Annotated in this window: 52 protein-coding genes, 1 tRNA gene and 2 riboswitches (2 of these 55 only partly in view); of the genes, 31 read left to right on the plus strand and 22 right to left on the minus strand. The window is 62.0% G+C overall.

All coding sequences use genetic code 11. The features are described from left to right. Window positions 1-1,689: the 5' portion of a tRNA uridine-5-carboxymethylaminomethyl(34) synthesis enzyme MnmG gene (gene mnmG / locus NWI_RS00520; RefSeq protein WP_011313434.1), read on the minus strand. 183 nt of this gene lie to the left of the window's left edge; only the first 1,689 of its 1,872 coding nucleotides appear in the window; it begins with the start codon at window positions 1,687-1,689; its stop codon lies beyond the left edge, outside the window. A gap of 160 nt (window positions 1,690-1,849) precedes the next feature. Beyond that, complete coding sequence (mnmE, locus tag NWI_RS00525; RefSeq protein ID WP_011313435.1) at window positions 1,850-3,220, minus strand: tRNA uridine-5-carboxymethylaminomethyl(34) synthesis GTPase MnmE; 1,371 nt, start codon at window positions 3,218-3,220, stop codon at window positions 1,850-1,852. Window positions 3,221-3,462: 242 nt separating this feature from the next. On the opposite strand from mnmE, the gene NWI_RS00530 reads away from it, so the two are divergent. Continuing rightward, window positions 3,463-5,493, plus strand: a complete 2,031-nt coding sequence (locus NWI_RS00530; RefSeq protein ID WP_011313436.1) for a thioredoxin domain-containing protein — start codon at window positions 3,463-3,465, stop codon at window positions 5,491-5,493. Between the two features lie 68 nt (window positions 5,494-5,561). Here NWI_RS00530 and rho read toward each other — a convergent pair whose 3' ends face one another. Both rho and hemJ read right to left on the minus strand, forming a co-directional pair. After that, a complete protein-coding gene (rho, locus tag NWI_RS00535; RefSeq protein ID WP_011313437.1) occupies window positions 5,562-6,827 on the minus strand; it encodes a transcription termination factor Rho in 1,266 nt (421 codons plus the stop codon). 395 nt (window positions 6,828-7,222) lie between these two features. Next, window positions 7,223-7,645, minus strand: a complete 423-nt coding sequence (gene hemJ, locus NWI_RS00540; RefSeq protein WP_011313438.1) for a protoporphyrinogen oxidase HemJ — start codon at window positions 7,643-7,645, stop codon at window positions 7,223-7,225. Between the two features lie 429 nt (window positions 7,646-8,074). Here hemJ and NWI_RS00545 point away from each other — a divergent pair, with 429 nt between their 5' ends. The 4 genes from NWI_RS00545 to dnaQ all read left to right on the plus strand — a co-directional run bounded on the left by NWI_RS00545 (window position 8,075) and on the right by dnaQ (window position 10,989). After that, window positions 8,075-8,917: a pyruvate, water dikinase regulatory protein gene (locus NWI_RS00545; RefSeq protein WP_011313439.1), complete on the plus strand. Its 843-nt coding sequence runs from the start codon at window positions 8,075-8,077 to the stop codon at window positions 8,915-8,917. Window positions 8,918-8,923: 6 nt separating this feature from the next. Further along, window positions 8,924-9,532, plus strand: a complete 609-nt coding sequence (locus NWI_RS00550) for a Maf family protein (protein WP_011313440.1) — start codon at window positions 8,924-8,926, stop codon at window positions 9,530-9,532. A 16-nt stretch (window positions 9,533-9,548) separates the two neighbouring features. Next, on the plus strand, window positions 9,549-10,148 hold the full coding sequence (coaE, locus tag NWI_RS00555) for a dephospho-CoA kinase (RefSeq protein WP_011313441.1): 600 nt from the start codon (window positions 9,549-9,551) through the stop codon (window positions 10,146-10,148). A gap of 121 nt (window positions 10,149-10,269) precedes the next feature. Then, window positions 10,270-10,989 carry a DNA polymerase III subunit epsilon gene (gene dnaQ, locus NWI_RS00560; protein ID WP_011313442.1) on the plus strand — a complete coding sequence of 240 codons (720 nt, stop codon included), beginning with the start codon at window positions 10,270-10,272 and terminating at the stop codon, window positions 10,987-10,989. A 12-nt stretch (window positions 10,990-11,001) separates the two neighbouring features. Here the strand turns inward: dnaQ and secB are convergent, their stop codons facing one another. Next, window positions 11,002-11,481, minus strand: coding sequence for a protein-export chaperone SecB (secB, locus tag NWI_RS00565; protein WP_011313443.1), 480 nt, complete (start codon window positions 11,479-11,481; stop codon window positions 11,002-11,004). A 451-nt stretch (window positions 11,482-11,932) separates the two neighbouring features. Here secB and NWI_RS00570 point away from each other — a divergent pair, with 451 nt between their 5' ends. The 5 genes from NWI_RS00570 to NWI_RS00590 all read left to right on the plus strand — a co-directional run bounded on the left by NWI_RS00570 (window position 11,933) and on the right by NWI_RS00590 (window position 16,854). Beyond that, a complete protein-coding gene (locus NWI_RS00570) occupies window positions 11,933-12,637 on the plus strand; it encodes a Tim44/TimA family putative adaptor protein (RefSeq protein WP_011313444.1) in 705 nt (234 codons plus the stop codon). Continuing rightward, a complete protein-coding gene (gene mltA / locus NWI_RS00575) occupies window positions 12,615-14,123 on the plus strand; it encodes a murein transglycosylase A (RefSeq protein WP_011313445.1) in 1,509 nt (502 codons plus the stop codon). The genes NWI_RS00570 and mltA overlap by 23 nt, the downstream gene beginning before the upstream one ends. Continuing rightward, window positions 14,120-14,698, plus strand: coding sequence for a Smr/MutS family protein (locus tag NWI_RS00580; protein ID WP_011313446.1), 579 nt, complete (start codon window positions 14,120-14,122; stop codon window positions 14,696-14,698). Before mltA ends, NWI_RS00580 begins: the two co-directional genes overlap by 4 nt. Before the next feature lie 168 nt (window positions 14,699-14,866). Then, window positions 14,867-16,207: an ActS/PrrB/RegB family redox-sensitive histidine kinase gene (locus tag NWI_RS00585; RefSeq protein ID WP_011313447.1), complete on the plus strand. Its 1,341-nt coding sequence runs from the start codon at window positions 14,867-14,869 to the stop codon at window positions 16,205-16,207. A 92-nt stretch (window positions 16,208-16,299) separates the two neighbouring features. Next, entirely contained in the window at window positions 16,300-16,854 is a 555-nt protein-coding gene (locus NWI_RS00590) for an ActR/PrrA/RegA family redox response regulator transcription factor (protein WP_011313448.1), read from the plus strand. A gap of 129 nt (window positions 16,855-16,983) precedes the next feature. On the opposite strand, the gene NWI_RS00595 is transcribed toward NWI_RS00590, so the two are convergent. Then, window positions 16,984-17,475: an MmcB family DNA repair protein gene (locus tag NWI_RS00595; protein WP_011313449.1), complete on the minus strand. Its 492-nt coding sequence runs from the start codon at window positions 17,473-17,475 to the stop codon at window positions 16,984-16,986. 195 nt (window positions 17,476-17,670) lie between these two features. On the opposite strand from NWI_RS00595, the gene NWI_RS00600 reads away from it, so the two are divergent. Then, on the plus strand, window positions 17,671-18,345 hold the full coding sequence (locus NWI_RS00600) for an MBL fold metallo-hydrolase (protein WP_011313450.1): 675 nt from the start codon (window positions 17,671-17,673) through the stop codon (window positions 18,343-18,345). Between the two features lie 111 nt (window positions 18,346-18,456). On the opposite strand, the gene NWI_RS00605 is transcribed toward NWI_RS00600, so the two are convergent. Further along, window positions 18,457-21,276 carry a hybrid sensor histidine kinase/response regulator gene (locus NWI_RS00605; RefSeq protein ID WP_011313451.1) on the minus strand — a complete coding sequence of 940 codons (2,820 nt, stop codon included), beginning with the start codon at window positions 21,274-21,276 and terminating at the stop codon, window positions 18,457-18,459. Between the two features lie 159 nt (window positions 21,277-21,435). On the opposite strand from NWI_RS00605, the gene rsmI reads away from it, so the two are divergent. The 5 genes from rsmI to NWI_RS00630 all read left to right on the plus strand — a co-directional run bounded on the left by rsmI (window position 21,436) and on the right by NWI_RS00630 (window position 27,851). Next, the gene (rsmI, locus tag NWI_RS00610; protein WP_011313452.1) at window positions 21,436-22,389 is read left to right on the plus strand and encodes a 16S rRNA (cytidine(1402)-2'-O)-methyltransferase; all 954 of its coding nucleotides are present in this window, start codon (window positions 21,436-21,438) and stop codon (window positions 22,387-22,389) included. Beyond that, window positions 22,376-22,783, plus strand: a complete 408-nt coding sequence (locus NWI_RS00615; protein ID WP_041344627.1) for a YraN family protein — start codon at window positions 22,376-22,378, stop codon at window positions 22,781-22,783. The genes rsmI and NWI_RS00615 overlap by 14 nt, the downstream gene beginning before the upstream one ends. A gap of 42 nt (window positions 22,784-22,825) precedes the next feature. Beyond that, window positions 22,826-23,779, plus strand: a complete 954-nt coding sequence (gene gshB, locus NWI_RS00620) for a glutathione synthase (protein WP_011313454.1) — start codon at window positions 22,826-22,828, stop codon at window positions 23,777-23,779. A gap of 82 nt (window positions 23,780-23,861) precedes the next feature. Further along, entirely contained in the window at window positions 23,862-25,400 is a 1,539-nt protein-coding gene (locus NWI_RS00625; protein ID WP_011313455.1) for a YifB family Mg chelatase-like AAA ATPase, read from the plus strand. Between the two features lie 186 nt (window positions 25,401-25,586). Further along, the gene (locus tag NWI_RS00630; protein WP_011313456.1) at window positions 25,587-27,851 is read left to right on the plus strand and encodes a PAS domain-containing hybrid sensor histidine kinase/response regulator; all 2,265 of its coding nucleotides are present in this window, start codon (window positions 25,587-25,589) and stop codon (window positions 27,849-27,851) included. A gap of 86 nt (window positions 27,852-27,937) precedes the next feature. On the opposite strand, the gene coaA is transcribed toward NWI_RS00630, so the two are convergent. From coaA to hisB, 7 genes are all read right to left on the minus strand, one after another. Then, window positions 27,938-28,894, minus strand: a complete 957-nt coding sequence (coaA, locus tag NWI_RS00635) for a type I pantothenate kinase (protein WP_011313457.1) — start codon at window positions 28,892-28,894, stop codon at window positions 27,938-27,940. A gap of 218 nt (window positions 28,895-29,112) precedes the next feature. Next, window positions 29,113-29,436, minus strand: coding sequence for a phosphoribosyl-ATP diphosphatase (locus NWI_RS00640; RefSeq protein WP_011313458.1), 324 nt, complete (start codon window positions 29,434-29,436; stop codon window positions 29,113-29,115). A gap of 78 nt (window positions 29,437-29,514) precedes the next feature. Continuing rightward, a complete protein-coding gene (hisF, locus tag NWI_RS00645; protein WP_011313459.1) occupies window positions 29,515-30,291 on the minus strand; it encodes an imidazole glycerol phosphate synthase subunit HisF in 777 nt (258 codons plus the stop codon). Window positions 30,292-30,306: 15 nt separating this feature from the next. Then, a complete protein-coding gene (gene hisA / locus NWI_RS00650) occupies window positions 30,307-31,056 on the minus strand; it encodes a 1-(5-phosphoribosyl)-5-[(5-phosphoribosylamino)methylideneamino]imidazole-4-carboxamide isomerase (RefSeq protein WP_187148000.1) in 750 nt (249 codons plus the stop codon). Further along, window positions 31,044-31,694 (minus strand): imidazole glycerol phosphate synthase subunit HisH, encoded by a 651-nt coding sequence (gene hisH / locus NWI_RS00655; protein ID WP_011313461.1) that lies wholly within the window; start codon window positions 31,692-31,694, stop codon window positions 31,044-31,046. Before hisH ends, hisA begins: the two co-directional genes overlap by 13 nt. Then, complete coding sequence (locus tag NWI_RS00660) at window positions 31,691-32,215, minus strand: DUF2628 domain-containing protein (RefSeq protein WP_041344628.1); 525 nt, start codon at window positions 32,213-32,215, stop codon at window positions 31,691-31,693. The genes hisH and NWI_RS00660 overlap by 4 nt, the downstream gene beginning before the upstream one ends. Before the next feature lie 26 nt (window positions 32,216-32,241). Further along, window positions 32,242-32,835 carry an imidazoleglycerol-phosphate dehydratase HisB gene (gene hisB, locus NWI_RS00665; protein WP_011313463.1) on the minus strand — a complete coding sequence of 198 codons (594 nt, stop codon included), beginning with the start codon at window positions 32,833-32,835 and terminating at the stop codon, window positions 32,242-32,244. Window positions 32,836-33,132: 297 nt separating this feature from the next. Between hisB and hslV the strand changes: the two genes are divergently transcribed. The 5 genes from hslV to NWI_RS00690 all read left to right on the plus strand — a co-directional run bounded on the left by hslV (window position 33,133) and on the right by NWI_RS00690 (window position 38,236). After that, the gene (hslV, locus tag NWI_RS00670; protein WP_011313464.1) at window positions 33,133-33,687 is read left to right on the plus strand and encodes an ATP-dependent protease subunit HslV; all 555 of its coding nucleotides are present in this window, start codon (window positions 33,133-33,135) and stop codon (window positions 33,685-33,687) included. Between the two features lie 3 nt (window positions 33,688-33,690). Beyond that, complete coding sequence (locus tag NWI_RS00675) at window positions 33,691-34,170, plus strand: GNAT family N-acetyltransferase (RefSeq protein WP_011313465.1); 480 nt, start codon at window positions 33,691-33,693, stop codon at window positions 34,168-34,170. A 72-nt stretch (window positions 34,171-34,242) separates the two neighbouring features. Further along, window positions 34,243-35,544 carry an ATP-dependent protease ATPase subunit HslU gene (gene hslU / locus NWI_RS00680; protein ID WP_011313466.1) on the plus strand — a complete coding sequence of 434 codons (1,302 nt, stop codon included), beginning with the start codon at window positions 34,243-34,245 and terminating at the stop codon, window positions 35,542-35,544. Window positions 35,545-35,855: 311 nt separating this feature from the next. Beyond that, a complete protein-coding gene (locus tag NWI_RS00685; protein ID WP_011313467.1) occupies window positions 35,856-37,190 on the plus strand; it encodes a polyhydroxyalkanoate depolymerase in 1,335 nt (444 codons plus the stop codon). Between the two features lie 209 nt (window positions 37,191-37,399). Continuing rightward, window positions 37,400-38,236 (plus strand): M48 family metallopeptidase, encoded by an 837-nt coding sequence (locus NWI_RS00690; RefSeq protein ID WP_011313468.1) that lies wholly within the window; start codon window positions 37,400-37,402, stop codon window positions 38,234-38,236. 207 nt (window positions 38,237-38,443) lie between these two features. On the opposite strand, the gene NWI_RS00695 is transcribed toward NWI_RS00690, so the two are convergent. Both NWI_RS00695 and NWI_RS00700 read right to left on the minus strand, forming a co-directional pair. Further along, on the minus strand, window positions 38,444-40,648 hold the full coding sequence (locus NWI_RS00695) for a transglycosylase domain-containing protein (protein WP_011313469.1): 2,205 nt from the start codon (window positions 40,646-40,648) through the stop codon (window positions 38,444-38,446). A 225-nt stretch (window positions 40,649-40,873) separates the two neighbouring features. Beyond that, window positions 40,874-43,651, minus strand: a complete 2,778-nt coding sequence (locus tag NWI_RS00700) for a [protein-PII] uridylyltransferase (protein ID WP_011313470.1) — start codon at window positions 43,649-43,651, stop codon at window positions 40,874-40,876. Between the two features lie 315 nt (window positions 43,652-43,966). Between NWI_RS00700 and NWI_RS00705 the strand changes: the two genes are divergently transcribed. Then, a complete protein-coding gene (locus NWI_RS00705) occupies window positions 43,967-44,971 on the plus strand; it encodes an Hsp33 family molecular chaperone (protein WP_011313471.1) in 1,005 nt (334 codons plus the stop codon). A gap of 124 nt (window positions 44,972-45,095) precedes the next feature. Here NWI_RS00705 and apaG read toward each other — a convergent pair whose 3' ends face one another. Next, a complete protein-coding gene (gene apaG / locus NWI_RS00710) occupies window positions 45,096-45,491 on the minus strand; it encodes a Co2+/Mg2+ efflux protein ApaG (RefSeq protein ID WP_041344629.1) in 396 nt (131 codons plus the stop codon). Between the two features lie 409 nt (window positions 45,492-45,900). Here apaG and NWI_RS00715 point away from each other — a divergent pair, with 409 nt between their 5' ends. From NWI_RS00715 to NWI_RS00725, 3 genes are read left to right on the plus strand one after another with little or no spacing between them, the layout of a single operon-like run. After that, on the plus strand, window positions 45,901-47,148 hold the full coding sequence (locus NWI_RS00715; RefSeq protein WP_011313473.1) for an OpgC family protein: 1,248 nt from the start codon (window positions 45,901-45,903) through the stop codon (window positions 47,146-47,148). Then, window positions 47,145-47,906 carry an SGNH/GDSL hydrolase family protein gene (locus NWI_RS00720; RefSeq protein ID WP_011313474.1) on the plus strand — a complete coding sequence of 254 codons (762 nt, stop codon included), beginning with the start codon at window positions 47,145-47,147 and terminating at the stop codon, window positions 47,904-47,906. The genes NWI_RS00715 and NWI_RS00720 overlap by 4 nt, the downstream gene beginning before the upstream one ends. Next, a complete protein-coding gene (locus tag NWI_RS00725) occupies window positions 47,903-48,886 on the plus strand; it encodes an SGNH/GDSL hydrolase family protein (RefSeq protein WP_011313475.1) in 984 nt (327 codons plus the stop codon). Before NWI_RS00720 ends, NWI_RS00725 begins: the two co-directional genes overlap by 4 nt. A gap of 35 nt (window positions 48,887-48,921) precedes the next feature. Here the strand turns inward: NWI_RS00725 and NWI_RS00730 are convergent, their stop codons facing one another. Next, window positions 48,922-50,115, minus strand: a complete 1,194-nt coding sequence (locus tag NWI_RS00730; RefSeq protein WP_011313476.1) for an O-succinylhomoserine sulfhydrylase — start codon at window positions 50,113-50,115, stop codon at window positions 48,922-48,924. Window positions 50,116-50,186: 71 nt separating this feature from the next. Further along, window positions 50,187-50,266: riboswitch (SAM riboswitch) on the minus strand. Between the two features lie 123 nt (window positions 50,267-50,389). On the opposite strand from NWI_RS00730, the gene NWI_RS00735 reads away from it, so the two are divergent. The 5 genes from NWI_RS00735 (at window position 50,390) to NWI_RS00755 (ending at window position 54,519) form a co-directional block, all read left to right on the plus strand. Continuing rightward, window positions 50,390-51,496 carry a 2'-deoxycytidine 5'-triphosphate deaminase gene (locus tag NWI_RS00735; RefSeq protein ID WP_011313477.1) on the plus strand — a complete coding sequence of 369 codons (1,107 nt, stop codon included), beginning with the start codon at window positions 50,390-50,392 and terminating at the stop codon, window positions 51,494-51,496. 204 nt (window positions 51,497-51,700) lie between these two features. Further along, window positions 51,701-51,761, plus strand: a riboswitch (Fluoride riboswitch). Window positions 51,762-51,907: 146 nt separating this feature from the next. Beyond that, a complete protein-coding gene (gene crcB, locus NWI_RS00740; RefSeq protein ID WP_011313478.1) occupies window positions 51,908-52,288 on the plus strand; it encodes a fluoride efflux transporter CrcB in 381 nt (126 codons plus the stop codon). A gap of 279 nt (window positions 52,289-52,567) precedes the next feature. Continuing rightward, window positions 52,568-52,641 (plus strand) — tRNA-Gly (locus tag NWI_RS00745). Between the two features lie 469 nt (window positions 52,642-53,110). Continuing rightward, window positions 53,111-53,572 (plus strand): hypothetical protein, encoded by a 462-nt coding sequence (locus tag NWI_RS00750; protein ID WP_041344631.1) that lies wholly within the window; start codon window positions 53,111-53,113, stop codon window positions 53,570-53,572. A 353-nt stretch (window positions 53,573-53,925) separates the two neighbouring features. Continuing rightward, window positions 53,926-54,519 (plus strand): SCO family protein, encoded by a 594-nt coding sequence (locus NWI_RS00755; RefSeq protein WP_011313481.1) that lies wholly within the window; start codon window positions 53,926-53,928, stop codon window positions 54,517-54,519. Here the strand turns inward: NWI_RS00755 and NWI_RS00760 are convergent. Further along, window positions 54,510-55,160 (minus strand): glycosyltransferase family 2 protein, encoded by a 651-nt coding sequence (locus NWI_RS00760; protein ID WP_011313482.1) that lies wholly within the window; start codon window positions 55,158-55,160, stop codon window positions 54,510-54,512. The two genes, NWI_RS00755 and NWI_RS00760, sit on opposite strands and share 10 nt — an antisense overlap. A 94-nt stretch (window positions 55,161-55,254) precedes the next feature. Here NWI_RS00760 and NWI_RS00765 point away from each other — a divergent pair, with 94 nt between their 5' ends. Further along, complete coding sequence (locus NWI_RS00765; RefSeq protein WP_011313483.1) at window positions 55,255-55,716, plus strand: hypothetical protein; 462 nt, start codon at window positions 55,255-55,257, stop codon at window positions 55,714-55,716. Between the two features lies 1 nt (window position 55,717). Here NWI_RS00765 and NWI_RS00770 read toward each other — a convergent pair whose 3' ends face one another. From NWI_RS00770 to NWI_RS00780, 3 genes are all read right to left on the minus strand, one after another. Next, entirely contained in the window at window positions 55,718-56,302 is a 585-nt protein-coding gene (locus NWI_RS00770) for a hypothetical protein (protein WP_041344632.1), read from the minus strand. A gap of 42 nt (window positions 56,303-56,344) precedes the next feature. Then, window positions 56,345-56,539 (minus strand): hypothetical protein, encoded by a 195-nt coding sequence (locus tag NWI_RS00775; RefSeq protein ID WP_041344633.1) that lies wholly within the window; start codon window positions 56,537-56,539, stop codon window positions 56,345-56,347. A 188-nt stretch (window positions 56,540-56,727) separates the two neighbouring features. Further along, a protein-coding gene (locus NWI_RS00780; protein WP_011313484.1) for an IS1595-like element ISNwi4 family transposase crosses the window boundary here: on the minus strand, window positions 56,728-57,059 show its end. Its footprint extends 655 nt past the window's final position; the window shows 332 of its 987 coding nt (coding positions 656-987); its start codon lies off the right edge, out of view; its stop codon occupies window positions 56,728-56,730.

A 57,059-nucleotide genomic window follows, 5' to 3' on the forward strand; every position in this document is an offset into this window, starting at 1 on the left:
GAGAACCAACCCCTCGTCACGGCGGAATGCTTCGACATCGGCGGCCTGTCGCTTCAGATAGACATCATACTTGGCGTCGATCTCCAGATGCTCGGCAATCGCGGGATCAATGGCCGAGAGTTCGGGCCAGATCGCGGCCACCTCGCGCCAGCCGATCTCCGGATAGGACAACAGTTCGAACGCGGACCGGCGATGGCCGTCGCGATTGAGCGAGAGTCCGTGTCGGGCGGCCTCGTTCGGCGTCACCGACAGCGACATCGCCCCTTGCTTTGCCGCCTGCAAGGCCGCCATCTTGGCCCGATGATACGCCGCGCGTCCCGCCCCGACGCATCCGAGGGCAATTCCCCTGTCCGTCAGCCGCTGGTCGGCGTTGTCGGCCCGGAGCGTCAGACGATATTCGGCGCGAGAGGTGAACATCCGATAGGGCTCGGTGATCCCTCGGGTCACGAGATCATCGATCATCACCCCGAGATAACCGTCGGCGCGATCGAACACCACCGGATCGCCGCCGCCCGCTGCCAACGCCGCGTTCAGACCCGCGACAAGGCCCTGCGCCGCCGCTTCCTCATAACCGGTGGTGCCGTTGATCTGGCCGGCCAGGAACAGCCCTCGCATTCGCCGGGTCTGCAAAGTCGGCTCAAGTTCGCGAGGATCGACATGGTCGTATTCGATGGCATAACCCGGCCGGGTCATTTTCACGTTCTCAAGGCCGGGGATCGTCGCAAGAATGGCGAGCTGGACCTCCTCCGGCAGCGAGGTGGAAATCCCGTTGGGATAAACCGTCGCATCGTCGAGACCTTCCGGCTCCAGAAAGACCTGGTGCCCGTCGCGATCACCGAAGCGGACCACCTTATCCTCGATCGACGGGCAATAGCGCGGACCTGAACTGGTGATCTGGCCGGAATAGATCGGCGAACGATGCACATTGGTCCGGATCAGATCATGCGTCGCCGGTGTGGTGCGGGTGATGCCGCATTGAATCTGAGGCGTGGTGATCCGCGCGGTCAGCACCGAAAACGGCTCCGGCGGGTCGTCTCCGGGTTGCATCTCCACCGCGGCCCAGTCGATCGTCGTGCCGTCAAGCCGCGGCGGGGTTCCGGTCTTCAGCCGGCCAAGCGCGAAACCGATCCGCTCGAACGAGGCGGAAAGGCCGAGCGCCGGCGCCTCGTCGACTCGTCCCGCCGGCCAGCTTTTCTCGCCGAGATGGATCAGACCGCGCAGAAAGGTTCCGGTGGTGACGACCACCGCCGCGGACTTGATCCGCCGGCCGTCGGTCAGGCGAACGCCGGCGATCCTCCCGCCGGAGACAATCAAGTCGTCCGCCTCGCCGTCGATCACTTCGAGGTTCGCGGTTTCACGAATCGCAGCCTGCATCGCGGCGGCATAGAGCTTGCGATCCTCCTGGGCGCGCGGACCCCGCACCGCCGGTCCCTTGCGACGATTGAGCATCCGGAACTGGATGCCGCCGGCATCGGCGATGCGCGCCATCAAACCGTCGAGGGCATCGACCTCCCGCACCAGATGGCCCTTTCCGAGACCGCCGATCGCGGGGTTGCACGACATCGCGCCGATGGTGGCAAAGCGATGGGTGACCAGCGCGGTTCGCGCGCCGGTTCGCGCGGAAGCGGCCGCGGCCTCGCAGCCGGCGTGACCACCCCCGATAACGATGACGTCAAATGATGCTGTCATCAGCCTCTCGCACGTTTTCCCGAGCGACTTTTATCGCACGCGCGAAAGATGCGAAAGTTTGGATTTGAGGGAGACCGAGTCAGTGTTTCACGTGAACATCGCGTCACCGCTCTTTGAGCAAACGCGATGGTTAATGCATCATTAAAATGAACTGAATTCATTATTTACCGATGCAGAACTCCTTAAAAAGTGAATCGAGAATATCATCTATATCGACACGGCCGAGCAGCCGTCCCATGAGATGAATCGCTATTCGTAATTCCTCGGCCACAAGCTCGTCGCCCCGGCCCGCCAGCGTTTCCGCCTTTGCCAGCGATGCGACGGCATCCCGCAATATGTTGCGGTGCCGCAAGCGCGTGATCACACCCGCCTCGCTCGATCCAAGCAGCTTTTCCGCGAAGGCCGTCAGCGCCGACACCAGATCATCAACGCCGTCGCCCCGCGACGCCGAAATACGGAACCGCCACGGCGGCGCGCTCTGTCCGGCTTTCGTCTCGAACCGCCCCGGCTTCGCCCCATCATTCTCCGGGCCCGCAAGATCGATCTTGTTGCGTATCAGCCAGAGCGACGTCTCCCCAGAACGAATCGTTTGGTCCGGCTCACCGCCATGATCATCCGAAAGCCACAACACCAGATCCGCCTTCGCGACGCGATCGCGGGCCCGCCGCACGCCCTCCTGCTCAACGGGATCGTCAGTCTCGCGAATGCCCGCCGTATCGATGAGCGTCACCGGATAACCGTCGAGATCGAGATACACCTCTATGATGTCACGCGTCGTTCCCGCGTGCGGCGAAACGATTGCCGCTTCGCGACGGGCCAGACGATTGAGCAGCGTCGACTTGCCCGCGTTCGGCGGGCCGGCGATCGCGACCGTCAGGCCGTCGCGCAGGCGCTCGCCCCGCGCTGAAGCCGCAAGGGTTTGCTCGATCTCGCGACGAAGCTGCGCGATCTTTTCCAGCGCCGGTCTCGCGAGATCCTCCGGCACATCCTCTTCATCGGCGAAATCGATTCCGGCTTCGATCAAAGCCGAGGCATCGATCAGCTCCTTGCGCCAACCGCGCGCGCGATCGCCGAGCAGACCCTGCAACTGGCGCAAGGCCTGACGGCGCTGGCGGTCGGTGTCCGCATGAATCAGGTCATCGAGGCCCTCGGCTTCGGTGAGATCGATCTTGCCGTTCTCGAAAGCGCGCCGTGTAAACTCTCCCGGCTCCGCCGCGCGCGCATCGTCGATCGACGACAGCGCCGCGATCAAGGCATTCACCACCGCGCGGCTACCGTGAACGTGAAACTCCGCGATATCCTCGCCGGTTGCGCTCGCAGGCGCGGGAAACCACAGGATGACAGCGTCATCGATCGCTTCACCAACGCTGTCGCGCAGCAAGACACGCTTCGCCGTGCGCGCAGCCGGAATGGCGCCTGCGAGTTTACGAAGCGCGGTCCCGGCCTGCGAACCCGACGCGCGCACGACAGCAATCGCCGACGGCGGCCGGCCCGATGACAGCGCGAAGATGGTTTGCTCTCGTGGATGCATGACTTATGTCTTTAAACCTGGAGCGTTTTCAAGCGAAGCATGTCCTCGGGCTTGACCCGAGGATGGACACCGCTTCGCGTGAGGAAAACGCGTCAAATCAAAATCATGGAGCCCACTTCTGATTCTATCAGAAGCGGAAAGGCTCTATGGCTTGAATTGCATCGATGGCCGGACTTCAAAGTTATCGCGACATACACGCCGTGCCCTTCCTGTTTCGTGGATTATCCGAAGGACCTCCCGACATGAACCAAGCCGCTGGAAGCTCAGGCCGTCTTGCTAACCGTCTGTCCGCGGAAACCAGTCCCTATCTGCTGCAACACCAGCACAATCCCGTCGACTGGTGGCCGTGGGGACCGGAAGCGCTCGCCGAAGCGCAGCGCAGCAACCGTCCGATCCTGCTGTCGATCGGTTACGCCGCCTGTCACTGGTGCCATGTCATGGCGCACGAAAGCTTCGAGGACGACGACGTCGCCGCGGTGATGAACGAACTGTTCGTCTGCATCAAGGTCGATCGCGAGGAGCGGCCGGATATCGATCAGATCTATATGAGCGCGCTGCATCATCTCGGCGAACAGGGCGGCTGGCCGCTGACGATGTTTCTGTCGCCCGACGGATCGCCGTTCTGGGGCGGCACGTACTTTCCAAAGCTGCCGGACTTCGGCCGTCCGGCCTTCACCGATGTTCTGCAATCGGTGGCGCGGGTTTTTCGCGATCAGCCCGACCAAATCGCACGCCATCGCGACACGTTGATCGCTCGGCTCTCCGAGCGTGCGACGACCAAAAGCCCGGCTAACCTCGGCGTCGCCGAACTCAATAACGCGGCCGTCGCCATCATGCGTTCAACCGATCCGGTGAACGGCGGCCTCCGTGGCGCACCGAAGTTTCCCCAATGCTCCGTGCTGGAACTTCTCTGGCGCGCCGGCGCTCGCACCCGTGACGACCGCTTCTTTGCGGCTACCACGCTGACCCTGACACGGATGAGTCAGGGCGGCATCTACGACCACATTGGCGGTGGCTATGCGCGCTATTCGGTCGATGACAGGTGGCTGGTGCCGCACTTCGAAAAGATGCTTTACGACAATGCGCAGATCCTTGATCTGCTCGCGCTCGATTATGCGCGCAGCAAGAATCCGCTTTACCGTGAGCGGGCGATCGAAACGGTCGATTGGCTGCGCCGGGAAATGCTGACAGCGGAAGGTGGCTTTGCTTCGTCGCTCGACGCGGACTCCGAAGGCGAGGAGGGCAGGTTCTATGTCTGGTCGCTGAGCGAGATCGACGATGTGTTGGGCGCCGCCGACGCCGCTGATTTCGCCGCGCGATACGACATCACGGCAAACGGCAACTTCGAGCGACGCAACATTCCCAATCGCCTCAAGAGCATCGACGTCGCCAACGACGATAGCGCTCACATGCGCGCGCTGCGCAAGAAGCTGCTGGTGCGTCGTGAAAGCCGGGTTCGTCCCGGACTCGATGACAAGATACTCGCCGACTGGAATGGTTTGATGATCGCCGCTCTCGTTCACGGGGCCTGCGTCTTCGACAAGCCGGACTGGTTGCGGATCGCCCGCGCCGCCTACGACTTCATTCGGACCATGATGACCCGTGACGGGCGGCTGGGGCATTCCTGGCGCGAGGGCAGGCTTTTGATTCCGGCGCTCGCTTCCGACTACGCCACGATGGCGCGCGCCGCGCTTGCATTGTTCGAGGCCACAGGCGACGGCACATTCCTCGAGCAGGCGCTACGCTGGCAATCCACGCTGGACACTCACTACGCCGACGCCGCGCATGGCGGCTATTATCTGACGGCCGACGACGCCGAGGGGTTGATCGTGCGGCCGCATTCGAGCGAAGACGACGCCATCCCCAACCACGACGGAGTGATTGCACAAAACCTGGTGCGTCTCGCCGCGCTGACCGGTGATGCGAAATGGCGCGACCGGATCGACAGCCACTTCGCCGCCTTGCTGCCGCGCGCGACCGAGAAGGGCTTTGGTCAGCTCTCGCTGATGAATGCGCTCGATCTCCGTCTCACTGGCGCGGAGATCGTCGTGGCCGGCGAGGATGCACAAGCCGCCGCGCTGCTCGGCGCCGCGCGAAAACTGCCGTACGCGACAAGCATCGTGCTTCATGCTCCACATGCCGATGCGCTACCGGCCGATCATCCGGCGCGCGCAAAGCTTTCGGCCGTGGCGCAGAGCGCCGCCTTCATCTGCCGCGGTCAGTCCTGCTCGCTGCCGGTCACGCAACCCGATGCGCTCAACGAGCTCATGTAAGGATCGAAACGGCTGGAAATCTGAACACTGTCGCTCGCGCGAGCGCTGCTCGCCCCGATCGATGGCGATCAGGTATTCATCGACTCGAAGAACTCGGAATTGTTCTTGGTGTTGCGCAGCTTGTCCAGCAGGAACTCGATCGCATCCATGGTGCCCATGGGATTGAGGATGCGCCGCAGCACATACATCTTCTTGAGCAGTTGCGGATCGGTGATGAGTTCTTCCTTGCGCGTTCCGGAGCGGGCGATGTCGATCGCCGGGAAGGTGCGCTTGTCGGCGACCTTGCGGTCGAGGATCAACTCAGAATTGCCGGTGCCCTTGAACTCTTCGAAGATCACCTCGTCCATCCGGCTTCCGGTATCGACCAGCGCGGTGGCGATGATGGTCAGTGACCCGCCTTCCTCGATATTACGGGCGGCGCCGAAGAATCGCTTCGGCCGCTGCAGGGCGTTGGCGTCGACGCCGCCGGTCAGCACCTTGCCGGAGGAGGGCACCACGGTGTTGTAGGCGCGGCCAAGGCGCGTGATCGAATCAAGCAGGATGACAACATCGCGTCCGTGTTCGACCAGGCGTTTGGCTTTCTCGATCACCATCTCGGCGACCTGAACGTGACGCACCGCGGGCTCGTCGAAAGTCGAGGATACGACTTCACCCTTCACCGAGCGCTGCATGTCGGTGACTTCCTCCGGGCGCTCGTCGATCAGAAGAACGATCAGATAGCACTCCGGATGATTAGCGGTGATGGAGTGCGCGATGTTCTGCATCAGCACGGTCTTGCCGGTGCGCGGCGGCGCCACGATCAAGGCGCGCTGGCCCTTGCCGATCGGAGCGACGATATCGATGACCCGCGCCGACAAATCCTTGCGGGTAGGATCTTCAAGTTCGAGGCGAAACCGCTGATCGGGAAACAGGGGCGTCAGGTTGTCGAAGTTGACCTTGTGCTTCGACTTCTCGGGGTCTTCGAAATTGAGCGTATTGACTTTCAGCAGTGCAAAATAGCGCTCGCCTTCCTTGGGGCTGCGGATGTGCCCCTCAATGGTGTCGCCGGTTCTCAGGCCGAAGCGGCGAATCTGCGAAGGTGAAACGTAAATATCGTCCGGACCCGGCAGATAGTTGGCATCGGGCGAGCGCAGAAAGCCGAAGCCATCCGAGAGGACCTCGACGACACCCTCGCCGATGATGTCGGTTTCCTGAATGGCAAGCTGCTTCAGAATGGCGAACATCAGCTCCTGCTTGCGCATGGTGCTGGCGTTCTCGACCCCAAGCTCCTCCGCAAACGAGACGAGTTCGGCTGGAGTCTTGGCCTTGAGGTCTTGAAGTTTCATTTCCCGCATTGGGAGAGTCCTGTGGAATGCTAGAGAAGAATGGCCAGGTGGGTTCGGGAAGATGCGGACGACGACCGAAAGGAAAGACCGCGGTCCTGCCCGTACCGGAAAAAACATCAAGCGAGGAAGATCACCGAAAGGCTTCAAACCTGACGTGGCGGCCGGCTCGATTCAGAAACCGGAACGCGGCCACATCCGCCTGCATAGGGTGGGAATACGTGCAATATAGAAAATCGAACGCCTCCGCGCAAGGAGGTGCTGGCAGACCGTTTTGATGAAGTTTTCCGGCCCTAGACCAGGATGAGGAGAAGTGTGGTGCGGTTTTCCGCCTACATCCCGCGTCTCAAAATACTGGAATTGATCACGTTCATGGTTGGATCGATTCGATCCAAAGCCATCGCTATCTAGGATGGCTTGACGATCACGAGAATGACGATGCCTACCATGAGGGCCGTCACGACCTCATTGATAATACGATAGAATTTCTGACTCATCACGTTGCGGTCGGCAGCGAAATCGCGGACGCGGCGTGCGAAATAGCCGTGAACGGCGGACATCAGAATGACGAGCCCCAGCTTGCCCTGGAACCAGCCGACCGCATACCACTGCCGCTCCCACATCATGTAAAGGCCGAGTCCCCAGGCTATCATCATCGCGGGATTGATGATTGCCTTGAACAGCCTCCGCTCCATCACCTTGAAGGTCTCGGACTGTTTCGAGCCGATCTCCGCATCGCAGTGATAGACAAACAGCCGCGGCAGATAGAGCATTCCCGCCATCCAGGAAATGATCGCAATCACATGAAAGGCTTTGATCCACTCGTACATCGATCGTCTCGTTCAGGGGAATTCGGCCTTGCGACCTGCTGGAGCGCCCGATACCTGCCAGAAACGGAACGATATCCGCAAGCGACTCTTTCTAAAGAAACTCTTAAAATTCTTCAGTTTGAGTCTATGTGACGGTGAATTGAGGGAACGCAATGTCGTCCCGGTGTTCTTCGCACCTTGCCCACATCGGCACGGCAATCCAAGGCATTCGCGATCAATCGAAAGATCGTCGCAGAACCATGGGCTTACCCCGCAATCGCGCGTGATTATCAAGAGACAAATCCACACGATCCCGCTATCCTTGGAGACAGCTCAGAGTTTTCCCTTCGGGAGACCTTGTGAAGAAGAATCGAGGTTATCCCGCGTCTGTCACATGACAGGTGGAATTGCGTCCAGGTCTCCACAACGATACACAGGGTATGCAAGGCCATGGCGCCTGGGACCGGTCGCGATTTTCATCTTCACCTTGTGTCTGATTCGACCGGCGAGACGCTGATCACCGTGTCACGCGCGGTGACCGCCCAGTATGCCGGTGTCACGCCTATTGAGCACGTCTACCCTTTGGTCCGCAGCGAGAAGCAACTCGACCGCGTTCTTGCGGAAATCGAGGAAGCGCCGGGAATCGTCCTGTTCACGCTGCTTGAAAAGGATGTCGCGGTCCGGCTAGAGGCCAGGTGCCAGGAGATCAACTGCCCGAGCCTTTCGATTATCGGGCCGGTCATGCAATTGTTTCAGGCTTATCTTGGCGCCGACACCACCGGCCGCGTTGGCGCCCAGCACACGCTGAACGCGGATTATTTCAAGCGTATCGACGCCTTGAACTACACGATGATGCATGACGATGGGCAGCACGTCGAAAGCCTGGAAGAGGCCGATGTGGTTCTGGTCGGGGTATCCCGCACGTCGAAAACGCCGACGTCGGTTTACCTCGCCAACCGCGGCACCCGCACCGCGAACGTTCCGCTGGTGCCGGGGATCGCTATTCCGCGCCAACTGGAAACGTTGAAAAATCCCTTGGTCGTCAGTCTTCATGCAGCGCCTGAGCGCCTGATTCAGGTCCGGCAGAACCGGTTGCTGAGCATCGGCGCGGGGCCTGGCAATGAAGCCTATATCGATCGGCAGTCTGTCACGGAGGAAGTGATTCACGCTCGCCGCCTGAGTGTGAAACACGACTGGGCTCAACTGGATGTCACGCGCCGGTCGATCGAGGAGACAGCCGCGGCGATCATGAAGCTGTTCGCCGACAGGCGCCGGCAGCGACGTCCGGATTAGCCGGCAATGGCGATATGGCGTGGATCAGAACCGCTGATACTGGCGTCACAAAGCCGGGTACGGCAATTATTGCTCGCCAATGCGGGCCTGCCATTCGAGACGATGCCGGCTGCGATCGATGAGCGGGCGGTCCAGCGAAGTTCCGGCCTCACGACCGCCGGTGAGATCGCGGTCAGGCTGGCCTGTGAAAAAGCGCGTGAGGTTTCATCGCGATCGCCCGGACGTTACGTGATCGGCGCGGATCAGACGCTCGAATGCGATGGCCGTCTGTTGAACAAGCCCGCCGGCCGCGCGGATGCGGGCGCACATCTGCGAGCGCTGTCAGGCCGGACCCATGCGTTGCATGCCGGCGTCGCGGTCGTGCGTGACGGTCGTTTGATGTTTGAGAATGTCTCGGTCGCGCGCATGACAATGCGGGAACTGAGCGAGGACACGATCGAGTCGTATCTGGACGCGGCTGGCGATGCGGCCTCAGCCAGTGTCGGCGCTTATCAGCTCGAAGGGCTCGGCATCCATCTGTTCAGCCGGATCGAGGGAGACCATTTCACGATCCTGGGCTTGCCGCTGTTGCCGTTGCTTGCTTATCTGCGTTCTCAGTGGCTGCTATCGTTGTGACAGCGGACGTTCGAATATGCTGGTGATTGGGCTGACCGGCTCGATCGGAATGGGGAAATCGACCACCGCCCGACTTTTCTCGGAAGCGGGAGTTCCGGTTTACGACGCGGACGCGACCGTTCACGCCATCTACGAAGGAGAGGCGGCTTTCCTGGTCGAGGCCGCGTTTCCGGGAACAACCGTCAACGGCAAGGTCGACCGTGAAAAATTGTCGGCGAAGGTCGTGCACGACGCCGCAGCCATGAAGCGGCTCGAGCAGATCGTACATCCCCTGCTCTACGATTACCGTCAGGCGTTTCTTCAGCAGGCCGAACGATCAGGTGCCGCGGTGGCGGTGATCGACGTGCCGTTGCTGTTTGAAACCGGGGGCGAACGGTCAGTCGATGCCGTTGTTGTCGTCACGACAACGCCTGAAATTCAGCGTGAACGCATTCTGGCGCGCGGCAATATGACGAGCGAAAAGCTGAAGGCTATCCAGGCCCGCCAGTTGCCGGACGCCGAAAAGCGCAAGCGGGCGGATTTCGTAGTGGATACCTCGCACGGTGTCGATGCTGTGCGCACGCAAATCCGCGAAATTCTGGCAGCGGCTGCTAAGATGCCGCGACGGCGGTCCTGAATCACGGGAGCGTTTCCGCTCTGACGGAATCAATGCGGACTCCAGCATTTTGATTTGACGTGTTTCTTCACGCGAACCGGATTCCACTTCGCTAGATAACGCTGCAATCTCACGGAACTTCATGCGCGAAATCGTTCTCGATACCGAAACCACCGGCCTGGATCCGCTGCGAGGCGACCGCCTTGTTGAGATCGGCTGCGTTGAGATGTTCAACCGCATGCCGACGGGACAGACGTTCCACCGCTACATCAATCCCGAACGTGACATGCCGCAGGAGGCATTCGCGGTCCATGGCCTGTCGAGCGATTTTCTCGCCGACAAACCGCTGTTTGCGCACGTCGTCGATGAGTTTCTGGAGTTTATCGGTGATGCGCCCTTGGTCATTCACAACGCATCGTTCGATATCAGCTTCATCAATGCCGAGCTTGATCGTCTTAAAAGGCAAGCGATCGGCCGCGATCGGCTGGTGGATACGCTGTTGCTGGCGCGTCGGAAGCATCCCGGCGTCTCGAACCGGCTGGACGATCTGTGCTCGCGCTATGCCATCGACAACAGCCGTCGGACCAAGCACGGCGCATTGCTGGACGCCGAACTGCTGGCGGAAGTCTATATCGATCTGATCGGCGCGCGCCAGTCGCAATTGATCCTGGTGGAAACTGCGCCCCGCCAGCGCGGCGGGTCATTGGAAATGCCAAGACGCCAGCGAACCGTGCCGCTGGCGTCACGCGTCACCGCGGCCGACCGCATCGCGCATCGGGAGTTCATCGCTACACTCGGCGAGAAGGCGATTTGGATGGAATTCCTGGAACAGGACTCCGAAAAGACCAGAACCGGCCTGTAGACGGGATTATGATCAACTTGGCTGTTGTTGCGCCGCGGCCTGACGTTCCATGTTCTGTCGATACAGGCTTACGAAATCGATGGGGTCGAGCATCAATGGCGGGAATCCGCCGTCACGAACGGCCGTGGCGACGATTTCGCGGGCGAAGGGGAACAACAGCCGAGGACATTCGATCATCACCAGCGGATGAAGATTTTCCTGGGGAACGTTGACGATCCGGAATACGCCCGCATAAGCGAGTTCGAAACTGAACATCAGTTTGCCGGCATGTTCCGCCTTGCCTTCGACTTTGAGCACCACCTCGTAGTCGTTCTCCGCCACATTGCTGGCGCCGACATTGATCTGAACGTTGATCGAGGGAGGCTGTTGCTGAGGCGCGAGAGAGGCGGGCGAGTTGGGATTCTCGAAAGAGAAATCCTTGGTGTACTGGGCCAGCACGTTCAACTGGGGTGAAGGGGCTGTCTCGGGTGGCGTGCCGTTGCCGTTGGTCATGGATTTCTCTCCTGAAACTTCGAGCCGGCCTGCCGTGCCTGCTTGAATGGCGAAGTGCCGTATCGGGGCGAGTGGCTAACATAATGCTGCCGCTGTTCACAAGGACGGCGGAAGCGCCGGCGAACCGGACCATCCTTTGGGCCGCCCGCGTGCTTTTGCCTCGCCCCCAGGTTCAACCTGTTGAAGAAACAGGTTTTATCCTTGGAATTCCGAATTTCCCCTTTGATAGGAAACGCGCTATGTTCGGTAAGCTTTGCAAGCTAAGGAGTCCTCGCTGATCCCATCGTTATGCTAGAATGCGCTCTTGGCCGGCCGAGGTTTCGTACTTAAATTAATCAGGCGGCCATGCGAACCTGCCCTCATCTGGACGTTTGTTCTCTGGACGTTTGTTCGCCGGTCGTGACCTGGACCGATCAGAACCGGACCGGACCGATCAGAAAGTGGAGACGACGTGGATATTTACACCATCATTTTCCTCGCGCTGGCGGTCTTTATTTTCCTGCGTCTGCGCAGCGTTCTCGGGCAGCGGACCGGAAGTGAGCGTCCGCCTTATGACCGTGCCACGCGCGAAGTCCTGGGCGGCACCCAGGACAATAACGTGGTCCCGGTTCCGGGAACCGTGATCAATCAGTCATCGGCGGCGCCCTCCGCCGATGTCGGGGGCGCAGCCGACCGATGGAAGAGTGTGGCTGAACCCGGCACGCCCCTCGCTTTGGGGCTCGACGCCATCGCGGCGCAGGATTCCTCCTTCGATCCCGCGCATTTCCTGAGCGGCGCGCGGAGCGCCTATGAGATGATCGTGCTGGCATTCGCCAACGGGGATCGCCGGACCTTGAAGGACCTGTTGTCGTCCGATGTCTACGAAAGCTTCGATGCGGCCATCAAGGATAGAGAGAGGCTCGAGCAGAAAACGGAAACGCGATTTGTCTCGATCGATAAGGTGGAGCTGATTGGCGCGGAGGTGCGCGACGGTGCCGAGCAGCTGACGGTCCGCTTCATTTCGCAGATGATTTCGGTCACCCGCGACAAGACCGGAGCCATCGTCGACGGAAACCCGGAGAAGATTTCCGATATTACCGATGTTTGGACGTTTGCCCGCGATATTTCCTCGCGCGACCCGAACTGGAAACTGGTTGGCACCGGAAGCGCCAGCTGAGCTTTATCGGGTCAGAAGGTTCGCGGTCGGATTATGCATCGCCGCCGCGACTGCGCCTGTCACCGTTCAGGCTCAGGGCAGCGGCCATCGTTCCGTTGGGCCGCTCGAGATCACCGGCGCCCAATATTCGCCGGTTGCCTTTGCCGATATCGCCGGCTGGAATACCGACAATCATCTCGAGGCATTCAAGGCTTTTCGCGCCAGTTGCCGCGGCGTAACCGCGCGGCGCGTCTCGGCCGTCAGCCACAAGGCGCTCGGCGCATCCTTGCGGGAGCCGTGCCGCGTGGCGAAGCCGATGAATATCTCGGACAATGCCAAAGCGAGAGCTTTCTTTGAGGACCATTTCCGGGCCGTGCGCATTTCACGTCTCGGCGAAACGGACGGCTTCGTCACCGGCTATTACGAGCCGATCATCGACGGATCGCGTACCAGGACCGATGTCTACACCGTGCCGGTCTACCGCCGTCCTTCGAACCTTTTCGTCCGGGGATTCTCGCAAAGCGCGCCGAGCCTGCCTAACAGCGGGCCGGTGTTTCGCAAGATTGGCCGCAGAAAGCTGGTTCCCTACTACGATCGCGCGGAAATCGAGGACGGCGCGATCGAAGGCCGCGGCCTGGAAATCTGCTGGCTGAAGAGCCAGACCGATTTGCTCTTCACGCAAATCCAGGGCTCGGCGCGGGTTCGTCTCGAGGACGGCTCGACCATACGCATCAACTATGATTCCTATAACGGATATCCATATACCGCGGTGGGTCGTATCCTGATCGAACGCGACATCATCCCGAAGGATCAGATGTCGATGCAGCGCATCAGGCAATGGATGGCCGACAACCCCGATGGCGCGAATGAATTGCGCCGGCAGAACCGTTCCTATGTGTTTTTTCATGAGGTGAAACTCTCCGACAATGACGAGGCCATCGGAGCACAGGGCCTGCCGTTGACGCCGGGCAGGTCGATTGCGGTCGACAAATCACTGCATGTTTACGGTACGCCTTTCTTTATCGAAGGCGAGCTGCCGATCGAATCCGCCCAGGCGAAAACGCCGTTCCATCGATTGATGATCGCGCAGGATACAGGGTCCGCCATTGTTGGTCCGGCCCGCGCGGACCTTTACTTCGGCGCAGGCTCGGAGGCAGGGCGGGTGTCAGGCCGTCTGCGCCACAACATGAACTTCGTCATGCTTGTCCCGAACAGCCTTGATCCGGTAGCCCGCGCCAGAACCATGCCGCTTCCGGAAACACGACCTTCGGCAACAATCGCAAGGCTGTTTCCGCCGAGCGATCAGAAGCCTGGCAGCACCCCGCCAGCGTCCGGGCTTTCTTCGACCCCCGCGAGAGAGCAGACCGGGGCCGCCGCTGTGCCGACAGCGAAAGCCGCGTCATCGGAAGCCGCTCCCCTGCCATCGGCGCGGCCCGGGGTCAGATCAAGTCGGAAACCGCGATATCGCAAGCATCAGCGCCGCCTCTGGCATCGCCGGGCGCGATGAAACGCTTCTCGCCCGACGCATCCGCGCGACCGCGCCGCCGGCGCGTCCTTACCGACGAGGAACGCCGGTTGTGGGAAAGCGTCGCGGGGCAAGCCAAGCCGCTGCGCAAACCATCTCCGCCCGATTCCTTTCAACCTAGGCTCGAGGTGAAATCCGCGAGCATCGCAGAGTTCGCGACCCGGTCTGAATCTGACCCGACCGGAAAAGCGGTCAGGTTCAATAACCCGCCGCGGGCGGCGCTCACCCGCCGCGAGCGATCGCAACTGTCCCGAGGGCGGAAAGACATCGATGCACGGATCGACCTGCATGGGATGACGCAGACACGGGCATATCGAGCCTTGCTGCGGTTTTTGCAGGATGCATCGGGCGATGGCCTCATCTTCGTGCTTGTCATTACCGGCAAGGGCCGCGCGAAGGGAGCGGATTCCGAGCGAGGCGTCCTGCGGCGGCAGGTCCCGCAATGGCTGGCTCTCCCCGAGTTTCGCTCGCTGGTCGTCGGTTTCGACGAGGCGCATCTCGGCCATGGCGGCGAGGGCGCACTTTACGTGCGCTTGCGGCGCAGAGTCAGGGCATGATCTCGAACGTGAAGCGGCTCTCGGCACCGGACCATGCTCGATCAGGCCCCCGGTTTGTAGGCGCCGCTTCTGATTGAATCGGAAACGAAGTTCTGGATCGTTGGTCTGACGCGTTTTCTTCAAGCGGACCCGTATCAACCTCGCTCGAAATCGCTATAGTCGTCGAGAATGCCCGACGTCGCCGCCTCTGATTTCCGTCATCCCCGCCGCTACGTCCGTCTGGATACGATCTTGCGGCTGCGCTGGCTTGCGGCGCTGGGGCAGCTCGCGGCGATCTTCGTCGTCGCCCAGGGTCTCCAGTTCGACCTGCCGATCATTCCCTGTGTCGTGATCGTCGGGTTGTCGTCGCTGCTCAATCTGGTTTTGCAGGTCAGCTTCAATCCGATGCAGCGGTTGGAGCCGCGTCATGCCGCGGCGTTGCTTGCGCTGAACATTGCTGAACTGGCCGTCCTGCTGTTCTTCACCGGCGGCTTGCAGAATCCGTTCTCGTATCTGTTTCTGGCGCCGGTGTTGATCTCGGCCACCGCCTTGCCGACGCGAATGACGATGGCGCTCGGCGGCTTCGCGGTCGCCTGCGCGACGGTTCTGGGCTTCACCCATTTGCCGCTGCCGTGGGATGCATCCAATCCGCTCATCCTGCCGCCGATCTATCTCATAGGGGTCTGGTTATCGATCGTTCTCGCGATCGGTGTCACCAGCCTTTACACCTTCCAGGTGACGGAGCAGGCGCGCAAACTGTCCGACGCTCTCGCGGCGACCGAACTGGTTCTGACCCGCGAACAGCATCTGACCCAGATCGACGGCCTTGCCGCCGCGGCCGCCCACGAACTCGGAACGCCGCTTTCAACCATTTTCCTGATTTCGCGGGAACTGGAAAAAGCTCTGCAGGAAAATGGCGCGCAGGAGCCACAGCGGCTGGCCGGTGATCTCAGGATCGTGCGAGAGCAAGCGCAGCGCTGCCGCGATATCCTCGCCAAGATCGCGCAACTGTCGTCATCGGGAGCCCCGTTCGACCGTATGCCGCTGTCCACCCTGATCGAGGAAACCGTTGCGCCGCATCGCGACTTCGGCATCGACATCAAAACCCGGATCGAGGCGGCGGGCGACCATGAACCGGTCGGCATACGCAACCCGGCGATCCTCTACGGGGTCGGTAACATTCTTGAGAACGCCGTCGACTTCGCCCGTAGCGCGGTCGAAGTGAATGCCTGGTGGAGCAAGGACAGCGTCGAGATCGTCATTGCCGATGACGGACCGGGCATCGTCCCCGACATTCTCAAGAGGATCGGCGAGCCTTACCTGTCGCGTCGTCGCAATGTCGGCGATGCACAGAGCGGACGCACAGGGCTGGGTCTCGGAATCTTTATCGCCCGAACCTTGCTGGAGCGAACCGGGGCAAGGGTGTCCTTCAAGAACCGGACGTTCCCCGATCACGGCGCGGTGGTCAGGATCGTGTGGCCGCGCATCCGCTTTGAAACAGCGAAAACGATTGCGGAGACAACAGGATAGTTATCACGGACCGCGACCTTGGCAACAATTGCTTGCGGTGCGCGGTTCAGCGACCATATGATTTCATACCAAACCAAGCGCGAGGTATCCCTGTGAACGCCACCCCCGACGTCTCCCCGCAAGCCGACCGCTCGCTGCTGATCGTCGAGGATGACAAACCGTTTCTGGAGCGTCTGTCGCGCGCCATGGAAACGCGCGGCTTCAATGTGACCCCATGCGACAGTGTCTCTGATGGCCTTGCGCATATCGGAAAGTCTGCGCCGGCTTTTGCCGTGGTCGATCTCCGGCTGGGCGACGGCAACGGCCTCGACGTCGTATCCGCGCTTAAACGCGAGCGCCCCGATGCGAGGGCGATCGTGCTGACCGGTTACGGCAACATCGCGACCGCTGTGACGGCGGTGAAGCTGGGCGCGATCGATTACCTGTCCAAGCCTGCCGATGCCGACGACGTGGTCGCGGCGCTGCTCGCCAGCGGCACGGCGAAGTCCGAGGTCCCGCCGAATCCGATGTCGGCCGATCGCGTGCGCTGGGAACACATTCAGCGCATCTATGAGATGTGCAATCGCAATGTGTCGGAAACAGCCCGGCGGCTCAACATGCACCGCCGCACGCTGCAACGCATTCTGGCGAAACGCGCGCCTCGCTGAATCGAGATTTGATCCAACGGAAGCGAGAAGGCCCCTGGGTGCGGTTCAACTGCGTTCAATCAAGCTGTGTTTCTTTCGACTGAGCAGGATCTTGTCCGAAAACCGGTTTCCACGTTTCGGGATCTTGCTCTAAAATTCGCTTTCGGCATGACCCTGCGGATCGGCGAGGCGATTGAGACGTTGCGCCGCCGCCATCCCGAAGCGCAGCATCATCGCCTTGCGCGTCGGGGACGGCAGCCGGTGCTCCGGCGCTTCGCAGTGCAAGTACGCGCCATAAGCGTCGGCAACGATCAGCCCGGTATCGCCGGGGAATATATCGCACCGCAGATCGCGCGTGAAGGCGAAGAACAGGCGATCGCAATGCGCCCGATAGTCCTGCCACTTCCTGTCCGCACGCAAATCGTCGGCCGAGGATTTGATCTCGACGATCCAGATCTCCCCGCGCGCGTTGACGGCTACCAGATCGGCACGGCGTCCCGACGGCAGCGACAATTCGCTGAGACAGGCAAACCCAAGCGATCGTAAAAGTCTTCCGGTCCCGCGTGCGATAGCCAGCGCGGTCGCTGACTGGCGGCGATCCGGCGGGACCATAAGAGCGATGTGGGCGGCGTTCGTTTCCATGCGGTTGGACCAAGTATGTCCGATCTCGTGGTTCGCCACCATATTATAAAGCTGAAGACGCGGGCTACGCCCGTTCCCCTGCCGGAGCCAGCGGCGAACTTGGCCGTTTGCGCCGTGTTTTGAGCTTTTCGGAGGCTGAACCGGCGATGCCGCGAAATCGCTTGGCGATGCCCTAAAAATCGGCATTGTGCGGGTATGACGAGGGAAGACCAGACCAGGGCCAAAGTCGGCGCCGCAATCATTCCGGTAACGCCGTTCCGGCAGAACTGCACGCTGCTGTGGTGCGAGGCGACCAGGGACGGGGTGGTCATCGATCCCGGAGGCGATATTCCGCTGATCAGGGCAGCCATTAAGCAGGCGGGCGTGACGGTCGGACGGATCTGGCTTACGCATGGCCATATTGATCATGTGGGGGGCGCCGCGGAGTTGCGCGACGCGTTGAAGGTTCCCATCATGGGGCCGCATGTCGCCGACAAGTTCCTGCTCGACCATGTCGTCGAAAGCGGACGGCACTACGGCATGACCGGCATGCGCGATTTTGTCCCCGACCGCTGGCTCGAGGACGGCGATCAGGTCGAGGTGGGTCAACTCGCGTTCGACGTTCTTCATTGCCCCGGCCATTCGCCCGGAAGCGTGGTTTTCTTTAACGCCGATCTCCATTTTGCGCATGTCGGCGACGTGTTGTTCAACGGTTCCGTCGGCCGCACCGACTTGCCCGGCGGCAGCCGCGCCGTCCTGATCAAATCGATAACGGACAAACTGTTGCCGCTTGGAGATGACGTCGCTTTCATCTGCGGACATGGACCGGGATCGACCATCGGCCACGAGCGCGTGAGCAATCCGTTCCTGACCGGAAATGTATGTGACTGAGTATTTTGGAGCATCTTCCGCGAAGTGGATACCGGTCACGCGGTGCAGACTGCGAGTCGCTCCTGTTCTTCGCCGTGAGGGATGGCGCCGGCACACCTTTGCAACCGAGCGTCAGTGGGAAATGATGTCACGCACACGCCGTGAGAGATGGCCGAGATCGAACGGCTTGGTGATCATGTCCATGCCGGGTTGGAGGAAGCCCTTGGCGTTTGCGGCATTGTCCGCATAGCCGGTCATGAAGAGGATTTTCAGATCCGGGCGGAGTTCGCGCGCCTGATCCGCGAGTTGGCGTCCGTTCATGCCGGGAAGTCCGATGTCGGTGAGCAGGAGATCGACCGGCTTGTCCAATTGCAGAATCCGCAAGCCTTCCGCTCCGTCCGCGGCCTCGCGCGTGACATAACCCTGATCATGCAGCATCTCGACGATGATGCCGCGCACGACAGGCTCGTCCTCGACCACCAGAACCGTTCCCCCTGTGGCGGTGATCCTGCTTGCGGGAGAGGCTTGAACAGCCTCCGCGACGCTGTCATGACGCGGCAGAGACAGGCTGATCGACGTGCCTCGTCCCGGCGCGGTGTCGAGCGCGATGTGGCCGTTCGATTGCCGCGCGAACCCGTAGATCATCGACAGGCCTAGTCCGGTGCCGTGGCCGATCGGTTTGGTGGTGAAAAAGGGATCGAAGGCGCGCGCGGCGACATCGGCGGTCATGCCTGTTCCGGTATCGGCGACGGTGATGCAGATATAGTCGCCCGGCTGCCTGGTGGAGGAGCCGGACCCGGCGGTGTCGAGGCTCACATTCGCCGTGGCGATCGTGAGCCTGCCGCCGTTGGGCATGGCGTCCCGTGCGTTGATGGCGAGATTGAGCAGCGCGCTTTCGAGCTGATTGGGATCGCACAGCGTCGGCCAGAGAAGTTTCGATGGAGCGATTTTCAGCTCGATGGCCTCGCCGATCGTCCTGCGCAGCAGGTCCTCGAGCGAGAGGATGAGCTGGTTGGCGTCGACCGGCTTCGGCACCAGGGGCTGTCTGCGGGCGAACGCCAACAGGCGGTGCGTCAGCGCCGCGGCCCGATTGGCCGAGGCCATCGCGGCTTCGATGTAACGGCCCGCGCGATCGGTGCGCCCCTGCTTGATGTGCGTCTGCAACAGATCCAGCGAGCCGACGATACCGGTGAGCAGGTTGTTGAAGTCGTGGGCGATGCCGCCGGTCAACTGGCCGACGGCTTCCATCTTTTGCGACTGGCGCAGCGCTTCTTCGGCCGCCCTCAGCCGCTCGGCGGCCGCCTTCTCGGCAGTGACATCGCGCGCCACGGCGTAAATAAGGTTCTGGTCCGGAACCGCGGTCCACGACAGCCACCTGTAGGAGCCGTCCTTGTGACGAAGCCGGTTTTCGAACCGAACCGTCGCTTTACCGCGAGCGAGACGGCGGACCTCAACCCGGGTCTTGACGATGTCATCGGGATGCTCGATCCATTCGGCGGTCCGCTCCGTCAGCTCAGCCTCGCTCCAGCCGAGCGTCCTCGTCCAGGCGGGATTGACGGAGCGCCAGATGCCATGCTGGTCCATGACCAGAAGCAAGTCCTGGGACACATTCCAGATCCTGTCGCGCTCGCGGGTTTTCTCCTCGACGCGCTCGGCGAGCGTCGCGTTCAGTTCGGCAAGCTTTGCCGCGATCCGCTTCTGATCGTGGACATCGGTGTCGGTGCCGATCCAGCGGATGATGCGACCATCTTCATCGCGCGCCGGCAAGGCGCGGGACAGAAACCAGTGATAGACGCCGTCGGATCTCCGCAGCCTGAATTCGATCTCATAGGGTTCGCCGCTGGTTACCGCGCGAGTCCTCGCCGCGGCCGCGGCTGGCGCATCATCGGGATGAACGATCCTATTCCAGTCGTTGCCGCCGGGTTCGCCCGGCCGTGCGCCGACGTAATCGTAGAAGCGCCGATTGAACCAGTTGAACGAGCCGTCGGATGTGGCGGTCCAGACGTGATGCGGCAGCGCTTCTGCAAGCGTGCGAAATTCCTGTTCGCGCTGGCGGATCGAGCGTTCCGCTTCGACCTGGTCGGTGATGTCGATGTGGGCGCCGAACAGGCGGATCGCTTTCCCGTCCGCATCGCGCTCGATCACCGATCGGGCCGAAATCCAGCGCGTCTCGCCGTCGTTCGGCCGGATGATCCGGTAGCGTACCGCGTATTCGCGATCGCCGCCCCGGATCGCATCGATGAACTGCCCCTCGGCGACCGCGCGATCATCGGGATGAACGCGGCGAAGCCAGTCCTCCCGGCTTTCGTGGACGGCGTCGGACGGAAGGCCGTGTATCTTCAAGTACTCCGGCGACTTGCGACTGCGGTGGCCGGTGCGCAGATCGACCTCGAGGCCGCCGATCCGCCCGATCGCCTGCACGCGCGCAAGCTCGGTCTCCCGCTCCTGCAAGGCCATCCTGGCAAGATGTTCGCGCGTGACATCGCGGCATACCACGAGCACGCCCCCGACACCTTCCTCGTCATCGATGGGGCTGAATCCATAGGTCCAATAGACCTGCTCCAGTCGTCCGTTCCGCGTGACCGGAACAAGCTGCTCCTCGTGCCAGGTCGCCCCGCGGCCGGACATGACGTACTCGATCTGGGGGCCGATGATGTCCCATATCTCGGCCCAGCACTCCCTGCCCTTTTGACCGAGCGCGCCGGGATGCCGCTCCGGTCCCAGGGTTTGCCGGTAGGCATCGTTATAGAACTGGATCAAGTCCGACCCCCACCAGATGAACATCGGGTGGTTGGTGTTCAGCACGATCCGCACCGCCGTGCGCAGGCTCTGCGGCCACGCATCGGGAGTGCCGACGGATGTGGAGTCCCAATCGAAACGGCGCGTCAGCTCGCCCATTTCCCCGCCTCCGGCAAGGAACGCTCCGGAACTGACACTTTCCTTCTCTGGCATTAACGGAACAAGTTGTTGGGTAGCCGTCCGGGCGGGTAACCCCGATGACGCCGCATACCGGGGTCACAACAATCGGGACAGAATGCTTTAACTCCCTGCCTGGTTCCATTTATTTTTGCGGTGGGCGGTCTTTTCGAAAACGCTATAGAATGCCGCGGTATGCGCGCAAAATCCGCCTCCCCGAAATTCCACATCGAAACGCCCAGGATCCGCACTTTTTCCATTGCGGGCCACCAACTGGCTGCCCCGGCGGCCGCGCCCGGTCTTCATCTGGTCGCGACGCCGATCGGCCATCTCGGAGACATTACCTTGCGGGCGCTTGAAACCCTCGCAGGCGTCGATTTCATCGCTTGCGAAGACACCCGCATCACCCGCCGCCTTACCGAACGCTACGCGATCACAGGCCTGCTCAAGCCCTACCACGAGCATAATGCCGCGACCGCGCGGCCGAAGATTCTGGCGCAACTGGCGCAAGGCGCCTCCATCGCGCTGGTCTCCGACGCCGGCACGCCATTGATTTCCGATCCGGGCTTCAAGCTGGTTCGTGACGTGTGCGCCGCCGGCCATCAGGTGATCGCGCTTCCGGGGGCGTCTTCGGTGCTGGCGGCGCTGTCGGTCGCGGCGCTGCCGACGGACCGGTTCTTCTTCGAGGGGTTTCTGCCGGCGAAGGAGACCGCGCGCCGCACCCGCCTTGCCGAACTCGCGACCATCGACGCCACCCTTGTGATGTTCGAATCCGGCAGCCGCATCCGCAGAGCCTTGCCCGATCTCGCGGCCGTCCTCGGAAATCGCGCCGCCGCTATCTGTCGCGAACTGACCAAGCTGCACCAGGATATCCACCGTGCGGGCCTCACGGAGCTTGCGGAGGTTGCCGCAACGTTGGAAACGCGGGGTGAATTCGTCCTGGTGGTCGGACCACCGGCGGAAGATTCAGGCGCGCTGTCCTCCGGCGATCTGGACGAACTGTTGCTGAGCCTGTTGAAGGAAGGCAGCGTCAAGGACAGTGTGGCTCGCGCGGTCGAAATCTCGGGCCACCCCCGACGTCAGGTCTACGCCCGTGCGCTTGAGCTCGCCGGACAGATAAGAGACATTGGCGACAATGGCTGCAAGTAACGACCCTTCCCGAAACGACCCGGAGGCCGCAGCGCCCGTGCGCGTCGCGGCGTTTCACGCCGGTCTTTCAGCAGAAAGACGCGCCGCCGCCTATCTGATCGCCAAGGGCTACCGGATTCTGGCGCGCCGGTTTCGCACCCCCTATGGCGAGATCGATATCGTGGCCCGTCGGCGACAGCTTCTCGCCTTCGTCGAAGTCAAGGCCCGCCGCAGTCTCGATGACGCCGCCTATGCGGTGACGCGGAAACAGCAGCAGAGGATCATCAACGCGGCTCAGGCCTGGTTGATGGCGCACCCCGAACATGAGACCTTCGAGTTTCGCTTCGACGCCATGCTGATTGCACCGCGACGTCTGCCGCGCCATCTGTTAGGTGCATTCGACGCCAGCACATAGCCTCGGGCGCGCATAGACGGAATTCAACCGGACCAGCACACGATGAAACTGAAAGTCGCCGTTCAGATGGATCCGATCGCGCGCATCAATATCCGCGGCGATTCGACCTTCGCGCTCTTGCTGGAGGCGCAGCGGCGCGGCCACGACGTCTCGTACTACACGCCGGACAAGTTATCGCTTCGCGGCAGGGATGTGGTCGCGCCGGTCCAGCCGCTGACTGTACGCGACCATCACGGCGATCATTTCACGCTTGGCGATGCCACGCGCGCGCCCCTGGAATCCTTCGACGTCGTGTTGCTGCGGCAGGACCCGCCGTTCGATCTCGCTTATATCACGACGACTCACCTGCTTGAGCGCATCCATCCGAAGACGCTGGTGGTCAACAATCCGGCGAGCGTCCGCAACGCACCGGAAAAGCTGTTCGTGATGGATTTCCCCGACCTGATGCCGCCGACATTGATCTCGCGCGATCTCGACGAGATCAATTCGTTTCGTGCCGAGCATGGCGCGGTGGTCATGAAGCCGCTGCATGGTCACGGCGGAGCCGCGGTCTTCCGCGTCATGCCGCAAGACATGAACTTCGGATCACTGTTCGACATGTTCTCGGTGACGTTTCGCGAATCCTGGGTGATCCAGCGCTTCCTGCCCGAGGTCAGTCGGGGCGACAAGCGCATCATCCTCGTCGATGGCGAATTCGCCGGCGCCGTCAATCGCGTGCCCGCCGCTGACGATCTGCGCTCCAACATGGTGCGCGGCGGTGCCGCGCGGGCCACCGATCTCACCCCACGCGAGAGCGAGATCTGCGAGCGCATCGGACCGGCGCTGCGCGAGCGTGGGCTGCTGTTTGTCGGCATCGACGTCATCGACGGCTTGCTCACCGAAATCAACGTCACCTCGCCGACCGGAATCCGGGCCATCGCCGCGTTGGGCGGTCCGGATGTCGCCGCGATCGTCTGGGACAGGATCGAGGCGAAGCGCTCACAGGCTCCCGGCTGAAGAACTTCAACTTGCGTTCTCTTAATGTTCTTGTGCATCGGAGAGTTGTGAGCTAGCTTCGGCCCGGTAAAAGGGGGCGGTCATGGTGCAGCGGGTATCTACCGTCGCGTTCGAGGGTATCGAAGCGCGCGCTGTCGACGTGCAGGTGCAGGTCGCTCCCGGCCTGCCCGCCTTCAACATAGTGGGATTGCCGGACAAAGCCGTGTCCGAGGCTCGCGAGCGGGTACGAGCGGCGCTGATCGCTTCGGGTCTTGCGCTGCCGGCGAGACGAATCACCGTCAATCTGGCGCCGGCGGATCTGCCCAAGGAAGGCAGTCATTACGATCTTCCGATCGCACTCGGCCTGATGGCGGCGATCGGGGCTATCCCCTCGGACGCATTGGCGGGGTTCACCGTGCTGGGAGAACTCGGCCTCGACGGCTCGATCGCTGCCGTGGCCGGGGTTCTTCCCGCCGCGATCGGCGCGAACGCGCGCGAGGATGGACTGATTTGCCCCTCGGCCTGCGGCGCGGAAGCAGCCTGGGCGAGCCCCGACATCCAGATCATCGCCGCCAGTTCGCTCATTCAGATCGCAAATCATTTCAAGGGAACTCAGGTTCTGTCCCGGCCGCAGCCCCGGATCCGTGAAACCCAGGGCAGCGCTCTCGACCTTCGCGACATCAAAGGGCAGGAGAGCGCCAAGCGCGCGCTCGAGATCGCAGCCGCCGGCGGACACCACCTGCTGATGGTCGGATCTCCCGGCAGCGGCAAATCAATGCTCGCGGCGCGCCTGCCTTCAATTCTCCCGCCGCTGTCGCCGGCCGAACTGCTAGAACTGTCGATGATCGCGTCCGTGGCCGGTGAAATCGACGGCGGTGCGCTCACCTCGCAGCGGCCGTTTCGCGCCCCGCATCATTCCGCCAGCATGGCCGCGCTGACGGGCGGCGGCACCCGCGCCAGACCCGGTGAAATCTCGCTGGCGCATAACGGCGTGCTGTTTCTCGACGAATTGCCGGAATTCGATCCGCGCGTGCTGGATTCGCTCCGGCAGCCGCTTGAAAACGGCGAGATCGCCGTGTCCCGCGCCAATCATCGCGTGACCTACCCCGCGCGCTTCATGCTGGTGGCGGCGATGAATCCATGCCGCTGCGGCCACGCCTTTGAGCCCGGCTACGCCTGCAAGCGTGGTCGCATCGATCGTTGCACCGCGGACTATCAAATGCGCATCTCCGGACCTCTCCTGGACCGGATCGATCTGCGCATCGAAGTGCCGGCCGTGACCGCCTCCGATCTCATCCTGCCGCCTTCGTCGGAAGGCTCGGCCGAAGTCGGCGCTCGTGTCGCCGCGGCACGCGACATTCAGACGGAGCGCTATGCCGCGCTTGGATTGTCGAATGTCCGGACCAACGCCGAAGCTCCGGCGGCCGCACTTGAAGCCATCGCGCAGCCGGATGCACAGGGGCTGAAGCTGCTCCACGACGCCGCGGAAAGTATGCGGTTGTCGGCGCGCGGCTATCACCGGGTGCTGCGGGTCGCCCGCACGCTCGCGGATCTCGACGGCGCTGACAGGATCGGCCGGCTGTACCTCGCCGAAGCCCTGTCCTATCGCGCGCTCGCCGACGACATCAAACGCGCCGCCTGACATCGTGGCGTTGATGTTTCAGTAACGCCTCGTTTACCTTGTTCGCATCGGATCGTTTTCCGGCCCCAACCCTCAAGCACTTCGCAACGTCATGCCTTCATGCTTGAGGGGGTGCATCCACCGCGCGCGCCTTCGTCGGCGGCAACCCGCCTCCGACGGACGCTGCAAGGATGTGCGGGGAGATCGATGACCGCGCGATTATTCTGGACGAAGGCACGCCTGCGCGCGCGCAGGCTGATCCGGCGGCATCCCCGTCTCAACGTCGCCTTTCGCACCTTCATGGCCTTCTCAATCGCGTTCGGCGGCGCCTATGGCTTCATCGCCGGAAGCCTGAGCGCCGACTACGATCCTCATGCGTTCGCAATCGGCATCAGCTTCCTGTTCGCGCTCGCCTGTGTCGCGCTGGCTATCCTGAGCATGCGCTTGCGCCGAATGCGCAAGAAGATGCACAAGATTGCTCTCCATAATGAAGCGCTCGTTGACCGCAACTGGGAGCTGAAGGAAGCGGAAGAGCGCGCGCGCCACCTTTTCGAGTCACAGAGCGATCTGATCGTGCTGCGCGACGGAGGCGGCGTCATCACCTCGGTGAACGAGGCCTATTGCATCCTGGCCCAGCGATCGCGAACGGAGCTGCTTGGCAGCCGGTTCGCGCTTCCCGTTCTCGAGCAAGGCGAGAGCGCGATCGAATCGAACGGCACGCGCGTTTACGACCAGCGTGTCGAAACCGCACGGGGTCCGCGCTGGATCGCATGGCGCGAAGCCTTGATGCGGATCGACGCCGACCATCCGGCGGAACTGCAATGCGTCGGTCGCGACGTTACCGATCGAACCGACTCCGAGCGCGCGCTCGCCGAAGCACGGGATCGCGCGAATGAAGCCAGCCAGGCCAAATCGCGCTTCCTCGCGATGACGTCGCACGAGTTTCGCACCCCGCTCAACGGCATCATCGGCATGAGCGGGTTGCTGCTCGAAACCTTGCTCACGCCCGAACAAACGACCTATGTCAAGGCGGTGAAGGCATCCGGCGACGCATTGTTATCGTTGATCGAGGACCTGCTCGACTATTCCAGGATCGAGGCCGGAAAGGTCGAGCTCGAATGCCGGCCCTTTGTTCTGTCCGACCTGATCGAGGACATAACCGAACTGCTGGCGCCGCGCGCGCAGGCCAGACAGCTTGAAATCGCCTCCTATGTCGATGAAACGCTGCCAGCCGAGGTAATCGGAGACGCCGCGCGCTTGCGGCAGGTGCTGCTCAATCTTGCAGGCAACGCCATCAAGTTTACCTCGTCGGGCGGCGTTGCGCTGATCGTCGTTCCCGGCATCCGGCCGGGCGACATCCGCTTCATGGTCCGTGACACGGGAATCGGCATTGCACCGGATGCGCAAGCCCGGATTTTCCGTGAATTCGAGCAGGCCGACGATCAGATCATTCGGAGCTACGGCGGATCTGGACTGGGGCTGAGCATCAGCGATCGCATCGTCAAACGGATGGGTGGGCGAATCACGCTGCAGAGCAAGCCGGACTCCGGTTCGACATTCGAGGTTTTGGTCCCTCTTCCCGCTCAAGATCGCGCGCCGGAGCGAAAGCGCTTTACCGCGCCGGATCTGACAGGACAGCCGGTCATGCTCGTGGCACCCCAGGCCATCGAGACATCGCTGCTCGCCCGGCGGCTGGAGCGATGGGGGGCGGAGATCTGCACGGCATCGGACCTGACGGTGGCTCGTGCTCTGCTTCCGGAGCGCGCGTGGCACGCCGTTGTTGTCGATCATGCGATGGGCGGCGGTGCGATCTGGCGATTCGGTCAGGCTGCCCGCCAGCATACCGAGCGGCGGATTATCATGGTCACGCCATCGACAAGGCACGACCTTCAGGTTGCCGGTGCGGCCGCGTTCACGGGCTATCTTGTCAAGCCGTTGCGAACCGCGTCGATCGCCGCGCGATTGTCCGCGCCGGCCGACGACCCGACCTCGCTTCGCACCGCCGGCGGCCAGCCTGATTGCGGCAGGCCAGAGACATCCAGGACACCGGCCTCCACTTCCGGGCCAAGCCTTTCTATTCTCATCGCCGAGGACAACGAGATCAACGCGCTATTGACGCGCTCGCTCCTGACCCGTCTCGGACATGCCGTGACCGTCGCCACCAACGGAGAGGAGGCGCTGAAATCGTGGGACGCGGCGCTTGCCGCAGGCGCGCCCTACGATCTCGTTCTGATGGACGTCCAGATGCCGCATCTCGACGGCATCGAGGCCACCAGGAAAATTCGCGAACGGGAATCCGTCCGGTCCGGCCGCCGCACGACCATCCTGGCGCTGACCGCCAACGCGCTGATCGACGATCGTCACGCGTGTTTCGAGGCCGGCATGGATGGCTTTCTCGTCAAGCCGCTCGATCGCGAGAGACTGGCCGACGCGCTTGCGGGATTGACGGCCGCCCGTCATGTCCCGGCCTGAGGTACTGTAGCGTCTTCGAGCGAAGCGAAATCCGGTTCGCGTGAAGAAACCGCTCACGCAGGGTATTCCATTTCCGGGATCATGCTCTAAAGCCGCCTCAACGCGACCCGCTCGACGACATGGTCGGCCCCCTTCTTGAGGATCAGGTTCGCGCGTGGCCGGGTCGGCAGAATGTTGTCCTCCAGGTTGGCGCGGTTGGTGCGCTCCCAGATGGCAATCGCCGTCGCGATCGCCTCGTCGTCCGACAGCAGCGCGTAACGGTTAAAATAGGAGCGCGGATCCTGAAAGGCGGAATCCCGCAAAGCGAGGAAGCGGGTCACATACCAGTCGCGCAGCACCGGCTCTTCGGCGTCGAGATAGACGGAGAAGTCGAAGAAGTCGGAGACGACCGGAATGGCCCTGCCGTCGCGCGGCAACGGCCCGGTTTGCAGAACGTTGACGCCTTCGACGATCAGAATGTCGGGGTGACTGACTTCGATCCAGCTATCGGGGACGATGTCGTAAGTCAGATGCGAGTATACCGGCGCGCGAACGGGCGCGCGGCCAGCCTTGATGTCACTGAGAAACGAAAGCAGCATCGGCAGGTCATAGCTTTCCGGGAAGCCTTTCTTCTGCATCAAGCCGCGTCGCTCGAGCACCGCGTTCGGCAACAGAAACCCGTCAGTCGTCACGAGCTCGACCTTGGGGCGCGGCGACCATCGTGCGAGCAGCGCCTGCAGCACCCGCGCCGTGGTCGATTTTCCAACCGCAACCGACCCCGCCACGCCGATGATATACGGCACCTTCCGATCATGGATGCCGAGAAACTGACGCTGAGCAACAAAGAGACGCTGCATCGCAGCCACATAGATCGACAGCAGCCTGGACAACGGCAGATAGATTTCCTCTACCTCCACGAGATCGAGCCGATCATGCATCGAGCGCAACGCCGCGATTTCATTCGCGGCCAGCGTCATCGGCATATCGTGGCGAAGCTTGGCCCATTCGGCGCGGGGGAAGACCCGATACGGATTATATTGTTGCTGGTCTGCCCGCGAATCCATGACGCTTGCCCTTTGGGCTAGAGCATGATCCCGAAAAGTGGTGACCGGTTTTCGGATAAGATCATGCTCAATCGAAAGATAGGACCAGAGTCTGCTTCAACGCGGTTAAATCAGACTCTGGAGCCTTTCCGCTTGTGATAAAATCAGAAGCGGGCTCTATGATTTTGTTCTGTCGCGTTTTCTTCACGCGAACCGGTGTCCACTTCGCTTGAAACGCTCTAGTCGCGATTGCGCGCGGCCTTTTCCTCGAGTCCCGATATCGCCGTGCGCTGCGCCAAAACAGCTTCCACATCCTGCAGCGTCACACCGCTGGCCTTCAACAGCACAAGAAAATGAAACATGAGATCGGCGCCTTCGGCGATCAGGTGATGCCGGTCTTTCTCGACCGCTGCGATGATCGTCTCGACCGCTTCCTCGCCGAGCTTCCTCGCGCAATGTGCCGGGCCCTTGTCGAGCAGCTTTCGCGTATAGGACGCATCGCCCCCCGATGCAGCCCTGGCGTCAATGATGGCGGCAAGATCATGGATCGTGAAACGCTGCATAATCCGTCTACTCGTCCGCTCGCGCATCGAGGCGCGCGATCATTATTGAATACCTGGCGCTTCCGTAATCCGGAGTTGTCAGGGGTCGAGCCGCATGGCCAGTCCGGCGCGAACCATATGCTCCTTGGCTTGGCGAATGGTAAACTCCCCGAAATGAAAGATCGATGCCGCCAGCACCGCGGTGGCATGGCCTTCGCGGATTCCATCGACCAGGTGATCGAGGTTACCGACGCCTCCGGAGGCGATCACGGGCACCGGAACGCTGTCGGCCACCCGCCGCGTCAACGGCAGATCGAAGCCCTGGCGCGTGCCGTCGCGATCCATCGAGGTCAGCAGGATTTCGCCCGCGCCGAGCGACGCCACTTCCTGCGCATACTCGATCGCATCGATGCCGGTGGATCTGCGTCCGCCATGTGTGAAGATTTCCCAGCGGTCCGTCCCACCGGTTCTTGAGACCCGTTTGGCGTCGATGGCGACCACGATGCACTGGTCGCCGAACTTCTCCGAGGCCTCCTTGACGAATTCGCGCCGGCTCACCGCCGCGCTGTTGATCGAGACCTTGTCCGCGCCGGAGCGCAGCAAGGTGCGGATATCCTCGATGGTGCGGACGCCGCCGCCGACGGTCACCGGCATGAAGCAGGCTTCCGCGGTGCGCCGGACCACATCCAGCATGATGCCGCGATTCTCGTGCGTCGCGGTAATGTCGAGAAAGGTAAGTTCGTCCGCGCCGGCGGCATCGTATGCGATCGCCGCTTCCACGGGATCGCCGGCATCACGCAGGTCCACGAAGTTGACGCCCTTGACGACCCGTCCATCCTTGACGTCAAGGCAGGGGATGACACGGACCTTGAACATCGCCGCTTGATCCCCTCAGGCCGCCGCGCGCGCGGCGTGGATCAGCTTCAGCGCCTCGACCGGATCGAGCCGGCCGTCATAAAGCGCGCGTCCGGAAATGGCGCCCGCAAGCTTCTTCGCGCGCGGTTCGAGCAGCGCCTTCACGTCCGCGATGGAGGCGAAACCGCCGGAGGCGATCACCGGAATCGAGATGCTGTCGGCGAGCGCGATCGTGGCGTCGAGGTTCAGACCCTTCAGCAAGCCGTCCCTGGCGATGTCGGTGAAGATGATCGCCGCGATGCCGGCGTCCTCGAATCGCCGCGCGATGTCGAGCGCGGTTACCTCCGAGGTCTCTGCCCAGCCCTCGACCGCGACCTTGCCGTCCCTCGCATCGAGGCCGACCGCAACGCGTCCCGGAAACGCCTTGGCGGCTTCCCTGACCAGAACCGGATCGCGCACCGCGGCCGTGCCGATGATGACGCGCGCGACGCCCTTGCCGAGCCAGGCTTCGACCGTTTTCAGGTCCCGGATGCCGCCGCCCAGTTGCATCGGCAGCGCGACGTTCCGCAGAACGCGCTCCACCGCATCCGCGTTGACAGGCTTGCCCGCGAACGCGCCGTCGAGATCGACGACATGGAGATACTCGAAACCTTGCGCGGCGAATGCGCGCGCCTGCTCAACGGGATCGAGATTGAACACGGTCGCGCGCGCCATGTCGCCCTGCTCGAGGCGAACGCACTGACCGCTCTTAAGATCGATGGCGGGGAAAAGGATCACGGTTTCCATCTCAGGAAATTGGCGATCAGAGCCAGTCCGAACCGTTGGCTCTTTTCGGGATGGAACTGTGTGCCGATCGCGGTGTCCTTGCCGACGATCGCCGTCACCGGACCACCATAGTCGGCGCGCGCGAGCACGTCGGTCTCGTTGGCGGCGTTCAGGTGATAGGAGTGCACGAAATAGGCGTGGCGGCCTTTGGGTCCCAATGGGAGGCCTTCGAGGACCGGATGCTCTCGCGCCGGATCGAGCGTATTCCAGCCCATATGCGGAATCTTCAGGCTTTCGTCGCGCGGGGAAATCCTTTCGACGTCGCCCGCGATCCAGCCGAGGCCGTCCGTTGTGACGTGCTCCTTGCCCCGCGTCGCCATCAGCTGCATCCCGACGCAGATTCCCAGGAACGGGCGCGCTTTGTCGCGCACCACCTCCGTCAGCGCCTGGACCATGCCGTCGAGCGCATCGAGGCCGCGGCGGCAATCGGCGAAAGCGCCCACACCGGGCAGCACCACGCGATCGGCCCGGAACACCACGTCAGGGTCGCGCGTCACCACGATCCTTTGCAGACCTTCCATGCCGCGCGCCGCGCACTCAAGCGCCTTGGCGGCCGAATGGAGATTACCCGACCCATAGTCGATGATTGCAGCCGTCACCGCCGAAATCCGGGTTGCGGGAACAGGCCGACGATGTCGCCGCGCGGTAGCGACGGCGGAAGGGATGTGTCCGGACCGCCTCGCGTCGGCGGCGGTGCGCCGCGATCGATCGCCAACGGATCGTAGTCCGCGCTCCGCATCGCTTGCCAGCGGTCGAAGAAGCGCCGCTCGGCGGCCTCCTGATCGTCCGCGACGACGACGTCCAGCGGACGCCACTTGCGCCGCGACAGCGTCCAGCGCCGCAGGCTCGCCGCTTCCAGCCCCATCAGCACGGCGACGACCGCCATCGCCGCAACGCGTGTCCCCGCGCCGACGCGCAGCAGCGTCATCACCACTTCCATCGCGATCGACAGGACCAGATAGCCCGCGAGAACCAGCCATAGCCGCCGGTAAAGCAGCCATATCGGACCGAGCACAAACGCTCCGAACGAGAAGCCATCGCGAACGAATACGAAGTTATCCGTGGCGCCGCGCCCGTCTGGCCCGTCGGCCGGTGGCGCATGGACTGTGTAGACCGACATTGCACTCTCCGCCGACAACAGCACGGTCAGCCGCCGAGCTGCCCCTTTGTTGATGGCACTTCGTTCGCGGCGCGCGGATCGATCGCCACCGCGGCTCGAAGCGCTCGCGCCAGACCCTTGAAGCAGGATTCGGCGATATGATGGCTGTTCTCGCCATATAGGGTCTCCACGTGCAAAGTCACGCCCGCATTGACCGCAAACGCGTTGAACCACTCGCGCACCAGCTCGGTGTCGAACTCCCCGATCTTGTCGCGGGGGAAACCGACCTTGAACACGAGCACCGGCCGGCCGGAAATATCGATCACGACACGGGACAGCGTTTCGTCCATCGGCATATAGACGCTCGCATAGCGGCTGATGCCGACCATCGAGCCTAGCGCCTGCTTCACCGCCTGGCCCAGCGCGATGCCGACATCTTCCGTGGTGTGGTGATGATCGACGTGGAGATCGCCGTCGGCCCTGACCGTGATGTCGATGCGCGAATGGCGTGCGAGCAGATCCAGCATGTGGTCAAAAAAGCCGATGCCGGTCGCGACCTCGGACACGCCGGAGCCGTCGAGGTTCACCGCGACCTCGATGTCCGTTTCCTTGGTCTTGCGCTTGATGCTCGCCGTGCGCATGAAAAGCTCTCTACGTCGCGCATGATCTGCCTCCGCCGGACTTCGAGCGGTTTGACAACGAGATCACACGCCATTTAACGATCTGAGCGCGTCGGACGCAAAATCGGGGCACCGCTCTTGCTGAACGCGCTCTGGCAGAACGCGGCTCTTTTAACAGGCTCACGACCTGTTCGCTACTGCGGGACGATGCAATTTTTACCCGTGCATTACGACCGTGGCGACGAATCCACGAAATCAAGCGCCGATTGCAAGGCCGCGCCGCAATGCCTAAATCTGGCGGATCATGAAGGGGTTCAGATGCAAGCATCACAGCCGGAGACGTGGCACGGCACCACGATCCTGACCGTCCGCAAGGGCGGCAAAGTGGTCATTGGCGGCGACGGCCAGGTCTCGATCGGACAGACGGTCATCAAGTCCAACGCGAAAAAGGTCAGGAAGCTCGGCAAAGGCGACGTCATCGGCGGCTTTGCCGGCGCCACCGCCGATGCGTTCACCCTGTTCGAGCGGCTGGAAAGCAAGCTTGAGCAATATCCTGGGCAACTTACACGCGCCGCTGTCGAACTCGCCAAGGACTGGCGCACCGACCGCTATCTGCGGCGGCTGGAAGCGATGATGCTTGTCGCCGACAAGGACGTATCGCTGGTGCTGACCGGGACCGGAGACGTTCTGGAGCCGGAATCCGGCGTGATGGCGATCGGCTCGGGGGGCAACTACGCGCTCGCCGCCGCGCGAGCCCTGATCGACTCCGACAAGGACGCGGAAACGATCGTCCGCAGTGCTCTCGATATCGCCGCCGATATCTGTGTTTATACCAATCGAAACCTGACGATCGAAGCGCTGGCCGCGAGCTGAGCGATGGCTTACGGCTTTCGCCCGATGACCGCCGCCGACCTGCCGACGATCCGGCGCTGGCTCGACACGCCGCATGTCGCGGAATGGTGGGGCGACCCGGCCGAACAGTTCGAACTGGTCAGCGGCGACCTCGATCATCCGGACATGGCGCAGTTCATCGTCACCGACGGCGGGCGCGACTTCGCCTATCTTCAGTGCTACCGGCTCAGCGACTGGCATACCGGCCTCGGCGAGCAGCCGGATGGAACGCGCGGGCTCGATCAGTTCATCGGCGAAGCCGGCATGATCGGGCGCGGCCATGGCTCCGCGTTCATCCGCTCCTTTGCCGACAGGCTGCTCATCAAGGGCGTGCCGCGTATCGTGATCGATCCCGATCCGGATAATGCCCGCGCGATTCGCGCCTATGAAAAAGCGGGCTTTCATCGCGACCGTCTCGCGGCAACGCCCGACGGCCCCGCGCTTCTGATGATCCGCGACGCATGAGTGTCGTCGGTCGGCGCTCCATCATCGTGAACCGCTTGCCGCGGATCGAATCGCAACCTACCTAGGGTGGTCATGACAGATATCTCTCCCCGTGAAATCGTTTCTGAACTCGACCGTTTCATTGTCGGTCAGGCCGACGCCAAGCGCGCGGTCTCCATCGCATTGCGCAATCGCTGGCGACGCCAGCAGTTGACCGGACCGCTGCGCGAGGAGGTGTTGCCGAAGAACATCCTGATGATCGGCCCGACCGGCGTCGGCAAGACGGAGATCGCGCGACGGCTGGCGAAACTTGCCAACGCTCCCTTTCTCAAGATCGAGGCGACCAAGTTCACCGAGGTGGGATATGTCGGACGCGACGTCGAACAGATCGTGCGCGATATCGTCGAGGTCGCGATCAACCAGACCCGTGAGCGCAAGCGCAAGGACGTTCAGGCGCGCGCGCAGCTTGCCGCGGAGGAGCGCGTTCTGGATGCTCTGGTCGGCGCCAATGCAAGCGCCGCCACGCGTGATTCATTTCGAAAGAGATTGCGCAGCGGCGAACTCAACGACAAGGAGATCGAGATCGAGACGCAGACCTCCGGAGGAGGTCCGATGTTCGAGATTCCGGGGATGCCGGGCGCGCAGGTCGGCGCGATCTCGATCGGCGATATTTTCGGCAAGATGGGCGGGCGAACCAAGACCCGCCGGCTCACCGTCTCGGACTCCTATGAGATCCTGATCAACGAGGAATCCGACAAGCTGCTCGATAGCGATCAGCTCACGCAGGAAGCGATCGCCGCGGTCGAGAATAACGGCATCGTGTTCCTCGACGAGATCGACAAGATCTGCGTGCGTGACGGGCGCAGCGGCGGCGATGTGTCGCGCGAGGGCGTGCAGCGCGACCTGCTGCCGCTGATTGAAGGAACCACCGTCTCGACCAAGCACGGCGCCGTTAAGACCGACCATATCCTGTTCATCGCATCAGGCGCGTTTCACATCGCCAAGCCCTCCGATCTGCTGCCTGAATTGCAGGGCCGGCTGCCGATCCGCGTCGAACTGGACGCTTTGACGCGCGATGACCTGCGGCGCATCCTGACCGAGCCGGAGGCCTCGCTCATCAAACAGTACGTCGCATTGATGGACACCGAGGGAGTCGTGCTCGACTTCACCGATGATGCCGTCGATGCGCTTGCCGATATCGCGGTCGCGGTGAATTCGACGGTGGAGAACATCGGCGCGAGGCGGTTGCAGACCGTGATGGAGCGGGTGCTCGACGACATCTCGTTCACGGCCCCGGATCGCAATGGCGAGACGGTCCGCATCGACGCCGGATATGTCCAGAAAAATATCGGCGACCTGGCCAAGAATGCCGACCTGAGCAGGTTCATCCTTTAGACCACGATGGTTCTGGATCGTATCGATCCAGAACCATGAACGTGATCGATTCCAATATTTCGAAGCGGGATGCAGGCGGAAAACCGCACCACACTTTTCCTCACCCGCTTTAGCGTTCTGACTGTTCTTTCCAACGCGGCGCCTTCTTGCGCGGCACGAAAGGTTGCTGCCCGGTAAGGGGAAGCAGGAGAGGATTGTTCCACATAAGGTTCTCTAAAGAGATCAACCCACTATATGTTGGATAGCGGTAGATTGACGTCATGGACCGTGGCGGTCCATCATGCTGCGGTGCAAAAAAGAGGAACAGGCCAATGCCGATCGGTGAATTTGGACGGCCTCCGGAGTTGCCGGCCGAGGTCAGCCCGACGATGACGGCGCCGATGTACTGGATGTACGAAATGGCCCAGGCCTCGCTCAATCCGGCCCGCGCCATCACTGACGCGACCCGGATGCTGTTCCAAAACCCGCTCAATCCGTGGGCGCATACCCAGCTCGGCAAATCTGTCGCCGCGGGTTGCGAACTGTTCGAGCGCACCACCCGCCGTTACGGAAAACCGGAATGGGGTCTCCACGAGACCAAAGTCAACGGCGTGCGTACGCCGATCGAGATCCGCTCGGTTTGGGAGAAGCCCTTCTGTCGTCTGCTCTACTTCGATCGGATGCACCCGCGCCCGCTGCGGACGCCGCAGCCGCGCCTGTTGCTGGTGGCGCCGATGTCGGGTCACTACGCGACCTTGCTGCGCGGAACCGTCGAAGCGTTCATGCCGACGCACGACGTCTATATCACCGACTGGTCCGACGCCCGCATGGTTCCGGTGGCGGAAGGTCGTTTCGATCTGGATGATTTCGTCGACTATCTGATCGAGATCCTCCACATGCTCGGTGGAAACGTTCATGTCATCGCCGTCTGCCAGCCGTCGGTCCCGGTGCTGGCCGCGGTGTCGGCGATGGAGGCCGCGCGCGATCCCTATGTTCCGCTGTCGATGACGTTGATGGGAGGGCCGATCGATACTCGCAAGAATCCGACCGCCGTCAACAATCTCGCCGCCGAGAGAGGCACCGATTGGTTCCGCAATAACGTCATCACCAAGGTGCCGTTTCCGCATCCCGGCGTAATGCGCGACGTCTATCCCGGCTTCTTGCAGCTCAACGGCTTCATCAGCATGAATTTCGATCGCCACATGAATGCGCACAAGAGCCTGTTCGAGCATCTCGTCAAAGGCGACGGCGACCTGGCCGACAAGCACCGCGATTTCTATGACGAGTATCTCGCTGTCATGGACCTGACCGCGGAGTATTATCTGCAAACGGTCGATCAGGTGTTCGTCAAACACGCTTTGCCGAAGGGCGAGATGACTCACCGCGGCCGGCTGGTCGATCCTTCGAAGATCAAGCGCGTCGCGCTGATGACGGTGGAGGGCGAGAAGGACGACATTTCCGGCCTCGGCCAGACCGAAGCTGCGCATGCGTTATGCACATCGATCCCGGACAACCGGCGAACCCATTACGTGCAGAGCGGCGTCGGTCACTATGGCGTGTTTAACGGTTCGAGATTCAGGTCGGAGATCGTCCCGCGCATGAATGACTTCATGCAGTCGAACGCCGGGCCTCCGGAGAAAGCATCGCGTGCTTCGGCCGCGGAATGAATCGCGCAATCCAAGCGGAAATCGATCGGGCCGCCTGATCCAGAGCGCGGCCATCGTGCTGGATAACCGGCCTGTTTCGACCTTTCTCAAAGAATGAACCGGGTTTCATCCATGTCGGTATCTGGTTCAGCGAGGAAATCCGGGATCGATGTGTTCCCACACCCCCTATATAGCCTGATCACAACTCGTTAACGCTGTATATTGGGCAAATGATTTGTTTTTGCGCCGAACGGTTTGAGTGGCGTCGGATATGGCAAAATCCGGGCGGTATCTCCCCTTCCGGATTTGCAGATATGGCCCGCGCACTTCTTTACCGACGCCCCGCTGAACCGTCCCGGCTTCTCATCAAGCACGGATCCCAGATTTATTCCGTCCGCTTGCGACGGCATCGCCGCGCGCGCCGCTACACCTTGCGAATCCATCCGAGTGACCGCGAAGCGATCCTGACAATGCCGCCACGAGGAACGCTCGCGGAAGCCAAGGACTTCGCGCAACGTCACGGCGGCTGGATCGCGGCGCGTCTCGGGCGTCTGCCGAAGGCGGCTCCCTTCCAGCATGGCGCGGTCATTCCGCTGCGCGGCGTCGCCCATCGGATCGTGCATCGCGCCGGCGAGCGCGGCACGGTGTGGACCGAGACGCGCGACAGCGGCGAGCGGATTCTTTGTGTCGCCGGCGGACTCGAATATCTCGACCGGCGCGTCCACGATTTCCTGAAACGGGAAGCGCGGCAAGACTTGCAAAAAGCCTCGCAGCGTTACGCCGATGCGCTTGGCGTCAAGGTCAGGCGTATCTCGATCCGCGACCAATCGAGTCGCTGGGGATCGTGCACGTCCGCCGGGTCGCTGTCATTCTCTTGGCGGCTCATTCTGGCGCCGCCGTTCGTGCTGGATTATCTCGCCGCGCACGAGGTTGCCCACCTCGTCGAAATGAATCACTCGCCGCGATTCTGGAAGGTGGTCGCTCGCGTCTGCAAACATGTCGAGCGGGCCAAGAAGTGGCTCGACGTTGAAGGCAACGACCTTCATCGCTACGGCATTCAGGATTGATCGCGGGAACGGCCGGAATCGCGACGAGCGATTGTCAACTTCCCCGCGAGCGGGAGAGAGCGCGCGCAGTGCTGCGATGACGCGTTCCTTAAAAATGAAGGAGATGATTTCCGATAGCGTTTTCGAGCGAAGTGGATCCGGTTCGCCGGAAAGAAAACGCGTCAAATCAATATCGTAGAGCCTCGCTTCTGATTCAGAAGCGATAAACTATCGCCCGCCGAACAGGCGGTCGTTCAGCCAGCCGTCGAGTCCGAGCCCGCTGGCAGGTTGCGGCCGCGCATCGGCCCGCGCCGGCTGCGGTATCGGCGGCGGCGGCGACCGCCCGAGCGTGGGCGAGGCCGCCCGTACCGGCGCGTCGGCCGGCTGGCCGAACTGCGCCACTTCAGGCGGGAAGCCGCTCCGCTGCGTGCCGGGAATCGGTTCGGGCCGCACACCTTGATGCGCAGCGCGCATGAAGCGGCTCCACACCTCCACCGGCAGGCTGCCTCCGGTCGCCTTGCGGGTCGGCGTATTGTCGTCGTTGCCGAGCCAGACTCCGGTTACGAGCCGCGCCGTATAGCCGATGAACCATGCATCGCGAAAATCCTGGCTGGTGCCGGTCTTGCCGGCCGCCGTCCATCCCGGAATCTCGGCCTTGCGCGCGGTGCCGTTGATGAGCGTTTGCTCCATCATCGTGTTCATCATGGCGACCGCGCGCGGATCGATCACGCGATCGGGCCGTTCCTTGCCGCGCGCATAGAGAAGCTTGTTGTTGCCTGCGGTCCGGACGCGTTCGACGACATGGGGACCCGCGGCATATCCGCCATTGGCGAACGGCGCGAAGGCGCCGACCAGTTCAAGCGGCGACACCTCCGAGGTGCCGAGCGCGATGGATGCGTTCGGCTCAAGTTTCGACGTGATACCGAGGCGGTGCGCGGTTCGCACCACTTTTCCAGCTCCGACTTCCAGTCCGAGCCGGACGGCGACGGTATTGAGAGACATAGCGAGCGCCTGGGTCAGCGTCACCGCGCCGAAATACTCATGCGTATAATTCTCCGGCCGCCAGCCTTTGATATCGAGCGGAGCATCCTGACGGATCGTCTCGGGCGTCAGGCCGGCCTCGATCGCGGCCAGATATACAAACGGCTTGAACGCGGAGCCGGGCTGGCGCTTCGCCATGGTCGCGCGATTGAACTGGCTGTCGGCGTAGTTGCGGCCGCCGACCATGGCGCGGATGGCGCCATCGGGTGTCATCGCCACCAACGCGCCCTGGCTGACATTGAACTTGATGCTTTTCGCCGCCAGCTCGTCGATCAGGGCGGCTTCCGCCGCGCTCTGCAGTTTCGGATCGATGGTCGTCTCAACGATGATGTTCTGATCGACCTGGCCCACCAGGTCATCGAGCACTTCGCCGACCCAGTCGGCGACGTAGTTGGCGGTGCCGGCGCTTGCCGGCTTCATCGCATAAGAGGGTTTGGCGGTGGCGGCGCGCGCCTGTTGCCCGGTGATGAGATGAGCGTCGGCCATCGCGGCAAGCACGATCTTGGCGCGGGCCTCGGCGCCTTCCGGATTGCGATCCGGCGCGAGCCGCGAGGGCGACTTGACGAGACCGGCCAGCATGGCGGCCTCCGCGAGCGTGACGTTCTTCGCGGGCTTCCCAAAATACTTCTGCGCCGCCGCCTCGATGCCATACGCGCCGGACCCGAAATAGACGCGGTTGAGGTAAAGTTCGAGAATCTGCGCCTTGGTGTGCTTGCGCTCCAGCCAGAGCGCGAGTTCGACCTCCTGGAGTTTCCGCTCAAGCGTGCGCTCCTGGGTCAGGAACAGGTTCTTGGCGAGCTGCTGGGTCAGCGTCGAGCCGCCCTGCGATACGCCGCGGTGCAGCACGTTGGCGACGGCGGCGCGCAGGATGCCGAGCGGGTCGACGCCATAATGCGAATGGAACCGGCGGTCCTCGATCGCGATGAAGGCGTTCGGCAAATAGCTCGGCAGCTCCTTGAGTGCGACGTTGCTTCCGGCCATCTCGCCGCGCGTCGCCAGCACGCTGCCGTCCGCGGCGACGATCTGAATCGTCGGCGGGCGTTTTGGAATTTCCAACGACTGGATCGGCGGCAGATGCGCCCCGACATAGATCAGCACGCCGACGACAGCGATCACCGACCACAAGGCGACCACGGCGCTCCAGTAAAACAGCCGCGAGAGGCCCGCTCGCTTCCGCTTCTTCGCTTGCCCCTTGCGGCCGCCTGGCGGCTTGCGCGGCGCCTCGCTTCGCGGAGCGGTTGCCTTTTTGCGCGGCGGGGTTCGCCTGGCCGGCTTGTCGTCGGCAATCGTGACGCGGTCGAGCGGATTGAGGCGCAGCTCCGTAAGCGAAGCCGCGAACCCGCTGAATACCGGCTCCTTGCGCCCGCTCCGCTTTTTTTGTCCCAATGCCATACGCAACAACGCTTACGCCGATTTCACCGCACGTCAGTGTGCCGATTTCGACGCTCGCGTGTCTCCGCAGCAATCCTTGATGCGAACCTCAAAATCAAGGGAGACCCTAGCGGCCGGGCTTTAAGGCGCGGTTACCTGAGAGTTTACGCAAAATTAGGGCTGTAGCGCGGAACGGCGCGCCCAGGCAGAATGATCCGCGTCCGGATTACGGGCGCGACGATCGGGTTATTCCGCGGTGTTGCCGCTGGCGAGCAGGTGGACCAGCGCGCGCTTGATCGCGGCCTGCCGCGTCGGAGCGGTGATCCGGGCGCCGAGCAGGTCGGTGACGTAGAACACGTCGCGCGCTCGCTCGCCGAATGTCGCGACGTGGGCGGAGGCGATGTTGAGATTGAGCTTCGAGATCGCCGTGGTGAGCTGGAACAGAAGCCCGGGACGATCCAGCCCTGAAACCTCGATCATGGTGTGGCGGTCCGACCATTGATTGTTGATGGTGACCTTGGGTTCGACAACAAACGGCCGCAGCCTCTTGCCGGCGGCGCGGCTCGGCATGACGTCGGGCAGGCGCAACCGGCCTTCGAGCACCTGCTCGATGATCTCGGCGATGCGCGCGGCGCGCCGGCCTTCGTCCTCGTCGCGCTCGTATTCGCGTGAGATCGCGATGGTATCGAGCGCCTGCCCGTCGGTGGTGGTGTAGATCTGGGCGTCGACGATGTTGGCGCCCGCCGACGCGCAGGCTCCGGCGATGATCGACAGCAGCCAGGGATGGTCGGCGGCAAGGATCGTCAGCTCGGTGACGCCGCGCGCCTCATCGAAGCCGACGTTGATGTTGAGCTTCCTGCCGCTTTGTTCGCTGGCGCGCAGAAAGCGCGCATGCCTGATCTTGTGCTCGAGATCGACCTTGAGCCAGTAAGCCGGGTAATGCCGGGCGATGTAGGCATTGAGCTCATGGCCGGACCATTCGGTGAAGGCGGCGCGGAACTCGGCCTCGGCCGCCGCCATGCGCTGCGCGCGGTTGACCTCGGAGAAGCCGCCGGTCAGAACGGGTTCCGTCTCGTAATAAAGAGTACGAAGCAGCTGCGCCTTCCAGCCGTTCCAGACGCCGGGACCGACTCCGCGGATATCGGCGGTCGTCAGGATGGTCAGGAGCTTCATCCGTTCGACCGACTGCACCACGGCCGCGAAGTTCTCGATGGTCTTGCGATCGGAGAGGTCGCGGGACTGAGCCACCTTGGACATCGTCAGATGCTGCTCGATCAGCCATGCGACCAGCTCGGTGTCGGCGGCGTTGAAGCCAAGGCGCGGGCATAACCGGCGGGCCACCCTGGCGCCCGCGATCGAATGGTCTTCTGGCCGGCCCTTCGCAACGTCGTGAAGCAGGGTGGCGATGTAAATGACGGGCCGGTGTTCGGGATTTATCGTGCGCATCAGTTCGCCGGCGAGAGCGACCTCGTCATTGTCGCCGCGCTCGATGTCCTGAAGGATGCCGATGCAACGGATCAGATGCTCGTCCACCGTGTAGTGATGGTACATGTTGAACTGCATCATCGAGACGATCTTGCCGAAGGCGCGGATGAACTCACCCAGTACTCCGGTCTCGTTCATCCGGCGCAGCACGGTCTCCGCGTCGTTCGAGGTCAGGATCTCGATGAACAGCCGGTTGGATTCGGGGTCCTCGCGAAGCTGCGCGTTGATCAGCCGTCGTGACCGCCTCACCATCCGCAGCGCGTCCGGATGGAAGGCCAGGTTATTTTTCTGCGCGAGGCGGAACAGGCGGATCAGGTTGACGGGGTCGCGCTTGAAGAGGTCGGGCGCGGCGAGATTGATGCGGTTGTTGTCGATGATGAAGTCATCGCTGTCCGGAACCCGGCGGACCTCCGCGCCAGGCGGCTTCGACATCGCGCGGCTGAGCACCGGCGCCGGCTTGGCCTGCTGATCCTCGAGCTTCGCGCACAAAATGGCGGTCAGGTCGCCGACATCCTTGGCGGTCAGGAAGTAGTGCTTCATGAAGCGTTCGACATCCTGCATGCCGGGATGAGACGTGTATCCGAGCCGCACCGCGATCTCGCGTTGCAAGTCGAATGACAGCCGCTCCTCGGCCCGCCCCGTCGCAAAGTGCAGGTTGCAACGCACCGACCACAGGAAATCGGCGCAACGGCGAAAGGTCCGATACTCGCGCACATCGAAGACATTGCGCCGGAGCAGTTCGTGGCTTTCACGCACCCGGTAGACATACTTCGCGATCCAGAACAGCGTATGCAGGTCGCGCAGTCCGCCCTTGCCGTCCTTGACGTTGGGTTCGACCAGATAGCGCGACTGGCCGGCGCGGTGATGGCGCTCCTCCCGCTCTGCAAGTTTGGCGGCGACGAATTCCGCCGCCGTTCCCTGCACCACTTCGGTGTCGAAGCGGCTGATCAGTTCATCGTAAAGCGCACGGTCGCCGGTGAGGAAGCGGGCTTCCAGAATCCCGGTGCGGACCGTCATGTCGCGCCGCGCTTGCCGGATCGATTCATTGACCGAGCGCGTCGCGTGACCGACGTTCAGGCCCATGTCCCACAGGCAATACAGGATGGCCTCGGCGACCTGTTCGCCCCACGCGGTCTGCTTGTAGGGCAGGATGAACAGCAGATCGATATCCGACTCCGGCGCCATCAGTCCGCGTCCGTAGCCACCGGTCGCCACCACGGCCATTCGTTCGCCATCGGACGGGATGGGGGAGTGATAGAGATGACGGGTCGCGGCCGAAAACGACAGGCGGATGATTTCGTCCTGGACGAAGCAAAGCCATTCGGCGCAGTGCCGCCCGTGACGGTCGCGCAGAAGCTTCGCCTGCGCCGCATCGCGCACCTTGGCGAGTTCGGCCTTCAACAGCCTGGAGACGGCGGACCGGAAAACGTCCTCGTGCCCGGCGTGCTTTTCGGCCAGCGCGTCGATGTCGCCGATGATCCGGACGGTATCGAAACCGGCGCCGGCCGCCGTCGCGTCTTTTGTCGTGGGGAGGACCATCGCTTATCCGGATAGCGGAGGCCGTGCGCGCTGTCACCGCAGTTTGTGAGCGGCATGTGACGGATCCATGCTTCACGTCACCGGTTTTGAGCAATGACGTGCCCCGACAGGCGTTGTCCAGAATATCATCCATCGTTGAGGGATGCAGTCAAACATTTGACGTGAAATGCTTTTTTCCTTCCAACCATCCGTTGGTATATGCTTTGAATAAGGTCGATCCGGATATTTCGAGTGTTGCAGCACAGCGCCAGCAAGCACGCAGAATCCGGTTTCGAGGGGTTTCGATCCCGCGTCTCCGACCCCAGATAAAGCGGCATGACCTCACAAACATCCGACCCCGCCGCTTTGCGCGAACCTTCCGTGCGCGCGCCGTCATCCGTTCCGGTCGATGACGCCGTGATTCCGTTCGAGGTGGGCGCGCTGGACCTGCGCGGACGACTGACCCGGCTCGGGCCGGCGCTCGACGAACTGCTGGCCCGGCACGACTATCCCGCGCCGGTCGCCAAGCTGCTCGGCGAGGCGATCGTGCTGACGACGCTGCTTGGCTCCTCGCTCAAGTTCGAGGGCCGGTTCATCCTGCAGACCCAGACCGACGGGCCGGTGTCGTTCCTGATCGTGGACTTTCGCGCGCCGGCCCGGCTGCGGGCCTATGCCCGGTTCGACGAGGCCCGGCTCGGCGATGCTTCCGACGCCGGCGCGCTACTGGGCCGCGGCCATCTTGCGATGACCATCGATCAAGGTCCGGACATGAGCCGCTATCAGGGGCTTGTGGCGCTGGAGGGCGGCAGCCTCGAAGACGCGGCGCATGAATATTTCCTGCGCTCGGAACAGATTCCGACGCGGGTGCGGCTCGCGGTTGGCGAGGAATGGCGCAGGGACGGGAGCGGTCCGAAGCGTGGCTGGCGTGGCGGCGGCATGCTGCTGCAATTCCTGCCCAAGGCGCCGGAGCGCGCCCGCCAGGCCGATCTCCCTCCCGGAGATGCCCCCGATGGCGAAGCCGTGCATACCGTGGCCGATGATGATGCCTGGGTCGAGGGTCAATCGCTGATCGGCACCGTCGAGGATCTCGAACTGATCGATCCCGACCTGTCCGGTGAACGCCTGCTTTATCGCCTGTTCCATGAGCGCGGCGTGATGGTGTTTTCGTCGCAGGCGCTGCATGCGCGGTGTTCATGCTCGCGCGACGCCGTGGAGGCGATGCTGAAGAGTTTTGCGCTGGAAGACCGCTCGGGCATGGTGCAGGATGGCAAGGTCGCCGTGACCTGCGAGTTCTGCAATTCAGTGTACGAGTTCACGCCGCGGGAAGCCGGCGTGGAGTAGGCGCGACCGGGACGCGACCCAGGGCCTTTTCGCTTCTGATGGCATCAGAAGCGAAAGCGATCCGGAACGTAGCCGAAACGCGGTTCCACTCGGCGCCGGCCCGGCCTTTTGGTCAGGCTGCTGCTCAGTTCAGCACGCGCTTGCTGTCGGGGCTGTCGAGCGAGAACGTCGGAACGTCTATTTCGAAGGGTTCGCCGCTTCGGATCGAGATCATCTGGTAGCGTCCGCTCATGAATCCGGTTGCGGTCGGTAGCGGAACGCCGCTCGTGTATTCGAAACGCTCCCCCGGCGCCAGCACCGGCTGCTCGCCGACCACGCCCTCGCCGCGGACTTCCTGCTTTCGCCCGGAGGCGTCGGTGATGATCCAGTGCCGGGTGCGCAACTGCACGGTATCGGGGCCGGCATTGGTGATAACCACCGTATACGACCAGAAAAAATGGCCTCGCTCGGCGGACGATCTCTCCGGCATGAAATTCGGTTCGACGGTAACTTCGATATGGCGGGTAACGGCTCGGTACATCGCAAACTCTCTAGAGCCTTTCGCTTCTGATGGAATCAGAAGCGAGGCTCTCAGATCTTGATTAAACACGTTTTCTTCACGCGAACCGGTGTCCACTTCGCTCGAAAACGCTATAGTATCGGGGCGATCATAGCCAAAACTGGCGCATGAGCCAGCCCCACTTCGACCGTGATCGTGCGCCAGCCCGGTTCCGCACGAAGATCGCGGCGACAATATTGCCTTTTTGTCACTGCTATAGCGTTTTCGCGGAGCGGGTGATCGGTTCGCGTGAAGAAAACGCGTTAAATCAAGGTTATAGGGCCTCGCTTCTGATTCCATCAGAAGCGAAAAGGCTCTAGCGTGAAGCTGCTCTCCCGTAAATCCATCTCGATCGCGCAGGTGATCGAGATGTCGTATCGAAACCAACCCTATGCCGCCAGTTATCGATCAGGTTGTCGGAGTTCGCACCAAAGCGAGCCCCGCAAGCGTCAAGCGCGATGCGCCGGTCGTTCTGATTCCGACTCCGCCGCGCGAGCGCGAGTTGCGGCTCGATCTGTTGCGTGGGTTCGCCTTATGGCTGATCTTCATCGATCATCTGCCGCAGAACCTCCTGACCTGGCTCACCATCCGCAATTACGGCTTCAGTGACGCCACCGAAATTTTCATCTTCATCTCGGGCTATACCGCCGCCCTCGTTTACGGACGCGCCATGCGCGAGCGCGGGTTTATCGTCGCCGCAGCGCGCATTCTCAGGCGCGTCTGGCAAATTTACGTCGCACACATCGTTCTGTTCACGATTTTCCTTGCCGAGATTTCCTACGTCGCGAGCAGTTCCGAGAACCCGCTTTACACCGAGGAGATGGGCATCCTCGATTTTCTCAAACAGCCCGACGTCACCATCGTGCAGGCGCTGCTCCTGAAGTTCCGGCCGGTCAACATGGACGTGCTGCCGCTCTACGTCGCGCTGATGCTGTTCTTTCCTCTGGTGCTGCTGGTGATGCAGCGCAGCGCCGGGCTGGCCCTGGCGCTGTCGGCCGGCCTCTATGGGCTGACCTGGTGCTTCGGCCTGGCGCTGCCCGCCTATCCCAACGGGGTGTGGTTCTTCAATCCGTTCGCCTGGCAACTGCTGTTCGTGTTTGGCGCGTGGTGCGCGCTCGGCGGCGCGAAGCGCATGTCGCGCATTCTGTCCTCGCCGGCGACGCTTTCGATCTGCGCCGCCTACCTGCTGTTCGCCTTCTACACGACGCTGACCTGGCATGTGCCGCGGCTCAATCATTTCATGCCGCACATTGCTGAACAGTGGATGTATCCGATCGACAAGACCAACCTCGACGTGCTGCGCTTCATGCACTTCGTGGCGCTCGCCGCGCTGACCGTCCGGTTCCTGCCGAAGCATTGGCCGGGACTGGCCTCGCCGTGGTTGCGGCCGCTGATCCTGTGCGGCCAGCATTCGCTGCAGATCTTCTGCATCGGGGTCTTTCTGGCCTTCGCCGGGCAATTCATCCTCGCGGAGTACTCTGGCGGCGCCGTGGTTCACTTCCTGATCAGCGTTTGCGGAATCCTGATCATGTGCGCAGCCGCATGGGTGTTTTCATGGTACAAGGGGGTTGCCGGCAAGGGCGGAAGCCGCGCCAAATCCGCCGACGGCGACGCGGATCTTGCGGGAGGAGGAGCATGAGGACCGGCTTGGCGTCGGCCTTGATCGTGCTGGCCGCTTCATCGGCCGGCGTCTCCGGATGCTCTGATCAAACCAAGAACTGCGATGTACCTGCCTATCTGCTGACCAGCGACAGTACGCTGTCCCGCGTCGCATCAGTCGTCAAAGCAGGCGGCCCGCTCAACATCCTGGTGGTGGGCAGCCGTTCCTCGACGATTTCCGGAGCCGAGGGTGAGGCTTATCCGGTGAAATTGCAGGCCGCGCTTCGCGAGAAACTGCCGGGCATCCCCGTTAACGTGTCCGTGGAACTGACCCCGCGCAAGACCGCCGGTGATGTCGCTCCCGGTCTCGGCAAGCTCGTGGCGGCGACACGGTCAACCCTGGTGGTTTGGCAGACCGGCATCGTCGACGCCATCCGGTCCGTTGACATCGACGAGTTTCGCGAGGCCATCGATGAGGGCGTGACCGTGCTGCGGAACGCCGGGGCGGACGTCGTGCTGATGAACATGCAGTACAGTCCACGCACGGAAACCATGGTCTCGATGAACGCCTACATCGACAACATGCGCCTGGTCGCGCAGCAGCGCGACGTTCCGGTGTTCGATCGCTTTACGATCATGACCCAGTGGAACGAGCGCGGTGAGTTCGATCTGTTCAGCCCGGTGCATGGAGCAAGCCTTGCCAAGCGCGTTCACAGTTGTCTCGGCCGCGCCTTGTCGACCTTCTTGATCAACACCGCCCGCATCAACTCCGCCGAACCGGAGGCTCGACGCCAATGATGGTCAACAGCCGCATCTTCAGAACCGCCGGCCCGGTGGCGCTGGCGCTCATGCTGGCGGGCGCGGCGGCCTCGCGCGCGGTAGCGCAAACAGCGCCGGCCAACGCCGCGGCGTTGCCGGGGAGCAGCGCGGAACTGTCCGCGTCCCCGTCACTCGGCGCTGCGACTGCCGGCACCGGTATGCCGGCGCCGGGCCTGTCCGGAACGGTCGCCGACAAGACAGCGGCAATGGCTGCCTCAGTTCGCGACATCTTCGACCGCGTCCCCTGTCTGCCGCCGAAGGGCATATCGCAGTCGACCGGGGCGCTGCCTCATGTGGCGGCCAAGCTCGCCGCCCACAAGGCGGTTGTCATCGTCGCCTTTGGTTCGTCATCGACGCAAGGTCACGGCGCGACGTCGCCCGAATTCAATTATCCGAACCGGCTGGCGGCCCAGTTGCACCGCAAATATCCGGCCGCGGCCATCACGGTGCTCAATCGCGGCAAGGGCGGCGAGGACGCGCCCGAAATGATAAAGCGGCTGCGGACGGAAGTGATCGATGCCAAGCCGGACATGGTGATCTGGCAGGTCGGAACCAACGCCGTGCTACGCGATCTCGATCCCGCGAGCACGGTGAAGACCGTCGAAGACGGCGTCGCGACCATTCAGGCCTCCGGGGCCGATCTGGTCCTGGTCGATCCGCAATACGCGCCGGCCGTGAACGCCAGGGGCGAGACCGCCGACAGGATGATCCGTCTGCTGAACAAGGTGGCGCACCACCGCCATGTCGGGATTTTCCCTCGCTTTGAGGTCATGCGCGACTGGCACGACCGGCAGTCGCTGCCGTTCGACACCTTCGTGACCAAGGATGGTCTTCACATGAACGACTGGGGCTATGCCTGTTTCGCCCAGTTGCTCGGCGATGACATCATCAGGTCGGTGGATCAGGTTCAGGCGGGCGTCAGGCTACAGCCGGCCGCGACGGTCAATCGGCCGTTGTGAGATTGTTCCTCTCCCGCAAGGGGAGGGACAATGCATCACGCCTTTTCCAGCGCGGTGACGAGATCCTCGATCAGGTCGTCCTTGTGTTCGAGACCGACCGAATAGCGGATGAAGCTTTCGCCGATGCCAAGCCCGGCGCGGATCTCCGGGGCGAGCCGCTGATGGGTGGTGGTGGCCGGATGGGTGACGAGACTTTTGGCGTCGCCGAGGTTGTTGGAGATGCGCGCGATCTTCAGTGCGTTGAGACAGCGGAACGCCGCCGCCTTGCCGCCCTTGACCTCGAATCCGATCAGCGTCGATCCGGCGCGCATCTGCTTCTTCACCAGCGCCGCCTGCGGATGGTCCGGCCGGCCGGGATAGACGAGGCGGGACACCTTCGGGTGCGACGCCAGCACCTCCGCAATCGCCGCGGCGCTATCGGTCTGCTGGCGTACGCGCACGCCCAGCGTCTCCAATCCCTTCAGCAGGATCCAGGCGTTGAACGGCGAGATCGACGGACCGGTCTGGCGTATGAAGGTCTGGAGGTGCTCCTGGACGAAAGCGTTCGACGACAGGATGACGCCGCCGAGCGTCCGCCCCTGGCCGTCGATGTGCTTGGTGGCCGAATACACCACGACGTCGGCGCCGAGCGCCAGCGGGCTTTGCCAGATCGGGGTCGCGAACACGTTGTCGACGATCAGCCGCGCGCCGGCCTGATGCGCGATTTCGGCGATGCCGCCGATGTCGAGCACGTCGAGCGTCGGATTGGTCGGGCTTTCGATGAAGCAGGTTTTTGTGTTCGGACGCATGGCCTTGCGCCATTGATCCAGATCAAGGCCGTCGACCAGCGTGGACTCGATGCCGTAGCGCGGCAGCAGATCTTCGACCACATAGCGGCAGGAGCCGAACAAGGCCTTCGCCGCCACCACATGATCGCCGGCCTTCAGCGGCGCGAGTATCGCGGTGGTCACCGCGGCCATGCCGGTCGCGAGCGCGCGCGCGGTTTCCGCGCCTTCGAGCGCGGCCATGCGCTGCTCGAACATCGCGACGGTGGGGTTGGAGTAGCGCGAATAGATGAAACCGGGATCGTCGCCCTTGAACCGCGCCTCGCATTGTTCGGCGGTGTCGTAGACGTAGCCTTGAGTGAGGAAAAGGGCTTCCGAGGTCTCGGCGAACTGCGAGCGCAGCGTGCCGGAATGAACCAGCCGGGTCTCAGGATGATAGCGGGGTGCGGACTTGGTTTCGGACATATGATCTCCTGCATGACCGCCGTGGAAAGCGGTCACAAAAAAACCGGCCTGGAAAAATTCCACAAGCCGGGATCACATTGTCCCCGGCCTGTTTAGCGACTTGTTTAACGTGGCTGCAAGCCGGCCGGCTCAAATCACCACGGGAGACGTATGCCTAGTCCGGCGTCTCTCGCCCGTCAAGCCGATCGATTGACATTCGCGTTGCGCCTGTCGGGATTACCGGTAAAAGTGCCTGTCCTCGGGTCGATATCGCTCACCCCGCAAGGACGACATCGTGTCATTCACGCTTCCGCGCGACGCCAACGGCATCCTGCCCGACCGCATGATCGCGGCGATGGCGGATGCGGGGCTGATCCTCCCCGAATACCCGTTCGTCGAGAGTCAGATCCAGCCGGCAAGCCTTGATCTGCGGCTCGGCGCGACCGCCTATCGCGTGCGCGCCAGTTTTCTGCCGGGGCCGGACGCGACCGTCGCTGAACGCATCGACGAACTGAAGCTGCACGAAATCGACCTTTCCGACGGCGCGGTGCTGGAGACCAACTGCGTTTACATCGTGCCGTTGCTGGAGAGCCTGGCCCTTCCGCCCGAGATCGTCGCCGCCGCCAATCCAAAAAGCTCGACAGGCCGTCTCGACGTGTTCACACGCGTCATCGCCGACGGCACCCGGAGTTTCGACATGATCGGCGCCGGCTATCATGGCCCGCTCTATGCCGAGATCAGTCCCAAGACGTTTCCGGTGTTGCTGCGCGAGGGCTCGCGGCTGTCGCAGGTCCGCTTCCGCTCGGGCGACGCCGTTCTCGACGCCGACGAACTCGACGCCCTGCATGCGAGCGAGCGGCTCGTCGATAGCGACGACACCGATTTCGTCAACGGCGTGGCGCTTAGCGTCGATCTCTCGGGCGCGCAGGCCCACGGCTTTGTCGGCTATCGCGCCAAGCGCCATACCGGCGTCATCGACATCGATCGCCGCGGCGGCTATGCGGTTGGCGAGTTCTGGGAGCCGATCGCGGCGCGTCCGGACGCCAGCCTGATCCTCGATCCCGGCGAGTTCTATATCCTCGCCTCGAAGGAAGCGGTGCAGGTGCCTCCGGACTATGCCGCGGAAATGGTGCCGTTCGATCCTCTGGTCGGCGAATTCCGTGTGCATTATGCGGGCTTCTTCGATCCCGGCTTCGGCTATGCCGGCGCCGGTGGGGAGGGGTCGCGCGCGGTGCTGGAAGTGCGCTCGCGCGAGGTGCCGTTCATTCTCGAGCATGGCCAGATCGTCGGCCGCCTGGTCTATGAGAAGATGCTGGCGCGGCCCGACGCGATGTACGGCCAGCGCATCGGCTCCAACTACCAGGCCCAGGGCCTCAAGCTGTCGAAGCATTTTCGGCTGTAGGATCGTCAAGGTCTGCTGTTGATTCCGTCAGAGACGGAAGACTCCAGGTTTTTTGACGCGTTTTCTTCACGCGAACCAATTCCATCCTCGGGTCAAGCCCGAGGACATGCTTCGCTTGAAAACGCTATAGCCTCATCTTTTGATCGAGCATGATCTTGTTCGAAAACCGGCTTCCACTTTTCGGGATCATGCTCTAGCATGAGCGAAATCGATGGGGATGGAGTCCCCCGATAACCGCCGCAAGGCTGATGACTCCTACCGGGCGCTTTCGCGTCGGTAGGAGCTGTTTCCTCCCCGCTGCGCCCGAGAAAGGGCGCTGATGATCAAGTCTCTGAATCCGCTGCAAGTCTGCCTGAGGGGAGACGATGATGGCTGGCGCACGGCCGGACAACCACGGGCGGAGCAAAAGCTTTGAAGTGGACATTCATCCTGGCCGTCGCGGCCGGCGGGGCGCTGGGATCGGTGGCCCGCTATCTCGTCGGCATCGGCTTCGGCAAATGGCTGGGCCCGAAGTTTCCATGGGGGACGCTGTTCATCAATGTCACGGGATCGCTTCTGATCGGAATATTCGCGGGCCTGTTCGCCGTCCGGTGGAGTTTGCCTCAAGCCGCGCGCATCTTCCTTGTTGTCGGAATCTGCGGTGGCTACACCACGTTCTCCACTTTCTCGCTGGATACGTTCTATCTGATCGAGCGCGGCGAAATGGCGTCGGCCGCCGCCTACATGATCGGTTCCGTCGTGTTATCCGTCGGCGCGCTGATCGCGGGTATCCAGATCGTGCGGGTGATTTAGAGCATTTTCCGGCGAAGCGGATGACCTGTTCGCCGTAAGAAAATGCGACCAGACAACCATTTCTAGAGCATGATCCCGGCCAGAAGGGCCGCGCCAGCGCAAAGGGGGGACCGGTTTTCGGACAGGATCATGCTCAAACAGACAAATAAGCGATGAGTGTGATTCAACGCAGTTGATCCAGACGCTAGATTGCTTCACCGCTTCCTGAGGCGCTTCGTCCGCTCGACCATCTTGGCGGCGCGGCCGCCTTCGGCTACATCAGGGACGGCAAGCCGATAGGCGGGCGTAGTTCAATGGTAGAACGGCAGCTTCCCAAGCTGCATACGAGGGTTCGATTCCCTTCGCCCGCTCCAGCACCGCCGCTTGCGGCAAAGAAATGCTCGGCGCGGCATCGGCGGCATCGAGTCCCGGTCTGAAACCGCTGGTCCGACGTCGAGCGGACCCATCCACGATCTGGCGGATAGCCAGCCTCGAGTCCTTACACCGCTTCCTGGAAACGGTGACAGAATCTATCTTTTATGTTTTGACGCGTTTTCTCCGCGCGAACCGGATTCCATCCCGCTCGAAACGCTGCCGTCGCGACAAACCGGTTTTCGCTTTCTGAAAGTGCAGCCTGAAAGTGCAGCGTGGCGGCAACACTGGATTTGAATCTGATTCGAGAGAGCGCGACGGTCTGGACAAAACGTCGATCCCGCCGGAGGCTGCGGGCTGTGGCGTCGCATAAGGTCTTACATACTGGAATCGATCATGTTCATGATTCTGGATCGATTCGATACAAGATCGTCGTGATCTAGCGGGTTCGAAGAATTGATATCGGGGCAGATGACGAGGATCGTGACCGGATTGCTCGCAGCCGTGTTCGTGTTGGGGCACGTTGCCGCGAGTGAAGCCGTGGTCCGGATCGGTGAGGATCGGGGCGGCCGGATCGGAACCTATATCGATAAATTCGAGGCCGTTCGCAGTTCCGGCCAGTCCGTCATCATCGACGGTCTGTGCGCATCGGCCTGCACCATCGTTCTGGGGACGGTCCCGCACGACAGGATTTGCGTGACATCCCACGCGGCTCTCGGGTTTCATGCCGCCTGGGATCTCGGATCGAACGGCCGCACCGTAATCAACTCCGAAGCGACCCATATGCTGTATTCGATGTACCCCTCCGCGGTGCAGCGCTGGATCAAGCAGCGCGGCGGCCTGACAAAGCGCATGATCTTCCTGCGGGGCCGCCAACTCGCTGACATGTACCGTCCGTGCTATCTTGACGCACAGGCCTCTTCGGCGCGCTGACTGCATATCGCCATTCATCACACGCCAAATCATCACAACGTGATCGCGCCGGGTTGCGCTTGCCTTAAGGGCGGGACTGGCCTTATCTGAACCCACCCTGCTGGCGGCGCTGTGGCGCACGACGGAACCGCTGTGGTCTTCGCGACACGCTTCCGGTCTCGTCGCTTGCCTGCATGACGCTTTTTTTAAGCAAAGTGGATGACCTGCTGGCGTGGAGAAACGCGTCAAACAACAATCCGGAGTTTCGTCTCTGATTCAATCAGAAGCGAAAATGCTCCAGGCCCGTTCCGCACGTTCCGATTGGTTGCTGCAAGAACGTGCGGCCTTCGGAAGGGCGACACCGAGGATACCCGATGTCAAATAGATTCGTCCGTCCGCTGATCCTGGTTGCGGCCTTCGCCGGCAGCCTTGTCGTCGGTCTCACGGTGGTGATGTGGCTACTCGGCGGGCTCGCCAGCAAACCCACGGCGGCGTCGATCGGTGGCCCATTCCAACTGACCGACCAGACGGGCCAGACCGTCACCGAAAAGGATATGGTCGGCCGTCCGACGATCGTCTTCTTCGGCTATACTCATTGCCCCGACGTCTGCCCGACCTCGCTGTTCGAGATGTCGGAGGTGTTGCGGGCGATGGGTCCGGACGCCGACCGCGTCAATGCCTATTTCATCACCGTTGATCCGGAACGCGACACCCAGGAAACGATGAAAAGCTATCTTTCCAGCTTCGATCCGCGTCTGAAAGGCTTGACCGGCGATCCGGCCGCCGTCGAAAAAGCCCTGTCCGGATTTCGGGTCTACGCAAAGAAGATCCCGCTGAAGGACGGCGGCTATTCGATGGATCATACGGCGCTGATCTATCTGATGGATCGCGACGGCCGCTTCGTCTCGTCGTTCGATCTCAAACGCTCGGCTGAAGCCGCCGCCGCCGATCTCAGGCGTTATCTGTAGCGCTGCCGCCGGCGTGCGGCCATGTGGTGGGAAGCTGTCCCCTGAGAGGTGGCGGCTGACCTGATTTGCGGGGAAAGGCCATGCTCGGTCTTTTCCCACCTGTACGGCTCGCTCAGCAGTTGATACAGCGCGCGCCAGGCCGCGATCGAAAGACAAGCCCAATAAATAGGCGTCAACGCCAGGATCCACCCCTGCCTCAATTGCCCGCGCCGGGCGAGGCCCATCAGTCCCACAACGATCGTGGAAACGAACCCGGCGGCGATCGTGGTCAGATGCAGCGGCGTGACCGCGCCCGCGGCAAATCCACCGCCGGCGCCTTCCAGCGAGCGCAACGCCATATCGATCATCAGGATCGGAAAGGTCAAAGCGGTCAACACGTTGCCGCCGATGATGGCGTTCAGCGTCAAGAATCCCTTCGCGCCCGCGTCCTTCCATAACTGTCGGGGCCGGCGCATATGCACGCTCCAGGTCTGCATCCAGCCCTTCATCCAGCGCGAGCGCTGGCGCAGCCATCCGCCGAAACGCGCGGGCGCCTCCTCGAACGTCGTCGACGCGAAGGTGGTCGATCGATAGCCGAAGCGCGCCAGCCGAAAGCCGAGGTCGGCATCTTCGGTGACGTTGTAGGCATCCCAGCCGCCCACCTCGCGAAGGACCGCTGTGCGGAAGTGCGGTATTAGGTAGCAAACTCACCAAGCAACGGATGGCGGTTTTCCTGTGTGAGTCACACAATGCGGGATGTCAGACACCATCCGCCTTGCCCGAACCGACACCTACGAACACACCATTTCCGGCTTGCTGAAAAAGCGCGCCGATCTATTCAACGAAGCCGAGCGTATCCGCGACCGGATGGCCGAGATTAAGAACGACATTGGCGCGCTGGATCGGGTGCTAGGAACGCTTGGCTATACCGGCGATCTGAATGCGGAAATGCCGCGCCAGAAACGGCAGGTCCTGTTCGGACGGGGCGAGCTAACGCGGGCGATTTTGGATGAATTGAGAGACGCGCCGCGACCGCTTGGAAGCCGCGAGATAGCTCAGGCTATCGTGGCTTTGAACGGTCAGGATGCGCGAGACAGACGTGCGCTAACTGACGTAACCAAAAGAGTCTCAAAGGCCCTCAGAGGTCTGACAGAACAAGGGGCCCTCACTCACAAAACTGGTGAGGGGCGGCAGCGGCTTTGGGAGATTAGACGATAGCTTACTTAAGGGCGTCGCCCTTTGCTGAAATTAGCTCAAAGATTGTGATTAGACTATCGATCTTATGCTTGTCAGATGGCGGAATCGCCAATGTGTATTCGTCCAACTTTCTTTTGATTTCTAGGTTGGTGTCTTGGATGTAGGGCTCAATCGCCTCAACCTCAGACGCGCTGATGATATCTAACAGCCTCAGCGTCAGATCCTTCTTGGGAGGCGTACTGGGATTGAAGTCTTTTTCAAGAATGGCGAACGCATAAGTTAGAGCGAAAATCTCATTGCAGCGCGCTTCCGCTAACGTTTCTGCGTTGGCGTGGTTAATTGGGATAAAGGGCTGAATGCGGGCGATCGTAGTTGCTTGTAGAGCAGCAATTTTAGGTTTCTCGGTGTGATGCCCAGAATTAATACGCCACTTTTTATAGGCCTTGTTGAGGAGAAAATATGATTCAACAGCAAGGCGAACTCTGCCCTCGTGCAGAATTAGTTTTTCGTCAGGCAGGATACCGCGTTCAATCAGTTCTTGCGCAACATTGAGCAAAAATTCTACGCGCTCAGAAATTTTGGTTTCTGAGAAGTCAGGCTCGCTCAATTGTAAGGCCCCCGTTCCTTGAGGGTTAGGTATGTTGAGTCCTTAGATTTTGGACTGCAACAGCGTGTCTAACCCCGAAAACAGGCTCGTTTTGACCTTTTCGAAGCTAACGCGCAACTCTTGCGCGGTCACAGGACTATTGTCGTTATGCTCTTTGCGGGAATCGAGCAAATCGACCGCCGGGCCTGAAATGGGGATGTGTCTGATTGGAAGGCCAAGGCCTTGTTTGACCGGCATAGGTATTCTCCTGAATCGCACGCGACCGCTCCGGTGGAGCAGATGCCCTCATCGGCGATTCGAGATCGCATTATATGAGGGATTTTGGCAACACTCAATCAAAAAGGCTTGACAGCTACCAAGAATCTGCTTAGGGGCGCTTGTCCCAAGCGGATTCGAAGTGGTTCAAGCGTTAACTCACGACCGAGTCAAGAGTTTCGTTGCCAATAACCTTTCCACTGACGCGATACCGGATGTTGCAAAGCGGCGTCCGCCACCATCAGATATTGTTCGCCGTTGCTGATACGGCGATTGTTTTCGCGCCAAGCCATTTCACCAGCATAGGCTGATAGATAGTCGCCAGCGATACGATGATGAACGCCGATTTCGGCGCGGCGCATCCGAGAGAAAAACGACTCCGCTTGATTGGTGCAAGCATCGCCGTCCGAATAACTTTCGCTGTGATTGATCCGCTTGGTCAGGAAGCGCGCATGTAGCGCGTCCCAATGCGTCGCTTCATCCGCGTGAATGACGCTGCCGG

It is taken from the genome of Nitrobacter winogradskyi Nb-255 (assembly GCF_000012725.1).
Classification (GTDB): domain Bacteria; phylum Pseudomonadota; class Alphaproteobacteria; order Rhizobiales; family Xanthobacteraceae; genus Nitrobacter; species Nitrobacter winogradskyi.

Coding starts and splice junctions, on each gene's coding strand:
- NWI_RS00755 (WP_011313481.1), top strand. CDS start 53,926: ATGTCAAATAGATTCGTCCGTCCGCTGATCCTGGTTGCGGCCTTCGCC.
- NWI_RS00725 (WP_011313475.1), top strand. CDS start 47,903: ATGATGGTCAACAGCCGCATCTTCAGAACCGCCGGCCCGGTGGCGCTG.
- NWI_RS00675 (WP_011313465.1), top strand. CDS start 33,691: ATGGCTTACGGCTTTCGCCCGATGACCGCCGCCGACCTGCCGACGATC.
- hslU (WP_011313466.1), top strand. CDS start 34,243: ATGACAGATATCTCTCCCCGTGAAATCGTTTCTGAACTCGACCGTTTC.
- NWI_RS00630 (WP_011313456.1), top strand. CDS start 25,587: ATGACCGCGCGATTATTCTGGACGAAGGCACGCCTGCGCGCGCGCAGG.
- hisF (WP_011313459.1), bottom strand. CDS start 30,291: ATGTTCAAGGTCCGTGTCATCCCCTGCCTTGACGTCAAGGATGGACGG.
- NWI_RS00715 (WP_011313473.1), top strand. CDS start 45,901: ATGCCGCCAGTTATCGATCAGGTTGTCGGAGTTCGCACCAAAGCGAGC.
- coaE (WP_011313441.1), top strand. CDS start 9,549: ATGCTGGTGATTGGGCTGACCGGCTCGATCGGAATGGGGAAATCGACC.
- hemJ (WP_011313438.1), bottom strand. CDS start 7,645: ATGTACGAGTGGATCAAAGCCTTTCATGTGATTGCGATCATTTCCTGG.
- gshB (WP_011313454.1), top strand. CDS start 22,826: ATGAAACTGAAAGTCGCCGTTCAGATGGATCCGATCGCGCGCATCAAT.
- secB (WP_011313443.1), bottom strand. CDS start 11,481: ATGACCAACGGCAACGGCACGCCACCCGAGACAGCCCCTTCACCCCAG.
- NWI_RS00765 (WP_011313483.1), top strand. CDS start 55,255: ATGTCAGACACCATCCGCCTTGCCCGAACCGACACCTACGAACACACC.
- rho (WP_011313437.1), bottom strand. CDS start 6,827: ATGCGGGAAATGAAACTTCAAGACCTCAAGGCCAAGACTCCAGCCGAA.
- NWI_RS00600 (WP_011313450.1), top strand. CDS start 17,671: ATGACGAGGGAAGACCAGACCAGGGCCAAAGTCGGCGCCGCAATCATT.
- hslV (WP_011313464.1), top strand. CDS start 33,133: ATGCAAGCATCACAGCCGGAGACGTGGCACGGCACCACGATCCTGACC.
- NWI_RS00595 (WP_011313449.1), bottom strand. CDS start 17,475: ATGGAAACGAACGCCGCCCACATCGCTCTTATGGTCCCGCCGGATCGC.
- NWI_RS00580 (WP_011313446.1), top strand. CDS start 14,120: ATGAAACGCTTCTCGCCCGACGCATCCGCGCGACCGCGCCGCCGGCGC.
- rsmI (WP_011313452.1), top strand. CDS start 21,436: ATGCGCGCAAAATCCGCCTCCCCGAAATTCCACATCGAAACGCCCAGG.
- hisB (WP_011313463.1), bottom strand. CDS start 32,835: ATGCGCACGGCGAGCATCAAGCGCAAGACCAAGGAAACGGACATCGAG.
- NWI_RS00685 (WP_011313467.1), top strand. CDS start 35,856: ATGCCGATCGGTGAATTTGGACGGCCTCCGGAGTTGCCGGCCGAGGTC.
- NWI_RS00750 (WP_041344631.1), top strand. CDS start 53,111: ATGACGAGGATCGTGACCGGATTGCTCGCAGCCGTGTTCGTGTTGGGG.
- NWI_RS00695 (WP_011313469.1), bottom strand. CDS start 40,648: ATGGCATTGGGACAAAAAAAGCGGAGCGGGCGCAAGGAGCCGGTATTC.
- NWI_RS00625 (WP_011313455.1), top strand. CDS start 23,862: ATGGTGCAGCGGGTATCTACCGTCGCGTTCGAGGGTATCGAAGCGCGC.
- NWI_RS00700 (WP_011313470.1), bottom strand. CDS start 43,651: ATGGTCCTCCCCACGACAAAAGACGCGACGGCGGCCGGCGCCGGTTTC.
- NWI_RS00550 (WP_011313440.1), top strand. CDS start 8,924: ATGGCGATATGGCGTGGATCAGAACCGCTGATACTGGCGTCACAAAGC.
- NWI_RS00585 (WP_011313447.1), top strand. CDS start 14,867: ATGCCCGACGTCGCCGCCTCTGATTTCCGTCATCCCCGCCGCTACGTC.
- mnmE (WP_011313435.1), bottom strand. CDS start 3,220: ATGCATCCACGAGAGCAAACCATCTTCGCGCTGTCATCGGGCCGGCCG.
- dnaQ (WP_011313442.1), top strand. CDS start 10,270: ATGCGCGAAATCGTTCTCGATACCGAAACCACCGGCCTGGATCCGCTG.
- NWI_RS00605 (WP_011313451.1), bottom strand. CDS start 21,276: ATGCCAGAGAAGGAAAGTGTCAGTTCCGGAGCGTTCCTTGCCGGAGGC.
- NWI_RS00720 (WP_011313474.1), top strand. CDS start 47,145: ATGAGGACCGGCTTGGCGTCGGCCTTGATCGTGCTGGCCGCTTCATCG.
- NWI_RS00640 (WP_011313458.1), bottom strand. CDS start 29,436: ATGCAGCGTTTCACGATCCATGATCTTGCCGCCATCATTGACGCCAGG.
- NWI_RS00730 (WP_011313476.1), bottom strand. CDS start 50,115: ATGTCCGAAACCAAGTCCGCACCCCGCTATCATCCTGAGACCCGGCTG.
- NWI_RS00705 (WP_011313471.1), top strand. CDS start 43,967: ATGACCTCACAAACATCCGACCCCGCCGCTTTGCGCGAACCTTCCGTG.
- NWI_RS00530 (WP_011313436.1), top strand. CDS start 3,463: ATGAACCAAGCCGCTGGAAGCTCAGGCCGTCTTGCTAACCGTCTGTCC.
- NWI_RS00545 (WP_011313439.1), top strand. CDS start 8,075: ATGGCGCCTGGGACCGGTCGCGATTTTCATCTTCACCTTGTGTCTGAT.
- coaA (WP_011313457.1), bottom strand. CDS start 28,894: ATGGATTCGCGGGCAGACCAGCAACAATATAATCCGTATCGGGTCTTC.
- NWI_RS00775 (WP_041344633.1), bottom strand. CDS start 56,539: ATGCCGGTCAAACAAGGCCTTGGCCTTCCAATCAGACACATCCCCATT.
- NWI_RS00660 (WP_041344628.1), bottom strand. CDS start 32,215: ATGTCGGTCTACACAGTCCATGCGCCACCGGCCGACGGGCCAGACGGG.
- NWI_RS00690 (WP_011313468.1), top strand. CDS start 37,400: ATGATTTGTTTTTGCGCCGAACGGTTTGAGTGGCGTCGGATATGGCAA.
- NWI_RS00615 (WP_041344627.1), top strand. CDS start 22,376: ATGGCTGCAAGTAACGACCCTTCCCGAAACGACCCGGAGGCCGCAGCG.
- apaG (WP_041344629.1), bottom strand. CDS start 45,491: ATGTACCGAGCCGTTACCCGCCATATCGAAGTTACCGTCGAACCGAAT.
- hisA (WP_187148000.1), bottom strand. CDS start 31,056: ATGGAAACCGTGATCCTTTTCCCCGCCATCGATCTTAAGAGCGGTCAG.